The organism is Proteus hauseri, from assembly GCF_040139125.1.
GTDB lineage: Bacteria > Pseudomonadota > Gammaproteobacteria > Enterobacterales > Enterobacteriaceae > Proteus > Proteus hauseri_B.
In genome coordinates, this window is record NZ_JBEEUB010000011.1 from 57672 (window position 1) to 115342 (window position 57671).

Consider the following 57671-nt stretch of genomic DNA (forward strand, 5'->3'; position numbering starts at 1 on the left):
TGAAACAGAACTTGTTTGGTGCCTTTGTTTATAACACCCTAGGCATTCCAATTGCAGCAGGTATTTTGTACCCATTAACAGGCACACTACTCAACCCGGTTGTTGCTGGTGCAGCAATGGCATTATCCTCAATTACTGTTGTTAGCAACGCAAACCGTTTACTACGCTTTAAACCTAAGCAATAAATTAACTGGATTTTAATCAACATTGCACCCTCTTCTCTTTTGAGGAGGGTGTGAATGAGAACAAAAAACCGCTATCCCTAAAAAACTGAGTAATAAAAAAACAGCATTATCATCATGACAATCTAACTCGATCAGATGTCCATGATGTCAATAATTGTTCCCCTAGATAGAAAATATCTGCTCGTTAGAGTGATGTTTCCCACGTTTTAACCTTATTCTTCTGTGAAAAAATTTGCGGCGTAAAACCGAAAACCGAAAACCGAAAACCGAAAACCGAAAACCGAATAGTACTGTATGATGATATTTGGCAAACTCGCTGAAATTACTGGTCAATATCTGCGTAGAAGGTCGCAGATTTATATTGAAAGTCAGCTTCAGCCCTGTAAATAGCAGAATTAGAGCCGTCAGCAACGCTACACTACTGAAGTGCTGGTGAACCAACACAGTGCAATGTAAATTGCTGAGACACCAGAGCGAAACGTCAAATCCTTCAGCTCCACACCAAGGTAAACTGGGTACAATTGTGGTGACAGCTCGGTTAAGGATTTTCCCGATAATTTCGCTATCCCTTTTTAAGTCATAACAAGGAATAGTGTGTGACTAAAAATAGCCAAAAACCGGTTCATGATGCCTTGTTTAAGCAGTTTTTGACGCATCCTGATAATGCACGAGATTTTTTTTCGGTGCATTTACCAGCGGACATTCTGCCATTGTGCGATTTAAGTACGCTGCAACTAGAATCTAGTAGTTTTGTTGATAGACAATTACGTCAATTGCACTCCGATGTTTTATATTCTGTGCAGACAACAGAAGGAGAAGGCTATATTTACTGCCTAATAGAGCATCAGTCAAAACCTGATCCATTAATGGGATTTCGTCTGATCTATTACGCGATGTCAGCGATGGCTAATCATTTGAAAACGTCAGTGAATACGACGCTTCCATTAGTGGTGCCTTTACTATTTTATCACGGCAATACCATACCTTATCCTTACTCGACTAACTGGTTGGATGGATTTTCTGATCCGGCACTGGCTCAGCAGGTATATACTCGCGCATTTCCTTTAGTGGATTTAAGTGTGGTCAGTGATGACGAGATCCTGACGCACAAAGGGATCGCATTGCTGGAACTGATACAGAAACACATTCGCACTCGCGATGATTTGATGGAACTTGTTCCTAAAATCGCGCTCTTATTAAACATGCGGTATAATACTGACGATCAAGTAAGAAGTGTGATGGAATATATTGCCTATAATGGCTATATCATTGATGAATCACAATTTTTAAGTCAATTGATTGCTCAATCGCCGGGGTATAAAACGATGCTAACGACTATTGCAGAGCAACTTGAACAGAAAGGTATCGAAAAAGGTATCGATCTGGGGGTCGAAAAAGTGGCCCGCGCTTTATTACAACAAGAAGTCAGCCTGGACATTATTATGCAAAGTACTGGACTAACTCGTGAAAAGATTGAATCGTTGAAACATTGATCTTTTTATTCTCTATCTATGCCGACTTACTTTACTGTTGGCATTTTTTTGTACATAAAAATCTCCAACTTGGCTGAGAATTCCGCAAAGTGAGTTTATCTGAAGGGTGGATGTCACAAGCTAACCCCTTATTTATTTGTTTTCTATAAAAATACAATATAAAACACTTAAGAAAACTAAAGATAAATCTTATGTTTTATAAGGCTTATCTTTTTTATTTATAAAATAAATGTTTATTTATCAATAGATTAAAAAAAAGCCGATATTTCTATCGGCCAGTCAAAGAGGAATTTTTCATTATACAAGAGAGTCATCACTCCGCCCTCTTAGCGCTAGAATAGCAATATATAATAAAATTTTCATTAACTTTTATTACTCATAAAAATAATTAAACACTTATATAAAATAACCATAAAAATATTGCAAAACATATTATTATTGCCAATTTAAGTTTCTAATTTTAAACTTAAAAAGTTAATAAAGGAATTATATTAAAAGGAATTAAAAATGAAATTAAAAAATATTGTTACACTTAGCTTACCTTTAATTTACTCCGTAAATGCCTTTTCTATTACAGAAATAGAGGGTAATAAAACCCTATCTACTGCTCTTATATCATCAAATAAAAATAATATAGCCTCAGCCGTCCCATCCATCATCATACCAGAAATTTCTAATACAGAGTTACTTCTTGAAGGTGTCTATCCAGAAGATAGTAAGCCTCAAGATCCCCCATCAATTCTGGCACCTATAAATCTAAACTCCACAATATCTAATACTGAAAATAATATTAAAAAACCTATTTATGATGAATTTGCAAGTGATATTTACGTTTATCACACTATTGAAGATAGAGTTAATAATGAAGGGATAATAGAACCTGTTAAAATAATAAAAATAACAGATGAAATAATTCATAATCTGAATAAAAGAATAAATAAATTAATTCCTTCAGCAACCAAAATAGACATTGAAAATTATCTAATTACAAACAATAGAAATAGCAATAATATTTTAACCCTCGATAATAGCATTCCCGAAGTTCGAGATACAATATTAAGTTATCTTTCTAATTTATCAGAAGAAACCTCCATCCCCATCTCTTTTAATAAAGCTAAAACAGAGAGTATTACTAAATCTGACGCGGTAGGAATTAAAAGACATTACCAACCAAATTCAAAACTTAATAAATTTAATCAACATATAAGAGTAGGAAAAAAACAACCAGTAGGTTCAAATGAAATAATTTTCAAATTAGAAGATGCTTTTACAAACGAATTTAATAAAACTGATAAAAAGCAAGAAGAAAATGCCACTGGAATTAATCTTAACAGCAAAGAAATTATAGATAACAAAAACAATATTAATATAAACAGATTAAAGATATTAAGCAACAAAGATGTCTTTAATATAAACACACAAAATATTAATCAAAATAAAGAAAACAGCCAAGCCAATAAAGAAAACATCCAAACCAACAAAGAAAATATTAAAACTAACAAAGAAAACATTCAAGCCAATAAAGAGAATATAGATAAAGTTGAAGATAATATAGATGATATAAAAACTGAATATCTAACAAACTTACATATTAACGGATTTGGTGAGAAAAACATTAAAGATCATTTTGGTAGCCTATATAGTGAGAACTCAATCATTCGAAGCGATATAAATAGATTTGATAATGAATTTAAACAATTTAAATCTGATACCCATAATCGTTTTTATAAAGTAGAAAAAAAAGCTAACCAAGGGATCGCCTCTGTTGCAGCAATGAGTAATCTGCCATTTACCGATTCAGCGACATTCAGTACCGCTATCGGTATTGGTAATTACCGTAACGCCACCGCGTTAGCTTGGGGTATGCAATATCGTATTAATCAAAATGTAAAAGTCAGAGCCTCTACAGCGTGGAATGATTCCAATCATTGGGTATCAGCAGGTGGTATAGGTATTAGCTGGTAACTACTCTTATTTTTTTAATATAACGAGAACTAAGCATTTACTTAGTTTTCGTTGTTTCATTCATATCGAAATCCGTTATGCTGATACTTCATTAGATTGCACTTAAAGGGGCGTATCAAGTAATGGGTATTTTTCAACAAATAACGAAATGGGTAGGTATCAACACAGCCACTCACTATCCTTACCCAGCCATTGATATTACTTTACCCAATAATATTTATCTGCATTTGGTTGGTAGCATACATATGGGCACACCCACTATGTCGCCACTATCAGAAATACTAATTAATAAAATAAAACAAGCAGATGCAATTATTATTGAAGCCGATATTTCAACGGAGACTCAACCCTTTGATCCACATTCTTTTCTTAGAGAGCCTCTAAATACACGCATTAATGATATATTTCTTACCCAAATTATTGAGCAGTGCGAAAAATTACAAATTTCATTTTCCCAAATTGACGATAAACCACTTTGGCAAATTGCGCTTATTTTACAATCCACACAAGCAATTCAATTGGGTTTACAGCCACAGCATGGTATTGATTATCAAGTTATTCAATCTGCTAACGAATATCAAAAATCACTGATAGAGCTTGAAGGAATAGAAAACCAAGTCGCACTTTTATTAGACTTTGCTGATGATGGTCAACAATTATTGCAAGATACCTTAAAAAATTGGCACGAAAATGCACGCACATTGCAAATCATGATCAATTGGTGGTTAAATTATAATAGTAAAGAGAAGCCCCCCCATTTGCCAAATACCTTTAGTAAAGCAGTCTTTGATATCTTAATGGAGAGACGTAACCAGAATTGGGCAAAAATATTATCACAACTCCCGAGTGGTCGTTATGTTATTACTGTTGGGGCATTACATCTCTTTGGTGAAGAAAACTTAGTTGATTTATTAACTAAGCAAGCATAAAAAGAGAATTACTTACCATCGTTTAGTAGGAAAAATCATGACTCCCGCTGTAAATTTACTGGAAAAACAAAAAATAAAATTCACACTACATCCTTATGAACACGATGCTAATGTCCATAATTTTGGTGATGAAGCAGTAGAAAAGTTAGGCTTAGATAATCGCCAAGTTTTTAAAACCTTATTAGTGGCACTTAATGGTGATGCAAAAAATCTTGCCGTTGCCGTTACCCCTGTTTCGGGTCAACTAGATTTAAAATTGGTCGCTAAATGTTTTAAAGCTAAAAAAGCAGATATGGCAGATCCGCAAATTGCCCAAAAAGTAACAGGTTATTTAGTGGGTGGTATTAGCCCTTTAGGTCAGAAAAAGCGTTTACCTACTGTGATTGATGAGCAAGCATTAGAGTTTGATACGATGTTTGTTTCTGGTGGCAAGCGAGGTTTAGATATCGAATTAGCAGCTAAAGATTTAGCGCGTGTACTTGGTGCTCAATTTGCGCTTATTCGTAAAGCGTCTTAAAACTAAAAGATACCGCAAAAATAAAGGCGACTTACAATTAAGTCGCCTTTTGCATAATAAAACCATTATTCTATTGATTAGAATAACTATTTTTTATAAACGATTTCACCTTTAGGCTCAAAATCAGCGGCTTTTAACGGTGAATGTGCTTCGATATAACCTTTAAGCACTTCTGCATCCACAAAGCCCGTATTAACATAAGCTGGATGAGTATCTACTTTAGGATAACCATCACCACCAATAGCATTAAAGTTTAATGTTGCCATACGGTAAGACTTCGTTTTATCTAATGGTTTACCTGCAATTTTCACATCACTCACTTTGCAATCAGCATCTACTGTTAAACTCACATTGTAGAATTGCGCGTAAGCACCAGAGTCTACTTTCATGCAAGCAACAGCTGATAGGTATGGCTCAACTTCTTCGCCTTTGAAATCAACATAGACAAGTTCGTTAGCAAAAGGCTGAACTTTTAATACATCTTTATAAGTGATATCGCCAGATTCAATTGAATCACGAACACCACCACCACTCATGATAGCAAAGTCAGCATTAGCACGTTCAGCTTGTGCAGATAACAGTAAACGCGCCATATTGGTTTGAACAAAACGAACTTTGCTACGATCACCTTCTAGTTTACCAACAACCTCACCCACTTTAATATTTAGTTGCTCACCACCTTTTTCTTGATAAGGGGTTAACAATTTCATCATCTCTGGGTTATGTGCAATCTCTTTAGTGTAATAGACCAGCTCTGTCGTACCGTCGTCTTTTTTCACTTTTTGATTGAGGTTAATTGGAATTAACTGATAGTGTTTTAAGGTAAATTCGCCATTACGGAATTCAAAATCCGCACGACCTACATATTTACCCCACTCATGGGCTTGAACAATCCATGTACCATTCTGATTATCCGGTGCACAAGGTGTTCCTGGAACATAATCAGCTTGTTTATAGTTTTTGTTCTCTTGAGACATACAGACTGGATCTTGTGAGTGACCACCCACAATCATATCTAAATAGCCTTCAGGTAAAGCTCGTGCCATTTCAACATCACCAGGCGCATTAGAGCCATGGTTGCCGTCATCGTAGTGTCCCATATGAGTTGCTGCGATAATGATGTCTGGTTTTTCCGTTGTACGCAGCTCTTCAACCACTTTTTTAGCTTCATCCGTAGGTTTACGGAATTCCGTATCAGGGAAGTTAGCTGGGTTACCAATACGCACGGTATCGTCAGTGGTTAAACCTAAAACAGCAATTTTTACGCCTTGTTTATCAAAAATGGTATAAGGCTTAAATAAACGCTCCCCCGTACTTTTTTGATAAATATTTGCTGATAAGAAGGGGAATGTTGCCCATTTTTCTTGTTGGCGTAAAACATCGAGTGAATTATCGAACTCATGGTTACCCAATGCCATTGCATCATAACCAACAAGGTTCATACCTTTAAAATCGGGCTCTGCATCTTGTAAATCAGACTCTGGTACCCCGGTATTGATATCACCACCAGATAGCAGCAATACACTACCGCCTTTTTTAGCAACTTCGTTACGAATATCGTCAACAACCGTCTTTTGTGCAGCCAAGCCATATTCGCCACGATCGTTGTGCCAAAAGTGACCGTGATGATCATTAGTATGAAGAATAGTGATTTGGTAGGTTTTATCCTTTTCCCATGCCTGAGACATCACAGGCGTCATTGCCAAAGAAACCGTCAACGCGCATGCCGATAATTTAAAAGATAAGCTCATGGTATATCCCCATGTATATTATTTATTGAGAAGGTTCTGCCATGGTTCTACTGTAGAAAAAGAAGACAGAAGTTAAATACTTTTGCTGTATTTTATGACGTAGGTTATATAATTTTTTTATTATTTCATTGATCCAATAGTTTTTTTGAGACATCAATCAAACTCTATTTCTCACAAAACCACTCTATTCCAAATAGATGTAAACTAGATTAATAAAAATAGAAACAATTTGTTAACAAATTAACGTGACAGGGAACTAAAATGAGCAATACAGATTCAACGCTTCAATCTGAAGATCCACCCGTTTTGCAGCAAAAAGCCAATAAACGGAATACAGTATTTACTATCTTAACGGCGATTAGCTTTTCGCATCTTCTTAACGATATGATCCAATCATTGATTTTGGCGATTTATCCGATGTTGCAATCTGAGTTTTCTCTTAGCTTTGTGCAAATCGGGATGATAACACTTACCTACCAAATTACAGCTTCACTATTACAGCCTTTTATAGGTCTTTATACGGATAAACACCCAAAACCATATTCATTACCTATAGGTATGGGTTTTACGCTTACAGGGCTTATTCTACTGGCATTTGCTGATACCTTCCCCATGCTATTAGTTGCTGCGGGGTTAGTAGGTACTGGTTCTTCTGTTTTCCATCCTGAATCATCACGCGTTGCTAGAATGGCGTCAGGCGGCAGACACGGTCTTGCCCAATCACTATTTCAAGTTGGGGGCAACTTAGGGAGCTCGTTAGGACCACTACTTGCAGCACTTATTATTGCACCTTATGGTAAAGGCAATGTCGGTTGGTTCTCTTTTGCTGCACTTTTAGCTATCGTGGTGCTCTTACAAGTTAGTCGTTGGTATAAGATTCAACAGGAAGCTCAGAAAAAACAACCTCGTACAACACAAACTTTTTCTGTTTTACCTCGTAAAGCGTTACTAGGCTCATTGGCAATTCTTCTTGTTCTTATTTTTTCTAAATATTTTTATCTTGCCAGTATCAGCAGCTACTATACTTTTTACTTAATACACAAGTTTGGTGTTTCTGTTCAAAACGCTCAAATTCATCTGTTTGTTTTTCTTTTCGCCGTTGCGGCTGGCACCATGATTGGTGGACCGGTTGGCGATAAAATTGGCAGAAAATATGTTATTTGGGGCTCTATTCTTGGTGTTGCACCTTTTACCTTACTGTTGCCATATGCCAGCCTTTATTGGACTGGAATTTTAACCGTATTTATTGGCGTCATCTTAGCCTCAGCATTTTCTGCTATCTTAGTTTATGCTCAGGAGCTTATTCCGGGTAAAACAGGGATGGTTTCAGGGCTTTTCTTTGGTCTTGCATTTGGAATGGGCGGAATTGGTGCTGCGGTGTTAGGTTACATTGCTGATCAGAAAAGTATTGAATATGTTTATCATATTTGTGCTTATTTACCTCTGTTAGGCATTTTCACCATTTTTCTGCCTAATATTGAGGTAGATAAAACCAAATAGTCTGTAATTATCCCTGTTACTGTAACGATGTCGTAACAGGGATAAACCCGCTTTAAACGGGGTGACTAATTAAAATAACATAAAAACACGCATTTGCATCAATAAAATCAATCAACTTGCTATTTTTATAAATAATCAATAATTTTTAGCGAATTTATTGCATAAATACGTTAAACTATTCGCCTGCTAGACCACTGCCCCCCTAAATATAGTTTTATAAAAAGAAGGAGAATTGATGCCGCATTCAACACCCCTTATTACCACCATTGTTGGTGGATTAGCACTTGCTTATATTTTAGGCATGATTGCTCAACGGCTAAAAATCTCACCTTTAGTAGGATATCTTGCTGCCGGTGTACTCGCTGGTCCATTTACTCCGGGCTTTGTTGCTGATACCTCTCTCGCCCCTGAACTCGCTGAAATTGGCGTCATTCTCTTAATGTTTGGCGTTGGTTTACATTTTTCACTAAAAGATCTTATGGCAGTAAAAGCCATTGCTATTCCCGGTGCTATTGCACAAATTGCAGTCGCCACACTATTAGGGTTGGGATTATCAGCATTCTTTGGCTGGGGTCTATTTAGTGGCATTGTGTTTGGTTTATGTCTTTCAACGGCAAGTACCGTGGTACTTTTACGCGCACTTGAAGAGCGTGGATTAATTGATAGTCAGCGTGGGCAAATTGCAATAGGTTGGCTAATCGTTGAAGACTTAGCCATGGTTTTAGCACTTGTTTTACTTCCTGCTGCTGCCAATATGATGGAGAGCAACGATCAAACCAGCATTTCACAATTAATGATTAACTTAGGTATTACCATTGGTAAAGTGGTTGCCTTTATTTTAATCATGATGGTTGTAGGACGTAAGCTTATTCCTTGGATTTTAGCTAAAACAGCTGCAACTGGTTCTCGTGAGCTATTTACTCTTTGTGTGTTAGCACTGGCTTTAGGTATCGCTTATGCTGCGGTAACACTCTTTGATGCTTCTTTTGCATTAGGCGCATTCTTTGCTGGTATGGTACTCAATGAGTCAGATTTAAGCCACAGAGCCGCACAAGACACTTTGCCACTACGTGATGCTTTTGCTGTACTGTTCTTTGTCTCTGTTGGTATGCTTTTCGACCCAATGGTGTTAATTGAACATCCATTAGGTATTTTAGCAACACTCGCGATTATTATTATTGGTAAATCTGCTGCCGCATTAGTATTAGTACGAATGTTTGGGCACTCTCGGCGAACGGCATTAACCATTGCAGCAAGCCTTGCTCAAATTGGTGAGTTTGCCTTTATTCTTGCAGGACTTGGCGTTGCACTGAACGTATTAGAACCCGATGCGAGAAACTTGGTTCTTGCTGGTGCATTAGTCTCTATTATGCTCAACCCTATTCTCTTCACTTTACTCGATAAGTATTTAGCGAAAACCGAAACTAAAGAAGAGATGGAAAAACTGCAACAAGAAGAGTTGGAAGAAGAGATGCCAGTTCCTGTTGATATCTGTGGTCATGCCATTATTGTTGGCTATGGTCGAGCAGGCAGCATGTTATCGGAAAAACTGTTGGCGCAATCAATCCCATTGGTGATTATTGAAAATAGCCGTAATAAATTTGCTGAGTTAAAAGAGAAAGCATTCAATACCGTACTTGGTAATGCCTCAACCAAAGAGTCACTTGCATTAGCACGTATTGATTGTGCAAAATCACTGTTACTGACTATTCCTAATGGCTATGAAGCCGCTGATATTGCAGAAACAGCGAGAAGTATGAACCCTGATTTAACTATCATTGTTCGTGCGCATTTTGACGATATTATTGTTCGTGCTAACTACGATGAAGAAGCCTCTTTTATTCTTGAGAAAGGCGCAAATCACGTAGTAATTGATGAAGATCAGACCGCGACAGCAATGGCAGAAATGCTAATTAAAGAAGTTGAATTTGGTTGTGCCATTGATGATACACCTGAAGAAGGTCAACAAATTATCGCACCAAGTACTGCGCAGTAACGATTTCACTTAACTTATATAGTGAATAAAAAATAGATACAAAAAAACCTATCAATATAATGTTGATAGGTTTTTTATTACTTAAATTTTGCATCCATTCTTATTGAGAAAAACGGTAAAAATTAACGTTCCCAATAAGCTTCTTCTAAACTATCTTCTTTTTCAGGTAAACCTCGCGTTAAACGCGGTGAATGCTGGCTTAAGACTTGATAGCTAACTCTATTAGCATATTTACATACCTGCGCTAAAGAAGAGTAAGTTAGGTAAGCTCGTGGATGTTTACTTGAATTAGGCACATTTACACGATGATAGCTATTGGCGGTAATATCGTGCAATAACGCTGATAACGCAGCATCTCCAGCACCATTCGTGTTCATGATTTTTTCTGGACCACCCATATAAGGCTCGATATGAGAATAAACCTTCTCTGGTGCATCACAATCTTTACGACGCATAGCACGGCTAAATTCATAACGATTAAATTCAGCTATTGCACCCGGTAGCAAAGGATGGGTCGTTAAGCGTTTAAAATCATGCTCAGTATAACCGCCCATATAAAGTCCAGCAGGACCGGCAGTACAAAGCACTAAATCAACCCACTCTAATGCCACATCTGATGCTAATAACGGATCAGAATACCCCGTTAGCTCAAAAGCTTCATCTTCATTCATGGCGACAACAGAAACATGCTCTTTTAAGAAATCGCGCCACCATTGAGGATCGTCTGCGATGACATATTTAGTGCCTAATGTCAGTACGACTGGAACATCATATTTTTTCGCATATTCGATAGCCTTCATGGTTGCTAAAGGCATTGGTTCACCGTGTTTACAGCGAACTAAATAGGCAGTTAAAACCAGCGCAGAAGCCTCAGCAATAACATCTTCCGGAATACTTTCTGGCTCTAATTGATTCATTTGACCGGGGCTAATAGCAAAAGTACGCTCACCATTTTCAGTGATAAGGGTAAAGCAGCGCCCAATGGCACCATCAACACCTTGTAAATAATTAAGGTCTGTGCGGCTTGAAGTGTTACATAAGTAACGATAAGCATAGCTGCCAATTTGAATATTGTTACACATCGTACCCAACAACACAGAACGGTCATCAGCAAGTACAGAATAGTTATGTAACGTATTTCCTATCGTTCCACCTGCAAATTCGTGGGTGATTAAATTTTTGACAGTTAATTCACGATAAAGCGCTTCGGCAATATCGTCTTCAATAACTAGAGAGTGTCCCTGACTCAAGTTATAACGATTAATAAACTCTTCATCAACTTTGGCTTCAATATCAACCAAGGTTTGATCAATGCCGACAATATAAGCGCGTGACGATTCGCTATCAGCCATATTGATGATGGGGTGTAATAAAGGATCACGTAAACTAACGGGAAAATAGTGTTTGGATTTTCGTTTGCCAGGGAATTTCATTGTGAACGATGCTACAAAGCTAAAAAAGATGCGCAATGTTAACACAATATTATTACAGAGACAGTAGGTGTACGTCTGTACACCTACTTATTTAAAGATATTTTATGATGTTTTACGGCGACTTCTTGCCATATAGCCCAGTAAAACACCCATAACAGAAAGGATAAAACCAACAAATGCAGCACCTACTAAAATCAACGCACGTTTAGGTGCATCTTTTTTAGTCGGTTCATAAGGTTTCAGCATATATTTAAAAGGTACAAATTGAAGATCATTTAATTTCACCTTTTCTAACTGCTTAATATTATATAAGCGGTTTTTCAGTTCAGAACTCACTGTCGTTGGATCTACAATTGATTCAGTAATCGTTAATTTACTGCTCAGTGCATCAGAACCCATAGCAATAGAGTAATCTGGATCATCTTTAATTTGCGCACCTTCGCTTGAAATTGGTTTTTTAACACCAGCAGCGTTGGCAATTTCTAATGCATATTTTAAGCGTTGAACGGTAATATCACGCGCATTGGCAATACGCTCTAAATCCATCTCATACGCTTTTTGTGCAAAACTTAATTTACGCTCAATTTGGTCATCAATTTCATCTTTTACTTCTATACGAACTTGAGTAGAAATAAAGCGAATATAACCTGACAGTAAATCATAAGCTTCATCCGGTGTTGGCGCAGTAAAGCTTAAATTAATTTCACCACTAAATTCATCATCTTTATTTTTAGCATCAGACGTTTTTAATGTGATGTCTTCTGTTACGATGCTTTCGATTAAACGACGTTTATCCAGTGGTGTTGGATCCTCTATTTTAGCCAATAAATTCTTATAATAATCAGTACTTACTAAAAACTCTTCACGTAATACACGAGAATTATAGTTATTGATAAACTTCTGATAAACCGAAGCAGCATTTACGCCAGTATCCACATCAACCAAACTTAGCTCAGTCAGTGTGTTTCTTAACTGTTTCATCTCATTTAGCATTGGTTTGGTAATTGCGGCATTACTTGTCCACTTTTGTGGTAAAAAACTGGCAACCGTGAAACCAACAATAGCAAATAATAGTGTTACACCAATAATGACGAATTTTGATTTATACAAAACAGAAAATAGTTCAAAAAGATCGATTTCATCGCTTTGTTTTAAATAGAAATCGTCGAAATGCCCTTTATCAATTTCTGAAGATTGTGGTTTTGAAAGCTTACTATTCATTTTCCTGCCTAAATTTATGTAATGCAGCGTCCGTTTATCAGCAATTCTAGTGATTATATCTAAAATGCTTAAAAAATGAGAAAAGATAAGTTTATATATAACTGAGTTAGGATCAAATGAATATATCATTTAATCCTATAATTTTATTTACAGAACTCACCGACTATTTTTTGCGTGTCCCATCAATGATAGCCTCTAACAGGTCTATATGCTCTGAATTAGCATTAAGTGCAGCGATATATTCATACTGTTTTCCCCCACCCTTAATAAAGAACTCTCGGTTCTGTTCATTAATTTCCTCTAATGTTTCCAAACAATCAGATGAGAAACCAGGACAAACTACCTGAACATGTTCAACACCTTCGCTACCTAATTTTTCCATTGTTTTATCGGTATATGGTGATAACCAAGGTTCACGACCAAAACGAGATTGAAATGTCAGCATCACTTGATCTTTAGAGTAACCTAGCTGCGCTTCTAACTGCTCTTTTAATTTTTCGGTTGTGAGACAACATTCATCATAATAAATATCCCCAGTTTTAATAAAGCGCTCTGGAATGCCATGAAAAGAGAGCACTAAACGATCAGGTTTACCATGCTGTTTAAAACTTTCTTCAATTGAACTCACCAATGCTTTGATATAAAGCGGATGCTCAGCATAGCTGCGAATAAAATGTAACGATGGGATAGTTCGCATGGTTTTAAAAATGGCACTTACGCCATCAAATACGGCTGCCGATGTTGAACATGAATATTGAGGATAAAGTGGTAACAAAATAATGTTATCAACACCTTGTTGCAATAAACTCATCACCCCTTCATCAAGAGATGGATTGCCATAACACATGCTTAATTCAACGGGAATATCGGGAAACCTTTGGGCTAAAGCTCGTTGCTGAGCACGACTATAAACTAAAAGCGGTGACCCTTCGTCCATCCACACTTGTTGATATAGCTTTGCTACTTTAGGCGAACGGATAGGTAAAATCACACCATGTAATATTGGTTTCCAAATCCAAGGAGAAGTATCGACAACACGAGGATCGCTAAGAAATTGCGCTAAGTAACGTCGAACGGCAGCCGTTGTTGGCGCATCAGGTGTACCAAGGTTAACTAAAAGCACACCATATTTAGCATCATTCATATTATGACTCCTTAGAATTATTTTTTATCAGAAGAACCAAAGAGTAGAAGAATAAAGGAAAATACCCAACTCTGTTTGTCAATTAATCGGATCGAGCCCATTATTTATGGAAAAAGCTTATAGAAAAAAAATGTATAAAAAAAAATCCCGGATTAACCGGGATTAATAACGGCACTACAGAATTAACCGAGGATATTTTTCAGTTCAGCATTAATTTCACTGACTTTTTGGGTACCATCGATTTTGTAGTATTTTGCGTTGCTTGCTTTAGCTTCATGTTGATAATAAGAAACTAAAGGCGCAGTTTGACTATGATATTCAACCAAACGTTTACGAACCGTCTCTTCCTGATCATCTTTACGTGTAGTTAACTCTTCACCCGTAACATCATCACGGTTTTCTACTTTAGGTGGATTGAACGTAGTATGATAAACACGGCCTGAAGGCGCATGAACACGACGTCCAATAATACGATCAACGATAATTTCATCAGGAACAGCAAATTCCAGAACGAAATCAACATCAATACCCGCTTCTTTCATTGCATCAGCTTGTGGAATTGTTCTTGGGAACCCATCCAACAAGAAACCATTACGGCAATCGTCTTGTTTGATGCGCTCTTTAACTAACGCAATCACTAATTCGTCAGTCACTAATTGACCATTGTCCATCAATGATTTTGCTTTCAGTCCTAACTCCGTACCTGCGCTAACCGCAGCACGTAACATGTCACCAGTAGAAATCTGTGGGATACCATAGTTTTCTTTAATGAATTGAGCCTGAGTGCCTTTACCAGCGCCCGGAGCGCCTAGCAGAATGATACGCATCGCGTAAATCCCCTTGCATTTAATTTTTTATATTTAAACTCGAAAACGCATTACCATACCATTTTGTGAGGTCATCGCTCAAGAAATCACGGTAGCGATTGCATTTTATTTTTGGCGTAAAGGAAAAAAACCACGTTCTCTTTAAGAGAAACGTGGTTTAAATGTTTGAAAACGAAAACAGTTACCCTTTTTGCACTAAAAGTTGATTTACTAAGCGAATAAACTGGTTTGGATCTTCTAATGAGCCGCGTTCAGCAAACAGTGCCTGATCTAACAGTAGATTTACCCAATCAGAAAACAGCGCTTCATCAGCTAACTCAGCCGTTTGTTTCACTAATGGGTGATTTGGATTCAGCTCAAAGTTGTATTTCACTTCAGGCACTTCTTGCCCTGCAGCAGCAAAGAGTTTTGCCATCTGTGTGGTCATTTCATCCGCGCTTGTTGTCACAATTGCTGGCGTGTCCGTTAAGCGGTGAGTTAATTTCACCTCTTTTACTCTGTCACCCAGTAATGTTTTAATTCGCTCAACAAATGGGGCTAGTTGTTTATCCGTCTCTTCTTGTTCAGCCTGTTTTTCTTCGTCAGCCAGTTTATCTAAAGATTCATCTGCCTTACTAACAGACTGGAATGTTTTACCTTCAAACTCAGTAAGGTAGTTCATCATCCATTCATCAATACGTTCAGATAACAGCAGAACTTCAATACCTTTTTTACGGAATAGCTCTAAATGAGGGCTGTTTTTCGCTGCAGCGTAGCTATCTGCGGTGATGTAATAGATTTTATCTTGACCATCAACCATACGGCTAACGTACTCTTCTAATGAAACCGTTTGAGCATCGCTATCATTATGAGTTGAAGCAAAACGTAATAATTTAGCGATAGTTTCAATATTAGATGAATCTTCTGCCGGACCTTCTTTTAGCACTAAACCAAACTCTTTCCAGAATGCTTGGTACTCTTCAGGTTTACTTTCAGCTAATTTTTGCAACATTTGTAATGCACGTTTAGTTAATGCACTACGTAAATTACGGGTCACTGTGCTGTCTTGTAATATTTCACGAGAAACGTTTAGAGGTAAATCATTAGAATCCACTAACCCACGAATAAAACGCAGGTAATTAGGCATAAACTGCTCAGCTTCATCCATAATAAAGACACGCTGTACATACAGTTTTAAGCCATGACGCTGATCACGATTCCATAAGTCCCAAGGGGCTTTAGAAGGGACATATAACAGGCTGGTATACTCTTGTTTACCTTCAACACGGTTATGTACCCAACTTAATGGATCGGCAAAATCATGAGAGATATGTTTATAAAATTCTTTATATTCATCATCACTCACTTCGGCTTTATTACGCGTCCACAACGCTTGTGCTTTATTGATTTTTTCCCAAGTTACAGTGCCATCTTCTTCATTTTTAGTTTCAATTTCAACAGGCAGGGAAATATGATCGGAATATTTACTAATAATACTACGCAGACGCCAATCATCTAGGTATTCATCTTCACCTTCACGTAAATGAAGGGTAATTTCAGTACCACGATCCGCTTTTTCAATATCTGCAACCGTATAATCGCCTTCGCCTTCTGATTCCCAGAAAACGCCTTTATCTGCCGATTCGCCTGCTGCACGAGTACGCACGGTCACTTTATCAGCGACAATAAATGCAGAATAGAAACCCACACCAAACTGACCAATTAGCTGGCTATCTTTAGCTTGATCTTGACCGATTGATTCTAAGAATGACTTAGTACCTGATTTAGCAATAGTACCTAAATTATCAATGACTTCATCACGAGTCATACCGATACCATTATCACTGATAGTCAACGTGCGTTTTTCTTTATCTGTCGCGATACGAACATGCAGATCACCATTATTTTCATATAACGCTGCATCAGATAATGCACGAAAACGCAGTTTATCAGCGGCATCCGATGCGTTAGAAATCAGTTCGCGAAGGAAAATTTCTTTATTGGAGTAAAGAGAATGGATCATTAATTGAAGAAGTTGCTTAACTTCAGATTGAAATCCTCTTGTTTCTTGACCTTTCATACTCATTTTTACCTCAATTGTCCTAATTTGGCGAAAAAAATCAATATGACTAAAAGGTGGGGATACTTAAGTAAGTTTCAAGGGATAAATAAAAAATTAAGCTGATAAAAACGATTAATCTCGTTATCTAGACTAAAAATTGAGCTGAAATAATACTTGCTACATATTTTAGTTGTATATTTTACTACATAACGATATTAACTTAGGTTTATTATTATGAAGTCTCTATTACATCACTGTTTATTAGCGCTGGGTCTATTCTCTATTACCTCTCTATCTTACGCAAATAGGCAAATCGTGGACCAAATTGGTCGTACAGTAACAATCCCCGATAAAGTTGAAAGAACCGTTGTTTTACAGCATCAAACGCTTAATTTATTAATTCAGCTTGATGCTGGTGATAAAATTATCGGGGTAATGTCTAATTGGAAACAGCAGCTTGGCGATGGTTATATAAAATTAGCACCTTCTCTCGAAAACACACCTAAAGTGGGTGATCTCACCAGTTTTGATGCCGAAAGCTTAGTGAAATTACAACCTCAAGTCGTTTTTGTCACCAACTATGCCCCTAAAGAGATGATCGATAAAATCGATAACTTAGGTATTCCTGTTGTGGCAATCTCATTACGCAAAGAGACCAACGACGACAAATCAAACCTTAATCCAACACTGCTAAATGAAGAACAAGCCTATAACGAAGGTTTGAAAGAGGGAATTTTACTGATTGGTGATATCGTCAATAAATCAGACAATGCCAAAGCACTCGTCGCGACTACTTTTAAACAACGTGAACAAGTTAGTCAGCGCTTACAAGATATTCCTAAAGAGCAACGAGTGCGTGCTTATATGGCAAATCCTGATTTAACCACCTATGGTTCTGGCAAATATACTGGCTTAATGATGGAACACGCTGGCGCATTAAATGTCGCAGCATCAACAGTAAAAGGCTATAAACAAGTTGCTCTTGAGCAAGTCATTGCATGGGATCCTGAAGTTATCTTTATTCAAGACAGATATCCTCAAGTTGTTGATGAAATTAAACAAGATGCTCGTTGGCAAGTGATTAGTGCCGTCAAAAACAATCGTATTTATTTGATGCCAGAATATGCTAAAGCGTGGGGCTATCCAATGCCAGAAGCGATGGCAATTGGTGAATTATGGATGGCAAAAAAGCTTTATCCTGCAAAATTTAACGATATTGATATGCAAAAAGCTGCAAATGATTGGTATCAAAAATTCTATCGCACTCAATATCAAGGCGCGGAATAAGGTTTAGAATAATGGAACTTTCACTATATGCAGCAGGTAGCCTACGGGCTACTTTGCCTGCTTTTATCGAACAATATTATCAAAAAACAGGAGAAAAGTGGGCACTCACATTTGGACCTGCGGGCTTATTACGTCAGCGTATTGAGCAAGGTGAAACTTGTCATCTTTTTTTATCTGCTGATGAAAACAACACCCAACTATTAATTAAAAAAGGGATAGCACTGCAATATGCCCCTTTTATTGGCAATCAGCTCTGTATCACCGCACATCGAGACTGTGTTAATGAACATGACACTTGGCTCTCATTGCTGACTAATCCCGCACTTAAAATTGGTACATCAACACCAAAAGCAGATCCCTCTGGCGACTATTGCTGGCAATTTTTTGACAAAATAGAACACGATAATCCGAATTTGGGCAAGCAACTAAAACAACGCGCCATTCCATTAGTTGGAGGTGAGCATTCACTACCTATTCCAGCAGGAAGATTAGCCGCACACTATTTGATTACCACACATCAAGCCGATCTCTTTATTGGTTATCAGCACTATCAACAACGATTAAGCCAATTTCCTGAGTTAAAGGTATTTACTATTCCTAATCCTTTTAACGTAATGGCATATTATTGTGCAGCTCTGATTGATTCTCAAGCCTATGGGCTATATCAGGAGATACTCTCTCCTTATGCTCAAGATTATTTTATTAATGCAGGATTTTTACCGCTAGTTGAGCCTATATCCTCAATTAATAGCGGTAAAAATGAGAAAAAATAAATTAAAAACCACGACTAATGATTGGCGTCACTGACAAAAATAGCTTGAGCACCTGCTTTGGCTTCATCAAGCGCATGTTTAATGGTATCGGCATGTGCTAATACAACGCCTAATCGACGGCTACCAGCAATTTCCGGCTTGGCAAAAAGACGAATTTGTCGGTTAGCTTTCAATGCGTTTTCAATACCGGAATAAACCAGATTCGCACTGTGTAACGTAGGTAAAATAACCGCAGAAGCACAGCAACCTAATTGGCGAATACCACCAATGGGATAACCTAAAAAAGCTCGAACATGTAAGGCAAATTCTGAAATATCTTGTGAAATCAGTGTCACTAACCCAGTGTCATGAGGTCGTGGTGAGACTTCATTAAAAAAAACCTCATCACCTTGAACAAATAACTCAACACCAAATAAGCCATAACCACCTAAATTTTCAATCACTTGACTAGCAATATGATGTGCTTTTGCTAACGCAATATCACTCATTTTTTGCGGTTGCCATGATTCACGATAATCGCCTTTTTCTTGACGATGACCAATAGGAGAACAGAAGTGAATACCATCAACAGCGCGAATAGTTAATAGTGTGATTTCAAAATCAAATGGGATCATCTGTTCAACAATCACTCTACCTTTACCTGCGCGTCCACCTTCTTGCGAATAAGCCCACGCTGATGCTAAATCTCTTTCATTACGAATAACACTTTGTCCTTTTCCTGAAGAGCTCATTACGGGTTTGATAATACAAGGAAAACCAATCTCAATGGCAGCAGTTCTAAACGCGGCTTCATCATCAACAAATTGGTAGTTTGATGTAGGTAAATGCAGCGTTTCAGAGGCTAAACGACGAATGCCTTCTCTATCCATCGTTAATTTAACAGCACGAGCACAAGGTACCACTTTTTGCCCTTGCTGCTCTAATTCCACCAGCAAGGAAGTCGCAATCGCTTCAATTTCAGGCACAATAAAATCAGGTTTTTCTTGTTCAATAACTCGCTTTAAGGCGTCGCTATCCAGCATATTGACAACATAATAACGATGAGCAACATGCATTGCTGGCGCATTTGGATAACGATCTAGCGCAATCACCTCAATACCTAAACGTTGACACTCTATGGCGACTTCTTTACCTAATTCACCCGCACCTAATAGCATCACTTTTGTTGCATTTGCACAAAGAGCCGTACCCAGCACTGTCATTTTTTATCCCCAATTCAATAAGATTCTCATGTGGCGCAAACGTTTGCTATCGCATAGCATAACGGATTTTATTCGATAGAAAAATAGCCAAAGTGAAAAATAGCGATACCACAAAGAAAAGTCTTATGTTCTTTGGCTACGCTTTCCTTTTTGAATTCTTAAGGAATTAAGTCGCCGACGAATAAGGGCTAGAATACAACACAATAAACCAAGCCAAATCAGTGAAAAACTCACGCCCTTCACTTGATCAAAGGCTTCATGGAATAAGAATACGGCTAATAAAAATTGAATGGTTGGTTCGATATATTGCGCTAAACCGATAACAGTCAATGTCGTGCGTTTTACTGCGGCAGTGAAGAATAACAACGGCAATATAGTAACAGGCGCCGTTAAAATATAATAAAAACGAGTCAGATTATCAGCAGAAGAGAGCGCGCTTTCATCCCGAACAAATAGCCAAATGGTAGCACCAATGGCGAGTGGCATTAACCATAATGTTTCAATAAACAGCGATGTTATGACATCAAAACGAATAAACTTCCTGATTAATCCATAAACCGCAAAAGCCCCCCCCATCATAATAGCTAATACAGGTAATTCACCATACATCCACAGTTGATACCCCACACCAGTACAAATAAGAACCACAGCCCCTTTTTCTGCTGGATTCAGTTTTTCTTTAAGAAATACCACACCTAACAAAATAGAAAACAAAGGATTAATAAAATAGCCAAGACTGGCTTCTAATACTTGTTGATGAGTTAAAGCATAAGTGAATGTGCACCAAGATACAGCCATTGCAAGTGAACTAAATAAGCACATAAAAATGGAGCGTTTATCTTGGAATACCGCCTGCCAGCGGGTTCTATTTTTAATAAATAGGCGAACAAGCAGCAATAATGGGATCGACCAAATAAGACGTTGAGCGAGCATCTCTAATGGTTGAGCTCCGGGTAAAAGCCGATAAAAAAGTGGCGTAATTCCCCAAAGAATATAAGAAAAGATGGCTAATACCGCGCCCGACTGAGCCCACATTTAGCATTCCATAATAAAAAATAAATAGAATTGAATATCATACGCTCAAAACAGGCTAAACAATATGATCAAGTACGCTGATTAATGGTTTATAAAATCAATATCGGCTGAAAAAAGATAAAAAAAATCTCCATTAATAATTTTGCGAGAAAATATCATTAACGGAGATCAATCTAACTAAAAACCATAATTAGAAAACTACAGTAAAGAACAACAACCAGAAAACAGGTAAAAATATCGCTTAAAAAATATCGCGTACATGCAATGGGGGTTGCTTACTAATAAAGTCGCGTAATATTTTACGGCTAGGTGCCGCAGCAATCGCGCCTTTTTGCGTTGTCGCTAATGCGCCACAAGCCGCAGCTTGTGTCACTATTTTAGATAAATATTGTTCATCTTCAGCAAAACCATATTCGGCAACTGCGGCTAATAGACCAGACATAAAAGCATCACCAGCGCCTGTAGTATCAACACAATCAACCGTAAATGCGCTTAATGCCACTTGTGTATTTGGTGTTAGCACCAAACACCCTTTTGAACCTTGCGTGATCACTTTTAAACGCGCTGGATACGCTTCTAATTTTTTTAACGCATTATTCAGTGTAATTTCTTGCGTCATCCACGTTAGTTCATCTTCAGATAATTTCAGCACATCCGCTCTATGTGCATAGTCATCGATAATCTCGCGCATCTCTTCATGATCACGCCACATTTGAGGACGCAAATTAATATCAAAACTCAATAGTGAATCGCTCTGTTTTACTTGTTCTATTGCGCTATTCAGCGTGGCGCGACAGATAGGATTCACCAATGCCAATGAGCAAAAGTGCAAAATATCTTTTTCAAAAACGGGTAATGATTTATCTGTTAGAAATTGATCAGCAGATTCAGCGACCAGAAAAGTAAAATCGCGTTCACCATTATCTTGCAAAGAGACAAGAACCGTACTGGTTCGATGAAGTTCATCAAACTCCATTGCACTGGTATCAACACCAAGATCAAACAGCGTTTTTTGCATAAAGTGACCAAAAGCATCTTCACCGACACGCCCAATAAAGCCACTTTGTTGACCTAATTTTGCCACTCCAGCAGCCACATTCACGGGTGCTCCACCGGCGCATGCTTCATATTGCATGTTTTGTAATGGGATCAAGTCAACAACAGCGTCACCTAAAGACCAGACTTTCATAATCTCTCCTGAAGATAAGCAATTATTTTTATTCACTATATTCTGTTTTGATTGGTGTTGATAACTAAAAAATGAAGATATTACTCGTAAATCAATACTGATAACGTTAACATAATAATGTAAGATGATAAAGAAATTCTGGTGCCCTCATTTTTTAACATCAAATGTTATCGTTAACAAAATGAAATAAAAGCGATAATTTTTACTATAGCCTTCAAAAAATAACCTCTGATGCTTAGTAAGATAAGGATAATGATATGAAACAACGTTTAGAACAATCACATGCAGGCTTAAACACTTTAATAGAAAAAAGAGGAAATGACTTTTATCCCTCGTTTCATTTAGCAGCCCCTGCTGGTTGGTTAAATGATCCTAATGGCCTAATTTATCACGATGGTTTATATCATGCATTCTACCAACATCACCCTTTCTCTGAACATTGGGGCCCCATGCATTGGGGTCATGCAACAAGCAAAGATATGATCCACTGGCAACATCAACCTATCGCGCTTGCACCAGGTGATGATTATGACAAAAGTGGCTGTTTTTCTGGCTCAGCAATCAGCCATCAAGGAAAGCTTTATCTCTTTTATACGGGTCACAATTGGCTTGGTGAAGAAGGTGATGACAGTCAGATTTACGAGGCTCAATGTGTTGCGGTAAGTGAAGATGGTATTCACTTTGAGAAAAAAGGTGTTGTTTTACCACCACCTGAAGGCTACATGCATTTTCGTGATCCTAAAGTATGGTATCAAGCAGGAAAATGGTGGATGGTGGTTGGTGCTCGTGATGGAAAGGATCAAGGGCAAGTGCTTCTCTTTTCCAGCGAGACCTTATTTGAAGAAGGCAAACAGTGGAGTACGCAATACACTGTTTTAGGTAAAACTGACGATAAAAATGTTTATATGTGGGAATGCCCTGATTTTTTCCCCATCAGTAATGAAGATGATTTTGCATTGGTTTTTTCACCTCAAGGAAAACGTGCTGAAGGTTATCAATTTCGTAATCTATTTCAAACGGGCTCTTTAATCGGTAAATGGTCACCAGAAAAGCCATTTGATTTACGAGGTGGTTTTATTGAACTTGATAACGGGCATGACTATTACGCTCCACAATCTTTTAAAACACCGGATGGTCGTCGTGTCTCTATGGGCTGGATGGATATGTGGAACTCGCCAATGCCATCAAAAAATGAATTTTGGGCAGGCTGTTTTACTCTTCCTCGTGAAATCATTTTCGATAAGAGCCAAAATCGCTTACGTATGATCCCAGTAAAAGAGCTAGAAAGCTTACGTCGTGAAAAAAACACCATCTCGCCAGTAAAATTAACAGATCAATCGATTAAATTAATGGATGATACTCAGGCTGTTGAGTTGGATCTAACGTGGTCGTTAGATAGCCAAGCTGAAAAATTTGGCCTTTGGTTAGGCAAAGGGTTAGAAATTTTTATTGATAAGCAATCTAATCGATTAGTGATTAATCGCCATTATCCACAATATGATATTAGTGGTTATCGAAGTGCACCTTTACCTGCTGGTTGTAAGATTAACTTACGCATTTTTATTGACCGATCATCTATTGAACTCTTTGTAAATCAAGGTGATCTCACTTTTAGTAGCCGATATTATGCCGATCAAGATGATCGTCAACTACACCTGTTTACCACAAATGGAAGCGCACAACTTATTTCAGGCGAATATTGGTTATTAAATCGCATCAATAAATAGACTGCGTGCTCTTTTTATATGTTGGTTAACGATAAAACGTGAGCCCTATTAAAGGGACTCACGTTCTACTAGATGACAAGGTAACTGAATGGTATCGCGATGTTCTCGCGCTTGAATAATATGAAGAGTAGCTTCTTTACCCAGCTCATAATGCGGTAGTTGCACGGTCGTTAATGGTGGATAAAACAGTTCACCAGTACCAATCATATTATCGTACCCTAGTACTGCGACTTGCTCAGGAATTCGTAACCCCATAGAGAGCAGTACTTGGTAAGCCAAAAAGGCAATTCGGTCATTACCACAAATTAGAATATCAAAATCTGCTTTTTGATATGAGCAATGTTTTTTCAAGATTTCAATAATATCTCGATAGTGCTCATCACCATACAACATCGTGTATTGGCGTAATGACGACAAAGGTAATCCTGCATCTTGCCAAGCATCTTCAACCGCTTTACGACGGATAGGACCGGCAACAGATTCTTGCGGAATATAAAAGCACAATGGATTGCGATAACCTTTTTCGATCACCTTTTTGATTGCAAAGTACTGCCCATGATAATCATCAGGTATATAAGTAGGAAAAATATGTTTTTTATCCAAACAGTTTGCCAGTACTAAATTTTTATCTCGCAACTTTTCATGAACTGAGATTTCTCTTAATCCCATAGTTGTATAGATAATGCCATCAGGTCGTTGTGCTAATAATTGCCATATTGCCTGCTCATAACAATCTTGAGCCGTCAAATTGACCACAAACGAACTCCAACCAAATTCACGAGCGGTTTGTTCTATCGACAAAATCATTTCAACTGAAAATGGTGTTGTCGCGGTATCAATAGCAAGCACACCAATAGATGACGCTTTCGTGCCCTGACCTCGAATTTTTCGTGCAGAATAATCTGGAACATAGTTTAGTTCATCGATAGCTCGTTGAACTTGTTTTAGTGTTTCAGGCTTTAATAACTCAGGGTTATTAATTGCTCTAGAGACTGTCATCAATGAAACGGATGCTAGCCGAGCGACATCTTTCAGTGACGCCATAATATTGGCTCGATAGGTTTATGAATAGGGTTAGCTAAATAATTAGTCTATTTTACAATAAGTAAAGAGCAAGATCTACCAGCCCAATGATATTGTAACTAAATGTTTCAATTAATTTCATCGTAAAAAAACAAATAATCATATTATCCGTTACGCAGTAATTGAGTTTTATATAGTTAAAAACACTTACGAGAAAAAACTTAGTTACAATTAATAATAGTTATCTGTACTCTCTTTATAGAAATAAAATAATCTTATCTATAAAATAGAAATATTGAAACAAAACAAAGTTCTGATATTTTATCTATAATATAATACAGAAGTATTAATCATTTTTAATTTTAAATGTTCTAAATATGGCTCCGTTGCGTGAATGTCACCCTACACAAAAAACTTATAAATTAGTCAAATTTAGTTACTCATTCACTCTTAGTTAAGAGCAGAATAAAACCAGGAGCAACATATGGAATCAATAATCCACTTAATCACTTTTGAAGATGACAGTACAAAAGTTCAACTTAAAGCTGTACTTTCTTCATTAGCTGCTAATGTGAAAACTTATTCAACAGAACAGGCATTTTTAAAATATTATTTTTCATCAACTAAAGGAGCGCATAAAGAGTGCATCATTATTAACACTAAAAATAGTGCATCACCATCAATTGCACTGATTAAAGAACTCAACAAACTGAAAAACATCATCCCTGTTATTATTATTTCTGGGGATAATACCATTGAAAGTTGCCGTAGTGCATTTAAATCAGGTGCTTTTGAATATTTAACTAGACCATTGAATGTTAATGAACTTCTTAATATTGTCTCTGAAGCTTTCCTACATTATGAAAGTGAAGTTGAACAATTTAGAACATATATCTCTTTAAAAGATAAATTTAGTAAGTTATCAAATAGAGAAAAAGAAGTTATGGAGATGATCTTAGACGGAAATACCAGTAAAGAGGCGGCTGAAAAACTCTCTCTTTCTCCACGTACAGTAGAAGTTCACCGCTCAAATATGTACACAAAACTGAAAATAAGATCACTACCACAATTAGTCCAAGAGTATGATTTTTTTAGGAAATATGATTTGAGAGCTAATTGATTATTCAGGTTTTTCTATTTATCAGTGGATTTTAAATTATCCATTGAGATAACAATATGGCCTGTTAAAACTTCATTATTTTATATTAATGAGGATAACCTGTACTTATAAAAACATTCTATTTTTGATGATTAAAACCGAATATGGGAATAATTCATACACTAGGATCTATTCTAAGATAGAAGGGAAGGCAATCTTATTTTGATGCCTCCCTTTCATTAATGTTCGTTTAATTTCAAATTAAAACAATCGTATATTCTATTTTCATAATCGCTATTATTAATAACTAAGAAGATGTTTTTTCTTAATAATGGCGATATAAGATTAGATGAACTATTTCTTTTGATATAAATCATTTTTTTACTTTTAATAAACATAATTCCCCTCATTCTCAATTCTTTATTTATTATTCTTATTTCACGAAGAAAAATATTAGTGATTAAAAATGAACACAAATGAAATTGCAATCTCTTTTTTATGCTATAATCAAGCATGCTTATGTGTGTTTATTTCTATTAAATAGTACGTTATTATCAGAAAAATCTAATTTAGATTAATCCGTTTTTATTATTCGCATTATGTGAAAAGAAAAAATAATAACTATTTTTCTTTATATTTGTTTATATTTTAGAATTTCATTCTCTTTATAGTTTAATTTTTGTAATACAAAGCCTATCATTTATACTTAATGGGTAGCCCAAAAAAGATCATCACCATAAGATTATCATCAGTAAGTATAACACCCTAGGTCGAGATAAGTGATAACACCTAGAAAAGTAAACACTATTACTCAATATTTTTTTACTCTTAATTTGATGGTCACCATTAAATGGTTTTTAGTATAATAAAAATATTAGATAAACTTATACGTTTATTCTTATTTTATTATGCAGCTAATAGAATTATCCTAGTCCCCTCCATAAGGTCTTTTTACAGATAACAATGAATAATCAAGATAAAAATCGTCGTCCTATTAAAGCAAGAGAAACTCACTGGGCAACCACGTGTAGTCGCTGGCTACAAAAAAGAGGTGCAACACCAAATGGTATCTCTATGTTTAGTATTCTCTTCGCCGCATTCGCGGGTATTGCCCTCTTTTTTGCTTTCTCAGATACCCATTACTTAATTCGCTCAAGCTTATTTATTGTTGGCGCATTAATGATCCAATGTCGTCTAATTTGTAATCTATTAGATGGTATGGTTGCCGTTGAAGGGGGTATGAAAAGCCCAGTTGGTGCCGTTTATAATGAGTTACCCGATAGAATAGCCGATACACTGATTATTATTGGTGTAGGTTATGGTTTGTCATCCCACTTTCCCATTGCCATTACATTAGGTTGGGTTGGCGCATTTTTTGCGGTTATGACTGCTTATGTTCGAGTGCTAGGCGGAAGTTGCGGATTAGAGCAACGTTTTACAGGTCCTATGGCAAAGCAACATAGAATGGCGTTACTTACTTTTATTGCCATCATTGCCGCATTTACACCAGTTCTTTGGGGAGCATGGTTATTTCTTATCGCATTATGGATTATTATCGCTGGTGCAGCGTTAACCACTATTTTCAGAACCCGACAGATTTTACGGGATTTATCACAAGGTGTTTGATTAATGAAAAATGGAAAGCTCTCTTTAGATGCAAAAATTGTCTCATCTATTCTCGTTTCTATTTGCCGTTTTTTAACCGGGATCCGAGCTAAACAAACCTCACCTATTGCCGATAATACGCCTTGTATTTATTACGCCAATCACTCTAGCCATCTTGATGGTCTGGTTATTTGGTCTTGTCTTGCGCCAACGGTTCGCCCTTATGTTCATCCTGTTGCAGCCGATGATTACTGGAATAAAAACCGCCTGCGTCGTTATTTATCACGACGTATTTTTAGGGCAGTTTTAATCCCTCGTTATGCAACTAAAATGGCATTTCCTGAATCGGAATGTAGCACTGAAGATAATGGTCAAATTGAGTTAACAAAAGAGCAACCAATCAACGATGCCTCTACAGCAACTCAAAATAAGGTCAATGCGCTCGATTTAATGCAAGAAATATTAGACAAAGGAGAGTCTTTAATTATCTTCCCTGAAGGAACTCGTGGTAATGGTGAATCTATTCAAGATTTTAAAGCGGGACTTTGGCATCTTTCTCGTAAAAATCCGAATGTGCAGCTAGTCCCCATTTACCTAGAAAACTTAAATCGTGTATTACCTAAAGGCTCTCGTTTAGTTGTCCCTGTTATTTGTAGTGCCATCTTTGGTGCCCCTATTGAATCAACAACAGAAGAAGAGAGTAAGCAACAATTTTTAGTCAGAGCCAAAAGCGCACTAGAGGAGTTACACCATGGAACGTATTAGTAATGAGGTCTTGTGGATATTTATCGGACTCTTCTCTTTTCTAATTATTGCCAGCATTATTGGCGCTGTTCTTGCGGCGATTAAAGGAAAAACATCCACTATTGCCAATCTTAATTCACGTATAAATGCATGGTGGGTAATGTGTATTATTGCCGCTGTTGCTATTGGGATTGGGCAAATTGGTTCAGTTGTACTTTTCACTCTTATCTCTTGGCTTGCACTGCGTGAATTGATTACCTTAACGCCCACACATCGTGGCGATCACGAAGCCCTTTTCTGGTGTTTTTTCGTTATTCTTCCCATCCAGTACATTTTAGTGGGTGTGCAATGGTATAACCTGATGGCAATTTTTATTCCGGTTTATGCCTTTTTGCTTATTCCAACACGCATGGCACTTTCTGGAGACACCAACCACTTTTTAGAGCGTATGGCAAAAGTGCAATGGAGTGTAATGATTGCAATTTATTGCCTAAGTTATGCCCCTGCTCTATTAATGTTACCGATAGAAGGCTTTGAAGGTCGTAATATTAATTTATTACTCTTTTTGATGATCGTGGTTCAGGTTTCTGATGTGCTCCAATATGTGTTTGGTAAACTGTTTGGCAAACATCCTATCGTGCCAAAGTTAAGTCCAAATAAAACCGTAGAAGGCTTTTTGGGCGGAATTATTTCTGCAAGTTTAATTGGCATGATGCTCTGGTGGGCAACACCATTCTCATGGTGGGCGGCATTTTTACTGTCACTGGTTATTACACTTGCTGGTTTTGCCGGTGGATTATGTATGTCTGCAATAAAAAGAGACAGCGGTGTAAAAGACTTTGGCACCATGATAGAAGGTCATGGCGGAATGATGGATAGAATGGATTCGCTCTGCTTTGCAGCACCTATCTTCTTTCATGTTATTCGCTATTTCTACGTATAATTTACGCCATAAGCCCCCTATTTTTACTGAACAAAAACAGTGCTGGTTATCTTATTAATCGGCACTGTTTGATTGTTTGATTTATCGAAATATAAAAACAAAATATCAGAACCAAACAGGTCTTATTAAACGTTCTCATTGCCACATCAGTCATTATCACCAAAGCAATTAAACGCTTGTTTTAATTTTTGACAAAAAATCAAATTTAATATTTTTGTTTTTAAAAACAATATATTACTGCATTATTTCTTAATTTATTAATTCTCTTTATATTCATTGTGATAGCTTAAAACAGTGCTATCTTTTACTCTGCATTTCCTTTTTTATTACTAAACGCTACTTATTATGATTACTTGGCTACTTCTTGCTTTAGCTTTGCTTTTACTAGGGTTCAATCGCACACTTGCACTTATTACTTTATCTCTTACCGCTATCAGTGCTTTTTTAACGAGTGTAATAACTTGGCAAACGCTGCCAATTATTGCTGGCACTATTTTGTTAGTAATCACCTATTATCGTTACCAGCAACAAAAATTGATCCGCTGGATTATCACAATAGCATTGCTGCTTATCGCTATTGGCTTAGCCTTTCATTTGGTTCCTGGCTTTAATAACCTTCGTTATCTTTCACATACACCACTTGGGCTACATAGCGCTCCTTTCTCTTTTTATTTCAATGCAGATAAAGCCTTGTTACCCTTTATTTTGCTTATTTTAATACCAACGCTTTTTAGTCGTTCACCACTAAAGTCAGCATCAACACTTCAATGGGGAATGCTTATTCTTGCTATTCCTGCCTTGTTATTACTTGCCACAGCTCTTGGTGGTTTAGCCGTTGAACCTCACTTTCCAACGTGGTTACCTGCCTTTATGCTGGCGAATCTCTTTTTTGTTTCACTTGCTGAAGAAGCATTATTTAGAGGTACGATCCAACAGTTACTATCGCGCTATCTTCCCCCTTATATTGCCTTATTTAGTGCTGCGATTATTTTTGGCTTAGCGCATTTTGCTGGTGGATTACTGTTAGTCGTATTTGCTTCGCTGGCGGGGGTTATTTATGGATTAGCATGGATGTGGAGTGGAAAACTTTGGGTAGCAACAATATTTCATTTTGCACTAAATCTGACTCACCTACTCTTTTTTACCTACCCTTTTAAAGTTGCTTAATCACGCGATTATTTTCATCTCTTCTTTATATTGAACATGCTCTCTTTTTACTTACGTGTTTATTGCGTAAGTAAAAAGGAATAGCGATATGTGAAGATAATCACACTATTACAATACCGATTTTCTGATTTCCCCCATCATCAGATGAAATTTTTGTTAGTATGCTTTACTGCTTACCTTTAAATAATCAAAATTTCATACAACACACAATAAAAAGTAAAACATCATAAAATTCATTAACTCGATAAGAAGTTGCTTACATTGCTCAATAGTCAATAGAAAAAATAGGTAAGCTTTACTTTGTTTTTATTTTTTAAGTCAGAATAATTCGCTGATATTTGCCTCTTATACCATCAGGATAAAAAATATGTTAGATCAAGAGATGATCCGTACTTTTATACAGGTTGCAGATTGCCAAAGTTTTACTAAAGCCGCTGATATGCTTCATAAAACATCGGCAGCTATTAGTTATCGAATAAAAACTTTAGAAGAAAATATCGGTACTCAACTATTTAACCGCACCACAAGAACCGTGACATTAACACCGGCGGGCGAATATTTATTAGAAAAATGTCGTCAATGGATTGTATGGTTAGAATCGATGCCAATGGAGCTTCAGCAAATGAATGCGGGTGTTGAACATCAGGTTAATATTGTGATTAACAACCTGCTTTATGATCGTACTGCCGTTGCCAGTATGTTAGCTTGCCTTCATCAGCGTTTTCCATCGACTCAATTTCATATTACACGTCAAGTGTATATGGGCGTTTGGGATGCGTTAATTAATGAAGATTACCACTTCGCCATTGGCGTAACAGGTAATGAATCACTTAAGAATAATATTAATATTTGTGCCATGGGTGAAATTCAGTGGCAATTTGTTGTTGCACCTAACCACCCGTTAGCGAATGTGACTGGTGTATTGAGTGATGACCAAATGCGTATGTATTCAGCCGTTAACGTAGAAGATACGTCTCGCCATCTTTCTAAACGCACGGCATGGCGTTTATCGGGTCAGCATGAAATTAGAGTGCCTGATTTACACACCAAATTAGCTTGCCATTTAAAAGGTGTTGGCATCGGATTTTTGCCATTAAGTCTATGTAAACCACTCATTGATAGTGGGCAATTAATTGCAAAAGAAGTAAAAAACCGACGTCATAACTCGCCACTGTCACTGGCTTGGTGTGAAGATAAAAAAGGGGCTGTTGTTAGCTATTTGGTTGAGTTATTTCAACAAAATCATCCTAGTGTGCAATCTTTTTATGATCCACTCAATTAAAAGGGCAAACATAAGTTTGCCCTGATATAAATATTCAATTAACTACATTGTCTATTTTGCAGGCTCTGCTGTTGGGTTTTCTTTAATAAAGAGACTTGCAACGATACCTACACAGATAAGTATTGCGGCAAAATAGAAACCGGAATCCATGCTTCCTGTTTTATCAGATAAGAAACCTGTCAGTGTTGGTGCAAAAACAGAACCCAGCATACCAATACAGTTATAAACACCGAAGGATGTTCCTAACGCATGGCGCGGTGAGTTATCAGCAACAACAGCAACTAAAACAGGGTTAGTACTAATTTTACCCACAATACCGTAAAGAATCAGTGCGCCAATCAATACAGGCATTGATTGTGACATTGGTACTGCAAGAATAGCCACTAAAGAGAGCGGTAACATCACCAATAATACTGGCTTACGGCGACCAATTTTATCTGAAATCCAGCTAAATATCAGTGAACCAGGAATAGCAAACCAAGGCATTAATGATGCGATAGTTGAGATTTGTGTTCCTGTAATACCACGTTCTGTTTCAAGGTAGTAGGGTAACCATGTTACTAATACAAAGAAGCCATAGATTGAACAGAAAATAGTGATGTACGCTAAGTTAATGTTACGGTTACCAAATAAGTCTTTAAACGTCAGTTTGGTTTTCTGTTTTGGTGCATCAGGATCTGATGAGGCTTTATTTTTTGGCTTATCTTTGATTATCCATAACATCATTAAACCAATAATAATAATTGGCACACCAATGATATAGAACGGCGCACGCCAGCTCATTCCCATCTCACCAACAGAAATACTAGAGATGTAGTAACCAATAGAAAGACCAAATGCCATACCACTATTGATAATCGCACTACCTAATGTAATACGATGTTTTGGTATTGCTTCTGATGACAGACCATACTGAGGACCGTAGTAGAAACCTTGGAAAACCCCAACCATTACCCATGCAAACATAAAGGTAACATAAGTTGGCATCATACCCGCGATCATGGTGAATCCACCAAATAAGATCACGCCAGTAACTAATACTTTTTTCTTACCTAAATAGTCACCAATCATGCCTGATGGAATATTTAGTGCAGTATAACCGATAAAGAAAATACTCATGATAGAACCGAGCTGTGCTTTGCTTAAATCAAACTCAGCACCGATATTTACCATCAATGGTCCAACAATTGCGCGGCTACCATAAAGCGCAATCCAACCAAAGAAGAAGATAATAGTCAGCTTGACCCAATAAGGGACTTTGCCTTTATTCTCATTCACTTGTGCATCGTTCATAATGACGCTCCTGAAAGAATTTCTTATTAAGACTTATAAATTAAAGTGCCAGACTGACCTTCAATAACTTGTTGGATATTTTGTAATGCACCAATATGAGCTTGTTGCCCTGTAGCATTAACAAAATCACTGACAGCCATGATTTTTGGTCCCATTGCGCCATCAGCGACTGCCATTGGTGCAAGTTCTTCTGGTGTTGCTTCACGAATAGCCGCTTGTTCTGGTGTTCCCCAATTTTTATAAATAGCATCTGCTTCTGTTAAAATAACAAAATGCTCGGCATCTAATTCACGCGAAATTAAAGCGGCGGTTAAATCTTTATCAATAACAGCTTCACTACCAATAAATTCGTTATTCGTGTTATTAACGGGAATACCACCACCACCGCCACAAATAACAATATGACCTTTATCTAATAAAAGTTTTACTGCCTCAATATCAATAATCTTTTTCGGTGTTGGCGATGGCACTACGCGACGATAATGTTGACCATCTTTTTTAAATGTCCATTGATACTTCTCGATTAATTGCTCCATATTTTCTTTATCGTAAATAGGTCCGATAAATTTACTTGGATCATTAAATGCTTCATCATTAATATCAACTGAAACACGTGTCATTACTGTGGTAATAGCTTGTTGTGGATGATTTTGATTAATCTTTTGCATCATCATATAACCAATCATACCCTGGCTTTCTGCAACCAAAATATCTAATGGATATGCAGGAACTTCTTGATAAGCAAGGTTTTGCAATGCAAGCAAACCAACCTGAGGCCCATTACCGTGTACTAATACAACACGATACTCTTGTGCTAACTTATTAATTGTCTCTGACATCAATTCAATATTTTTATATTGATTCTCAGCAGACAAAACTTCTCCGCGTTGCAATAATGCATTTCCGCCTAAAGCAATAACAATTGTTTTCATAATTATCCGTATCCGAATGTTTATATAAATTATTTTAATAAAAAATATTAATCAATATACTGTTGTTGTTTTTTAGTTTGATACCCTATCCATAATCCCAGTAAAGTATCTGCACCAGAGTGATGACCAATAGAGAGTATTTCCAACATATCCTTAAAAATAATCTCTTTATTGTTTATTTTTTTACCTAACTGAATTAGATATGTGGAAAATATTCCCTGTGTGGCATATTCCAAATAATGTTTACTGACAATGGTGGTTAATGAAGATAAAGACGGTGTGTCATTAAAAAAATGATTAAGGCTTTTTTCTGGTTCAGCTAAATAGTGTGCAAATAACATTCCCACCAGCATATCATCTGAGCTTGGCGTCAATCCCGGACCTTTCCCTGTAAAAATTGCCCAATTAACGGCATTACCTGCCAGTTGATTATGAAACAGCTTAGTGAGTAACCTAATTTCACTAATTTGCGCGATTTGTCGATAATTTTTCAACGGACCATAAAGCCCTGTTGCTATCGCAGGTGATAACAAAGAAAAAAAACTCTCTAACCAACGTAAATCTAAATCCGCTTTATCTTGTAATTTTAAATACTCAAGTTGACCCGCAATCACACTAAGTTTGTTTGCTAATGTCACTCGGTTATCTTTTATATTCATCATCACCGAGGGATGGCACTGTTTTGCCAGATAATCAAAATCATCTTGCTTAAGTAACCATCCCATCGGGCTTAATCCTCTTCCTTCACGATGAAAAGTGATTAAGCGTTGCTGAGGGCAAATGAAATTCAGTGCATGGTCATAAATTCCCACACATTTAATGTCACCTTCAAAATCAGTGATATGCTGGCTGGTTTGAAGTGCTTGAATTTGCATAATGCCCCCTAATTGCTCTGTTTATAAACGCGTTATCACTTAGCTAATTAAGCGTCGATGCCTAATTCTTCGGCTAACGCGACTATCGCTTTTTCAAAGCAACCTAAAGGCGCACGTACTGTACCCGCACCAATTTGACCCACACCCGGATCTTTATGCGCAATTCCCGTATTTATCAGTGGAGTGATACCTGTTTCAACAACACGGCGAGCGTCTAATCCTAAACATGCCCCTTGGAAATCCCACGTTGGAATTTGCAACATCATATTACGAGCAAGGTAGATCTCTGCCATCTCTTCAGTCACTTCACGCGCTGCATCCATACCACCTGAAGCACCAACAAAGCGAGTAACACCCGGTGCGGCTACCATTGCCGCACCACCGATACCAAAGGTTTCAGTTATCGCACTGTCACCGATATCTGGGTTAGCATCTGCTTGACTAAAGCCAGAGAAGAACAGACCTTGTGGAGTATTAACTGGTGCAGTAAACCACTGATCACCCATTCCGCTGATTTTGATACCAAAGTTGCTACCGTTACGGGTCATAACAGTCACGATAGTACCTTGTTTGATTTGCGCACCCGCATCCATCGCTGCTTTACAGTAAGCCATTGCTAAATTCAGGAAGAATTGGTCAGTGATGCTCAGGAATTTAGTCACTTTAGTGATTTCAGCATCATCAATATCTAACGTAGTCAGAATTGGCGCTAATTCACGCAATAACAGTGCCGAAGCAGCGATATTACGTTGGTGGAATTCATCACCCATCGTAATGGCTTGCCCCATAATTGCCGTCAGGTCGATGCCGTTTTCAATCGTCGCTAATGCCGCTTTTAATACTGGTGCTAAGCTATTACGCATCCAGTGCAGACGCTCTTGCACATCTGGACCATAAGCACCAAAACGCATCACTTTACCGATACCTTCGTTCATGTTGCAGTAAGCATAGTTACCGTGAACGTGGTTTTTAATCACCAGCATTGGCATATGTGCAGAAGTAATACCGCCCATTGGACCGACTGCATTAACATTGTGGCAAGGGATAAATTCAATTTCGCCAGCCGCTAACATGGTTAGCGCTTGTTCTTCGTTTTGTGCCCAGCCTTCAAATAAAGAAGCACCGATACATGCACCACGTACAGGACCGCTCATCTCTTCCCAAGTAACAGGAGGACCTGCGTGCAGTAATTTCTTACCACTTTCTAATTGTGGAACCACTTCTTTAGCAAGACTAACATCACACCAGTGAGGACGGGCTTCACGGATACGCTCGATAACTGCTTCATTCGCTTGTTCGATAGTTGTGTACATATCTGCAATTCCTTATTTCAATTTCTTTAATATTTCAGCCAGTTTCTTATTACCGCCCGCTACAGGTGCCCACTGATAGTGAACAACGGGTGTACCGCTTGATTGCAGATCGTCTGCAAAGCTACGTAATCCCGCGTTGATCACGGAGATCCCGTTAAGTAATGGTGAAACTTCAGCATCTGCTTCTGCCGGATGTGGCTGGATTAATTCTTTGGCTAATAACACCGCTTCTGGCAAGGTATCCATCACGATAATGCCCGCATCTTTAAGCTGCTTTTGCTGCTCACTGCGGTTTTGAGGGTCGTCTTCAGTACCCGTGATAGTTGCGATAGTGATCAGTGGATTTGCTTCGCCACGTTTCTCATTCAGTTTTTTGATTTCCTGAATTAACGCGCCGGCTGGATCTTGTGTTGCGCCATAACCAATAACAAAATCAACCAGTAAGACGCCAGCTTGTGGTTTTTCACTTAGCTCACTAATAAATTTATTACGCGTAGAGGGGTCAATCATTGGGTGCGGTTTACCCTGAGTATAAAAATCATCACCCATATCGATGATTTTATGACCATCAGCATCAAGCATTGTGCCTTGCTTATGTTCGTTATCGACTTCAACATTGAGTTTTTCAGATAACAACATCGCGCACTCAGCCGCTAATGTGCCGCCAGCATAAAGGCCAATAATTTTCTTACCCGCAACTTTTGGTAACTCGGCGGCAATATCTTCAACGCGCGCTAACTCAGCGGCGATACGTGCTGTTTCATCTAAAGTACGAGTGAAATAGATATTATCGTCTTGACATTTTTCAGGAGTGGTTCCTAAAAACTGAGCCACAATAGGTTTATTGTGACGCTTCATTTCAGCGATGATTTTTTGACGTACAGCGGGTGCAGGTGGTTTTGAAACAAAAGCAATAACGCGAGTATTAGGATCTGCTGCTAACATATTAATTGCGGTTACCGCACTAATTCCGCCGATTTGTTCTGTTAAGTCACGACCACCTAAACCGATAGAGTGAGAAATACCTTGGCGTTGTAAAACGATTTGTGAGGTAATTTCTTGAATACCAGTGCCTGATGCACCAACAATACCGATAGAACCTTTTGGTGCAATGTTAGCAAAAGCTAATGGCGCACCGGCAATATTTGCCGTACCACAGTCTGGTCCCATAACAATCAGACCTTTAGCTGCCGCTTTTTCTTTCAGTGCTTTCTCATCTGCAATAGAGACGTTGTCTGAAAACAGCATCACGTTACAGCCGTCGTCTAACCCGGTATCTGCTAATTCTGCGGCATATTCACCCGCAATGGAGATAAGCAGCATATTGGCATTAGCATTTTTTTGCTTAGCGGTGCGCCAGCTACGTACTGTGGTTAATTTATTGCCACCCTTTTGACCATTTGCAATATCGGTTAATGCGTCTTCCAACGCTGTCGAAATCATATCGATAATTGCGGGATCATCCGACTCTGCTTTAATAGAAACACAGATGTCATTTGGTGTAGCTTCATTAAACATGTCATGCCAAAAACCGGTGACATCAAGAAGAGATTTATTCGCTGGTGTACCCATCATGACGGAAATTTCTTCCACCTCTGGGGCTTCACTTAATTTTCGGGAGATAATCATCAGGCTGACTGAATCCTGAAAGCTCCCTTTTTTAATAAAAGCATGGATCATTATGATATCCTTAACGCATTTAATATATGTAACGCCACATATCTATTTGCATTTCGTTTTTTTGATAATAAGAAGCCTATTTGCTTATGTACTTAAGCAATATTTAATAATATTTTTGAATCATCGTATTTGAATCTCTGTATATAAACATACTGAATAAATATCGAAATGTAGAGTGATTAAAGTCACACTTATTTATTGTAAAAAATTTTTATTTAATCGATGGGTATTTATTAAATAAATTATGATGAGTGATGATTCATTAATTTATAAATAAAAAAAGAAATAAATGATTGAGAAATTTAGCTTATGAGAAACAATTTGGTGAGAATAAAAACATTATAAAACAAGTGGTTTTACCAATGACGCAACATTTTTATAACATACAGTAATAAAATCTTATTATCAATAAATAAAATCAGGGTTTACATTCAATTAGCGTGATTTAGTGATTCTTATTATTCACATTTAGCTTTAATTTAGTAAAATAAAAAGCACCCTATATTTATTATAGAGCACTTTATCGAATTTAATTAACTTATTGTTTAATCGCTTCTACTTGTATTTTTAATGTCATGCTATCTGCCATTCCCTCTTTTACTAAGAAATTGACACCCCATTGTGATCGTTTAATTGTTGCTTCAAAATCACCACCACAAACAGGAGCATTAAATACAGGGCTTTCATAACAATTAAATTTAGTAGTTTTTAATTGTACTGGATGTATTTTTCCTTTTATGGTTAATAAACCGTCAACAGAAATAGGTTTATTATTCTCAAAATTCCATTTTGTCGATGTAAATTCAATTGTTGGAAATTTCTCTGCATCTAAAATATCAGCACTTTTGATATGATTATCAAATGCGGTTAAACCCGTATTTAATGTTTTAACAGGAATAGAAACTTTAATTGAACCCATTTTATTTTCTGGTGAATAAGAAAAGTCACCATTAATTTCATAAAATCCACCACTATTTGTCGATGTACCAAAGTGATCGATATAAAACATAGCTTTGGTATGTGTTGGTTCTAACTTATATTCTTCTGCTTGTGCAACAGGAATAAATAATAATGTAGTCAATACAGCAGATAAAATAGTTTTCATTTTATTAATCCTAACTCATTTTAGTAAAAACAAATATTAATAATATAACAATGCCTATAAAACATATTCTTTATAGGCATTCTACAGATACATTAAATAGAAAAAGATAAATGAGAGTTGATAATGATATTAACGTTGAGAATCTAATATTTCACTGTTTTTTAATACATCTTGTGCTTTGCTATAGCTTTCAATTAATAGCTGATAAGCAGGAAAAATTTGCGTATAAGCTTGTGCCCATTCTGCGGCATCTTCTCGGTTCCATGTTTTTTGAATTTCAGAGGCAACAGCCGCTGTATCCATTGGTACGACACCCGCTTGAACAATACGCGCTAAGGTAATTTCTTCTGCCATTTTACTGTAAGTACCTGACGCATCAATAACTGCAAACACTTGATAACCTTCAGCAACTGCGCTAATTGCTGGGAAAGCCATACAAACGCTAGTAATAGTACCTGCAATAATTAACTGCTTTTTACCCGTTGCTTTTACCGCTTCAACAAACTCGGGATTATCCCATGCATTAATTTCACCTTTACGTGCAATATATTTTGCATGAGGTGCATTTTGATGAATTTCAGGAATTAATGGACCATTAGGACCTTGTGGAACAGAGGCTGTTGTAATAACAGGTATCTTAGCAAGTGTTGCCATTTTAGCTAAAACAGCAGCACGAGCGCGTAATTCTGTCATTGGCATATCACCAACAGTTTGAAATAAACCACTTTGGTGATCAATTAATAACATCACAGCATCGTCTGAATTAATTACAGGACGTTGACCATTAAAGTTAGCTGGAGTACTCATTTGTTTTTTCCTTTTAATTAATAGATATTGATTATTAACAGTGATGGAAAGAAACCTTGTCTATTTCCTCTCACTCACTCTGCATTAAACAATAATAAATTAATTAAAAGCTCGGTAGTGCCAATTATGATAAACACTATCCTAAAAATAGAACAATTACTAAATATTTCACTGTTCTATTTTTAGAATAATGAAATCTATTTTCGCTACTACTTAAACATTTTTATTTGCTTAAAATAGAACCTATAGCAATCTTATAGGAATATCACCATGAAAAAAGTAATTGGTATTTATAAAGCACCTCGTCAACATTGGGTTGGTGATGGCTTCCATGTAAGCTCACTGTTTAGTTATGGCAATCACGGCAAATATTTAAACCCTTTTTTATTATTAGATAGAGCAGGACCTACTGATTTCCCTGCATCAACCGATCATAATAGAGGAGTTGGTGAACATCCTCATCGTGGTTTTGAAACTGTTACTATCGTTTATAAAGGCGAAGTGGCACACCATGATTCAACAGGTGAAGGCGGAGTAATTGGTCCTGGTGACGTACAGTGGATGACCGCTGCATCAGGTATTTTGCACCAAGAATATCACTCTGATGCCTTCACCAAACAAGGTGGCATTTTAGATATGGTGCAATTATGGGTTAATTTACCTTCCGAAGCTAAATCGGCACCAGCAGGTTACCAGTTATTAAAACAGAGCCATATTCCCGTTATTTCACTGCCAGATAATGCAGGAAATTTACGGATTATTGCGGGTGAATATCAAGATACAAACGGTGCCGCCAAAACATTTTCACCTGTCGATGTTTGGGATCTGCAATTAAAGGCAACCAAATCTGTCAGTTTGCCAAGCAAGAAAAATCGCCATGTGGGTTTAGTGGTATTACACGGTAGTATTTATCTTGATAACCAAACGCAATTACAAACCGGTGATCTGGTTATTTTAGATAACCAAGGTGGCTTAATAAATATTGAAGCCATTGAAGATGCATTAGTGCTGTTTTTAAGTGGCGAACCAATTAACGAACCCGTTGTAGGATATGGTCCATTTGTTATGAATAGTGAAGCTGAAATAAGACAAGCTGTTGATGATTTTAACCAAGGTAAATTTGGACGTATTCCCAACGAATAATAGCATTAACATTTAGAATATTATTTAAATAGAACGGCTCCCTTTTATTATTGGAGCCGTTTTTCTTCATTTAGCCTTTCTTGTCGCCTTATCTATTACTCTTTGAATCGCGCCATATTTTCAGATAAGTAATCAAGCAATGCTTGAATAGCGGGTAACAACCCTTTTCGAGATGGGTAAACGGCATGAATGACATCTTTGGGAAAACGCCACTGTGGTAACACTTCAATTAATGAGCCATTTTGTAGCTCATTTTCAACCACACTTAACGGTAATCGCGTTATTCCTAATCCTTTAAGCGCTGCTTTATACAGCGTCAGTACATCTGTTGTCGCCAGTTTAGGTATTACATGTTGTGTTAATACGGAGCCATCGGTATGCGTTAATGTCAGGGTATATTGTTGTGAGTGTTCGCTATTCGCAAGAATAGGATAATCTGCAAGTTGTTCTGGTGATCCAGGAACACTCGTTGATTTAAAAAGTAGAGGACTCGCAACCAATACACGTCGAGAATAACCTAATATCTTCATGGTTAAACCAGAATCATCTAAAGGTAATGCTCTAACACGTAATGCTAAATCTAACCCTTCACTAATCACATCGACAGGTCGGTTAATGGCTAAGATTTGAATATTGATATCAGGATAGAGTGTCATAAAATCGACCAAGATATCTTGAATATATATTTGTAATAACGCCACTGGGCAAGAGAGCTTAATAGTGCCATGAGGATGCTCTTGCGCCGAACAAATAACTTCTTCTGCAATCTCTGCCTCAGCAACCACATTTTTACACTGCTGATAAAAAACTTGCCCTATTTTGGTGACATGAAATTGACGAGTAGAACGATAAATCAAAGAGACATTAAGTTTTTTTTCTAAATCAGCGATACGACGACTCAGTTTAGATTTAGGGATACCTAATGTTTCAGCCGCTTGAGAAAAACCACCAAACTCAACGACTTTAACAAAATAATATAGGTCATTTAAATCATACTTCATGGCGTATCACCTATTTAGTTATTTTCGATATTATTGCTGAATTGTTTCAGGCTTATGTATTATAACAATAATAGCTATTGTTTTAATACTTTTGTATTTTTAATATTGTTAATAACAGTATAGTTAATTATAAGAATAACTTTAAAACGGATCGAATACTTTAACATAAATATATTAACACATTAGGAATGGATTTATAAATATGTGATATTCATAGCTCTTCACATATCACAATAAAAATAAAACACCACCTATCATTGAAATAATAACCTCGTTCCTCCTTACCTCTCTATATTTAAAAACACAATAAAACAATGACATAGGTAAACCATATAAACTTGAAAATAGTTAGTTACATAAAAAGAAAAATTAACACATTAAGTTAATATTTATTTTTATTTTCACGATCACCATCAATTAATATTTAAAAATATGTTAATAAGATTATACTTAATAAAAATATTTATTAGTTTTATGTTTTTACAATTATCTCTTTCACCTGCATTTTAATGGAATAACCTAATGAATAAATTAACTCCATTACGACCTATCCCCACATTAATCGCGGTTTCTATCACCTTAATTATTTGGTTTTTTATCCCTGTCCCTCAAGGTGTTGATCCTAACGCTTGGCATTTATTAGCGCTTTTTGTCGGCACAATTGCCGCAATTATTGGCAAAGCATTGCCTATTGGTGCCGTTTCTATTATTGCTATTGCATTAGTCGCCGTTACGGGTGTTACTAATCCTAACTCAACCAAAGCGGCAATTAACGATGCACTAAGCGGATTTTCTAACGATCTTATTTGGCTAATTGGGATATCGATTATGGTTTCCATGAGCTTAAATAAAACCGGATTAGGCGCCAGAATTGGTTACTATTTTATTTCCCTTTTTGGTAAAAAAACGATAGGTATCGCCTATTCACTTGCGATTGCTGAGACAATTTTGGCACCCGTAACGCCAAGTAATACAGCGCGAGGCGGTGGTATTATTCACCCTATTATGCGTTCTATCTCTGATAGTTTTAATTCTAAAGCGGAAGATGGCACTAGTGGAAAAATTGGGCGTTATCTTTCTTTAGTAAACTACAATATTAACCCGATAACCTCGGCGATGTTTATTACCGCAACAGCGCCCAACCCGTTAATTGTTAGTTTAATTATTAGTGAAACCAGCCCTGAATATGAACTAAGTTGGTCAATGTGGGCAATCGCAGCTTTTGTTCCTGCGATTATTTCATTAATTTTAATGCCAATAGTTATCTACTTTTTATATAAACCAGAAATAACAAGCACACCTAATGCACCCCATTTTGCTAAAGAGCGTTTAGCTCAATTAGGGCCCATTTCATTACCTGAAAAGATCACCTTAGCTGTTTTCGCCTTATTACTAATTATGTGGGCTGGTGTACCTGCTCTTCTATTTGGTGATGCATTTAGTATTAATGCTACAACAGCTGCATTTATTGGTTTATCTATTTTGTTATGCAGTGGTGTATTAAATTGGGATGATATTTTAAAGAATAAAGGTGCATGGGATACCGTGGTGTGGTTCTCAGCATTAGTGATGATGGCATCCTTCTTAGGAAAATTAGGATTAATTAAGTGGTTATCAGTCAGCGTGGGTACAAGTATTGATAATATGGGCATCAGTTGGGTCAGTGGCATGATATTGCTGGTGTTAATTTATGTTTATTCTCACTATTTCTTTGCCAGTACCACAGCCCATATTACCGCTATGTTTGCGGCATTTTATGCCGCTGGTTTAACCCTAGGCGCACCACCCATGTTATTAGGGTTAATTTTAGCGTTTTCATCTTCTTTAATGATGTCGCTAACTCATTACGGCACAGGCACAGCCCCCATTATTTTCGGCTCCGGCTACGCCACATTAGGCGAATGGTGGAAAACTGGCTTTGTGATGAGCGTGGTTAACTTAATTGTGTGGATTGTCATTGGTAGCCTATGGTGGAAAGTGTTGGGCTATTGGTGAGTTAATTATGCTGTTTTAATTATTAAAGAAGACCTACGGCTTAGAAGGTCGTTGGTCTTCTTCACTATTGAGCATCGAGTACTCGAATGCGGGAAACAACTTATAATTCATTGAAAATAAAGATAATAAGCAAAAAAAGAGCAAGATTTCCCCTGCTCTGATGTTATATCGGAGTAACTTGTTTAAAATAAATATATTTAAAACAGTATGATTAAATTGAAAACCACTTCTTATTAATCAGCAACGTTTCTATCTGGAATATGAGAACCAATATTATAACCTTCAAGTTTAGGCGCTTTATTAGATTCAAAATCAAAATTGAATATAGTAATTGTGCCCGGTGTTGCAGGTAATAAAAATTCAGGTGATAGATTTAAAAAGACTTTGCAAGCGGCTCTAATAACACCACTATGTACAACTGCTAATAAATCACTGTCTTCTTTATGTACCCACTGTTGTAATGCAGAGCCAATACGATCACAGAAATCAAACCAGTTTTCACCTTTTGGTGGCGTATAAGTTCCTGCTCGCCAGTTTTTATATTTATCTGCATGGTGTCTTATTAGTTCTGGCTTACGCTGCCCTGTCCATTCGCCCATATTTAACTCACGTAATAAAGGCTCTTTTATCGCTTCAGGATGACCAACAATTTCAGCCGTTTGTACGGTTCTACCTAAATCTGACGTAATAATCCGAGTTGGCGATAGCAATTTAATACTCTCTTTTATCGCCATTGCTTGATTAATACCCTTTGGTGATAAACAAGAGTTTGCGTGTCCTTGCAAACGAGATTCCATATTCCATAATGTTTCACCATGTCTAAGTAAAATAAGTCTCATTATTATTCCTTAATTTAATGTTTAAAGACCATATCCAAGAATTTGGAACCAAGTAAAGATGGCAATAGAGATAACTGTTGCACCAACAAAACAGGTTATTAATCCATATTTCATTTGATCTAATACGCTAAAGTAACCACTTGAGAAATATATCGTATTTACTTTAGAGTGAGGCGGTAAAGTAATGGTGTATGTCAGCGTAAATGATGCGGCTAAAGCGAGCGTAACCGGATCCATACCCAATGTTTTAGCAAGTGCAATAATCGCTGGAATTAATATGGTTGTTTTAACCGTTTTACTGGTAAAAATTAAATGGCTATACATACAAATAAAGACAACGACAACATAAACCATCGTGGTACTCATATTTTCTAAGCCAAGACCATAAACCATTTTACCAATTAACCACTGTGCGCCTTGGGTTGACTCTAAAGTATTACCTGCCGCATAAGCCCCTGCTGCAAATATCATTAGATCCCATTTAATATTAGCTTCATTCCACGTTAATAGACCGATACGAGGCATTAAACAGAGAATGGCAGCAATAACAGCGGTCATATAAACACTAATTTTGAAGCCGAACATATCTTGATGATAGCTCTCTGTTGCCCACAGAAAGACTGCCATTAAAAAGATATACATGGCTTTTTTCTCATTCTTAGTTAACGCGCCAAGCTGTGAACGCTCTTTCTTTAATTTTTCTAAAGAGCCTTCAAAATCAACTTCGCCTTTAAAAGAGAACAGTTTTAATCCAATAAAAAATGAGATGGTCATTCCAACTATTGCCAATGGAAAAGAAGCAATTAACCAATCCATATAACCAATCGAGCCGCCAGCTTGTGAATTAATAAATCCAACAGCGATAATATTGGCAGCCGTTCCTGTCATCACACCTGATGTTGCTAATGCGTCAGCTTGCACGCCTTGCAGCATCATTAACTTACCGTAATTGCTCTTTCCTGGTATCGCCTTATGTATCTCTAATAAGATCATACAAATAGGCACCATTAATGTTGCACGTGCTGTAGTTGATGGAACAAAAAACACTAAACTAAAATTGATTAAGATAAGCACAAACAACGCTTTTTTCGGTGTTTGACCAAATTTAGTGATCATCCATAAAGCAAAGCGTCTGGCTATATTCGATTTGATCATTGCCGAGGTTAAAACAAAGGCTGATACCATCAACCAAATTACGTCATAACCTAAAGTACCGAAAACCACTTTCTCTTTTGCGACGGTGCCTGTTAGTGGCAGCAATACAATGACAAGCATTGACGTTAAATAAATAGGTAAAGAACCACATACCCATAAAATTAACGCAGCACAAAAGATGGCAATCGCTTTTTGCCCTTCAATACTTAAACCTTCTGGTGTTGGCATAAAAAATAGAGCAAGTAGTACGAATAAAGCTAAAGGTATTCCTATTGTTTTTAACGTTATTTTCTTACCATTTGGTGTTGGTGATGATGGCGCTGGTTTAGCGATATCATCTCGCTTCGCAGTCTTTTCCATACTGATTCCTCTTAATATGTAGGGTAGGAAGCTCAGTATAGGAATATTGAGGTATAAAGATAATTGTATTAATATATTATTATTATAAAAATAATTTATGGTCTTTGTATGAACTTAAGCCAACTTGATGCTTTTCTACTACTTGCTAATGGTTTTAACGTCACTGAAACGGCAGAACGTCTATTTTGCACCCAACCCAGTGTGAGTATTAAAATCAAAAAATTAGAAGAAGAGTTACAGACGACTTTATTTGAAAGAATAAATAATCGGCTCTATTTGACGCCTCAAGGAAAGGTTTATCAGCAATATGCCACTCAAATCATCAATCTTGTTCAATCCTCTTCTGAGCATATGCGTCAATTTGATGATCCTTCAAAAGGTGAGATTAAATTTGGTGCTAGCCATTTTGTTGGCGTATATCTTTTACCCCAAATAATGGCACAATTTAGAAAACAGTCACCTTTAGTTAAATTGAGTATGGATATTTCAAACTCAACACAGCTTATTCATAAACTTGATACTCAAGAACTTGAGTTTTTGATAATGTCTGATCATATCTATTTAGATCCGACTGAATATCACCTTGATACCTTTTTAATCGATCCCTTAGTGCTTATTTGTTCGCCAGATCATTGGTTAGCAAAAGAAAAACATTGCTGTTTTTCTGATATAGAATCTGAGGTTTTTTTAATTAAACCTGAACATTCAGCAACCCGTGATTTTCTGTTAGATAGGATCAAAGAACATAACAAAAAGCTGAACAATATAATGGAAATAAATAGCTTAGAAGGGATCAAACAAGGTGTTATCCATGGATTAGGAATTTCTATTTTATCTCGGCTATCAATTACTCAAGAGCTAAAAGCTGGGCTACTCTGTGAAGTTGCTTTTGACGATATTAATTTCAGTCGTGGTATCCGCTATTTTTACCATAAAGAGAAATATATCTCACCGGCGACTAAGAATTTCTTGTCAGTATTACAATCACAAGCGCAAATTCTTACAAAAGATCTGAATTTCTAAGTTTATGCCGATACTTTTTTAGCTAATTATACTTTACGCTTAAGAGAGATACATATAATTTTCCAAATTAAATCGCTATGATAGCAGTCGATTTTTATGGAATTATCAATATCGATTAAAAGGATTTTTATGCGAAAAACACTCTCTTCTTATCACCCTATTCTTTATCGCTTAAGAGTGGTACAACGTCGTTTTTTTCGCACTTGTAGCTGGCTATTTTCAGGACGAAAATACAGCAAAAAAATAGAGCCGGAATTACGTCTTTCTCATCGTTATCTTAAACACACCTCTAAGTTAATTAGCCGACGAGGCGAAAGTGATATTCAACTACAATATAATAAAATTACTAACCTTAAATTAGTTGAAAAAGCACTTGATGGCGTTGTTATTCGTTCTGGTGAGTATTTTTCTTTCTGTTATTTAGTCGGAAACCCAAGCTATAAAAGAGGCTTTATTGATGGTATGCAACTCTCTTATGGTGAAGCTAAAACTGGTGTTGGTGGCGGTATTTGTCAGGCGAGTAACTTAATTCACTGGCTGGCATTACATAGCGAATTAAAAGTAATAGAAAAAGCGAATCATAGCTTTGATCCTTTTCCTGATGAAGGTCGTGTACTGCCGTTTGGCTCAGGTGCCGCCATTTTCTATAACTATATCGACTTAGTGCTATACAACCCAACACCTCATGATTATCAAATTCGATTGCATGTTGCAAAGCATCAATTAGAAGGTGAGCTATTGTGTAGTGAAGCGAGAGAATATCGCTATCATATTTACGAAAAAAACGCTTCTTTTATCAAAAAAGGTGAGCATATATATCGTTGCAATGAGATTTGGCGTGATATTTACACTAAAAATAATGTCGGTGCTTTTCCTCGATTATTGAAATCTGAATTACTTTATAAAAATAGTGTTGTTGTAAAATATGATATCCCCACTGAATTAATAGACAAATAAATAATTTAATTTTAATAATATTACAATTATTGAATTATTCATTGCGAACATTAAGAGTTTATTAATACTTAGTATTATTTAGCCTTTTATTTTTTAATAAGATTGAATTGTTTATTTTGAACTCCATATTTTAATAATGGTCGAAGTGTTATTGAGTCAACATCTTATAATTTAATAATATTATATTTAATGGGTCATATAATGATGAATAAAGTTGATTATCTACATAAATTAGAAATTGGTGATATTGTATTTACCTGTATTGGAACTTCACTCTTTCGTCAAATCTCTTCGGCATCTTTATGCTGGAGTAATCATGTCGGCATTATTATCGGTCATAATGGTGAAGATTACTTAGTCGCAGAGAGTCGCGTTCCTCTTTCAACAACCACAACATTAACTCGTTTTATCAATCGCTCTGCTGAAAAACGCTATGGTATACGCCGATTAAAAACGCAGTTATCTGACGAACAAAAAAATGCATTAATTGCTGAAGTTCCTTCAAGATTACATAAGCTTTATCATACTGGTTTTAAATATGAGTCTTCTAGGCAGTTCTGCTCTAAGTTTGTTTTTGATATTTATAAATCAGCACTTTCTATTCGAGTGGGAGAAATTGAAACTTTCAAAGAGTTACTAACTAAAAATCCAGAAGCAAAATTACAATTTTGGAAATTATGGTTTATTGGTCAAATACCATGGGAGAGAACAACAGTTACTCCTGCTAGTTTGTGGCAACATCCTCAACTCTCTTTAATTTTTCGCAGTCATAATGATATAAATTAATACCTTTATTTAACTCAATAAAATAGAAGATAAATTTAATCAAACTAATTTCTCTTTCTTATATTTAATAAAATATCGCATTACGCTTTGTAAAAGCAGACAGTTAGGTGTACAACTAAAATTATATTTTATAAAAGTAGTATATTTTATTTACTCTTCGTCATTTAGGAATCGCTATGAAATACCAAGATGTTACGAAATCACCCAGTGAGAATGCTTATTTTTTAGTTTTTAACTTAGTCGAATTACCTGAAACTCGCGCTACACTTATTGATTTTTGTAATAATTTTTCTGGTCTTATCCGTAGTATAAGAAATCGTTTTCCAGAATTAGAAGCCAGCTGTGTAATGGGATTTGGTGCAAATGCATGGTCAAATTTATTTCCTAATCAACCAAAGCCGAAAGAGCTCTCTACCTTTAAAGAGATAAAAGGTAATAGCTATACCGCTGTTTCTACACCGGGCGATCTCTTTTTCCATATTAGGGCGTTAAAAGTATCTGCTTGTTATGAACTCGCTTCTATTATCAGCCAAAAGCTAAAGAATATCGTTAACCCCGTCGATGAAGTCCACGGATTTAGATATTTTGATGGGCGTTCTATTATTGGGTTTGTTGATGGTACTGAAAATCCAGAATATGAAGACGAAAGATCGTCTTATGCCGTTATTGGTGATGAAGATCCTCAATTTGCAGGAGGAAGCTACGCTTTTGTACAAAAATATATCCACGATATGGAAGCATGGGAAAAACAGCCATTAGTAGAGCAAGAAAAAGTGATTGGTAGACATAAATTTAATGATGTGGAACTAACTGATGATGAGAAAGAACCGGGCTCTCATAATGTTGTTACCAATATTCAAGATGAGAATGGTGAAGATTTAAAAATTGTAAGAGCAAATATGCCGTTTTCTAATCCTTCAAAAAATGAATATGGTACTTATTTTATTGGTTATGCTCGTTATTTTTCAACCACACGCCGTATGTTAGAAAATATGTTTGCTGGCACACCTGAAGGTCATACTGATAAATTATTAAAATTCAGTACTGCTGTAACAGGAACACTATTTTTTATTCCATCTCCTGCGTTTTTAGATAATTTAGAATAAAATTTATATTATTAGATAAATAAAAATCAGTAGAAGATAGACTCTTTTACTGATTTTTTTATTTATCTTAAAGCATTATCGAATTATTTGTTAATTACAAACCAAATACATTAACGTAAAATTCTTTGCCGTCGTCAGTACTTTCAATGGTATAAGTTATAGGAATAGCGTTTTTACCACCAGCGCCTTCAAAGGAAAGCTCTGCAGCACAGGAATAAGTATCTCTTTTTTCGTCATGCTCACGAGTACGAACACTTTCTACTTTGATCTTAATTTGATCAATCACAGCCGCCATTTTTTGATCACGTAATTCGTCTTTTGTAATATCAATGACTAAATTTTTAGCCTCTGAGCTATCACAGTTCGGTGTTCCACTATCACATCCTACTAAAGGTAATACTAACGTACCTAATAATGCTAATTTTACAATTCTATTTTTCATGATGTTTTATCTCTTCCTTGCTCACAATATAAAGATATTTTCCAATATTTTACCTAATAAACCCTCTACAACAATATCGCCTAATAACACTCAGAATAAGATAGCAATAGTTATAAATATTTGATTTATGGAGTGGTTATTAAGCGAAAAAAATAGCTTTTTCAACCAAAAAATAGATATTCTGATAGCTAGGTAATAAATGAGTAATGTACTATTTTATTTCATCTGTTTGGTTGTTTATTACGCCCATAATATCAACTCGTATATTGCGTGAATCTGCTCGCCCTTTATCATCAACAGCTCGAATACGATAACGACCACTTACTGTTGGATGCCACTCAATAGAACGTTGATGAGTGCTATTTCCTAAATAGGCATCATCGACAAACCAATAAATAACACTGCTATCATTATCTGCTGTCGCGTTAAATACAATAGAGGTAGTTGGTGATGAATCACGCCTTAAAGTGTAAGTAGTATTACGAAGTGGTGATGTTATACGCGGTGGCATTCCGGTTACGGCAATATCACCGTTTTTACAATGTGTTGTCGATGGCGGCGTTTTTTTAGGTAAACCAGCTAGAGCAAATACTTTGGCTAAATCAGATGGCCAATATTCAAAAACTTCAATATTAACCTCCTCTTTATTATAAGGAGGGCAAACCACATCACCCGTTAATTTATCTAGCGCAATAGGACGATAAATCGTATCAACTTTAATGGGCGACTTTCCGGGTATAAACCACGTTTTACCTTTTCGCTGGCACCAAGGCGTAGGTAAATTACCACTGGCAAGGCAAATATCGACCTGTTTTACATTTTCAGGCAGTGGAAAATTAGGCTCTTTTAACTTGGGATAATCTGCAACAATATTGTCGATAATATTAAAGAAGAGTGGTGCTGCGGCTTCTCCGCCAATCAGTACGCTGTTACCTTTGCCATCAAAATTACCAAGCCAAACAACTAAAACATAAGGACCAAAAACACCACTGCTCCATGCATCGCGAAATCCCCAAGAAGTTCCGGTTTTCCAATAAGTAGGCAATGACATGGATTTTTGCGCTAATGCATCATCAGGGCGTCGATGCTGACTCAGCATATCTAAAGTAATAAAACTCGCTTCTTGGCTTAATACCCTAATAGGTTTTCTCGTGGGGGTTGAAGCCGAGGTTGATGTTGGCTCTTGCATGTTGAGTGTTTTTAATTCACCCCGATTTGCTAATATTGCATATAGCATCGCCAACTCTTGTACCGTAATTTCACCACCACCAAGTACCAACGATAAACCATAGTGTTTTTCACTTGCCATATTACTGACACCTGACATTTGTAAAAACTGATAAAGCGTTGGCTGTTTTAATTGAGAAGCAATGGCAACAGCCGGAATATTTCGGCTGTAATTTAAAGCTTGAGTTGCAGATAAAGGACCTAAAAAGCGTAAGTCAAAGTTTTCTGGTGCATAACTTCCAAAGGTAGAGGGAACATCTTTTAAGATAGTCATAGGGTGAAGAATGCCTTGCTCTAAACCCAATGCATAAATAAAAGGTTTTAATGTAGAACCCGGTGAACGTTTTGCATTTGTACCATTAACTTGCCCATGAATATCAGTATTGTAATAATCCGCAGAACCCACCAGCGCTCTCACGCCCATATCTCTGGTATCTAACAAGACAACCGCTGCATTACGCAATCCAAGGTGCTTATTACGTTCAATAAATGAGTTAACTTGTTTTTCTATTAATTGCTGAAGTGAAACATCAAGCGTTGTAATAACAATAGGTGTTTTATTAGGATTATACTTTTCTTGCTTTTCTATCTGTTCAATAAAATGAGGCGCAATATAGGGTAATCTTTCAGGTTGACGTAATTCTAGCGGCAATTGAAAAAGTGCAGATAAATCGGCATCTTCAGGATGATCCTCTAACCAATAATAGTAGAGCTTATTGCGTGCCTGCATTAAAGAGAGGCTTATCCCTTTCGTATTAGGTTCAATACGATAACTGGGCGATTGAGGTAATACAGCAAGTGTAAGCGCTTCTGGCAAAGTAAGATCTGTTGGTTTTTTATTAAAATAGATCAGACTCGCTGCTCCTACACTTTCAATATTCCGCCCATAAGGTGCGTAATTAAGATATGCCTCTAAAATATCATGCTTTGAATAACTTAATTCTAGCTGAATTGAACGTAATATTTGTACTGACTTTCCCCATAAAGTGCGGGTATTTAATTGCCAATGCATACGTGCTAATTGCATGGTTATTGTGGAACCACCTTGTAACCGATTTCCATGGACATAACTGACAAAAAATCCACGAATTAAGCTATAAGGATTAAAACCCGGGTGATAATAGAACCAGCGATCTTCATATCGCATTGCGCTTTCTATCATTATTGGGGAAATATCATCAAGCGAAGTCCATAATCGATAGCGGTCATCCTTAGCAAGCGTTAAACGTAATAAGTTACCTTCTCTATCGTAATAAGCGGTTGATGATGAGAACCCCTCAGAAAGAGGCGAATGAGGAAATAGACGAAATCCAACACAAAGGAGGGCGAATAAAAAGCCCCCCATCAGTAGGTTTTGTAATAAGCGTTTGCCTTTGATCATACTAAAGTAACCAAAAGCAGACGCTTGATAGCAAATGTAATGTCATTCCATCTTCACTATTACTATTCTTTTATAAATGACTTTGTGACCTATTTAACTGCTACTGGTTTAGTTACGGGTTTAGTGACTGTCATTACACCACTACCTATTGCTAACGCTTGTATTTCTCTATCATACATAGCTTCTGCAAATGCTGGCGGTATTGAGAATATACCTGAGTTTGTTGCTTTGATTTGGTAAACAAACTCCTGCACATCCTTGCTTGCAGTACCGTAGATAATCACTCTATCTTCGCGAATATCACTATAATCGGGTATCCATTGTGTTCCTTTAACTCCCCTTGGTGATAACCATTCCACATCAGTATCACTATCAACATTATCCATTGATTGTTGTACTACTTCAAAGCCACCAGGTAGTAAATCCACCAGCACCACATTATTCACACCTTGTTTTGCATTAGCGCGAACTTTGATATGTACATAAAGTTTTTCACCCAAAGTAGCACTATTAACGACTTCACCTTTCTCATTGATATAATCACGGGTGATTTCTAATCCACGAGATAGCGCTTCTTTAGGTTGCTGACTATCAAACCCTGATTGTGTTACCACATACCAAGCTGGGTTATCAGTTGGATTATTAAATAAAATTTCATTTATGCCAGAACCAAAGTTACCGATAGCCGTTGCGTTGGTCATTGATGAAATCACCACGGGTGGTTGCTCTGCACTTTTCACATTGATTGTAAGAGGTGCATTGGGTGTTGTACTACTTTGGATCTGCTTCGTGTAATACTCTAAAGCCAAGATACTCATTGCTGATGATTGTGTGGTATAGCGCTCTTCTTTAAAGCTTAATACCATGTTTTCCAATAGTTGTGGCGGTATCTCTGTCACTTTTTCAGGGAAGTGTTTCACAATCAAATAGAGTCTTGTACTGTCTTGGATCAGTGGATCGAGGTAGTTATGCGACCACCATGCGTTGTTGTAAGCTTTACTTATCTCTTGCCATGTCGGTTTTAATAACTCATCCGCTTGTTTATCCATTTTTAGCATTTTATATGATGCAGCTAAATACAATGCACCAATATCACTCTGCCATGTTTTTGGATAGTTCTTCTGCATACGCGTTTGAATTGCCGCAATTTCGCTCGTTGTAATTTCGCCTTGACGTGTTAACAGATATACCGCAAATGCTCGCAGACGTAAGTCATCTTGAGAATTGTAAGCAAAGTTAGTTGTAAGCTTTTTCAAATACTCATTGGACGCACGCAGTAATGTATCTGAGACTGGGTAATTTGCCTCTTGTGCCTCAAGTAAGAATTGCACCACATAGAGTGTGACAAAAGGATCGGTAGTTGGTGTTGAACGCCAAGTTCCGATAGCACCTTGTCCATTCTGGCGTGTTAATAACGTAGCCATTGTTTGTGCTAGTTGTTCACGTATCTTTTCTTGAGAATAAATTGCTTTCATTTCAGGATTACGTTGATGGAACAGCAATGGAATTGCCTGACTCGTAATTTGCTCTGAGCCATTGTAAGGATAATTCGCCAGATATTGTGCCAATGCACTGCTTAACACTAATGGTGAATAAGAGACTCTTGCATCTCGTTTGGCGTAATTATCAAACATATGGCGAATATGGGTAACAGATTGCTGTTTACCCTCCATACGACCTAAACTTGATTGAGTACGATAAGCCGATGCAGGACGAATAGATAAATTCATCGTTCTTGTTGTTACTTTACCATCAGCATTAACAGTGAACGTTATTGCCGCATTACCTAACGCTTCTTTCGCTTTTAATCTAAAAGAGACGACAGTTTCTTTCTTTTCGCCTAATAAAAGCTGATGACTATTTTGCCCAACTATCTCTAATTGAGTTTGAGGCGTAATGGTGGCATCAATTTTAGTCTCAACACCATTAAGGTCTGTTAAGTTATTGGCTATTCCCAAGGTGATATCAAACTCATCCCCCGGTGCAACCGTTGTTGGTATATGAGGGCTTAAAACAAAATCATTTCTCACCGTAGTATAACGCTGAGCATGACCAATACGGTTTGGTGTTACTGAAACAGCCATTATCCTTAATTTGCCATTAAAGTACTCTGGTACTTTATAATTAAAGACCGTTTCACCATCGACAGTTTTAATCCCTGACCAATAAACAACGGGCTCATCTTTTTTACGTTTAAATGGGTTTAAATAGAGATCGACACCTTCACCAGCATCGCCTCCCGGCGCTGAGGTTAATGCCATCATTTTACTAAATTCAGGCAAGATAAGATCGAGGATCTGTGTACTGTAAACCTCTAATGAACGTTTACGGAAAAAGTGATCTAATGGATCTTTAAGTTGATAACGAGCAACTTGCAATATGCCTTCATCGACAGCAAATAGCGCAACTTGTTGTAATGAATCGGTTTTAACCGTAATAGGTAATGTATCTCCCGGCTTTATTATTTCAGGGGATTGCAGCTCAATTTGAGCTTGGAAATTATCACGATCCACTTTAAATGGCATAACACCATAACTAAGCGGGCTCATAAAAATTTCATCAGAATTTATATCTCGAACAAATTGAACATTAATATAACCATTACCTTGTAAGTCTGCTGGCACTCGGATTTTTTGCACCGAATTAGTGGTTGATGCTTTAAACCACTGCCAGTGATAAACCTTGTCTCGTTCGATAGTAATAATGCCACTTCCGGTATAAGGGGCATTAATAGAAATTTCAATTTCTTCTCCTGCCTTATAACTCTCTTTATTTAAGGTGAGTTGTAACTCTGCATTACGATCTAGTGAACGAGTGACATTAGCATTACCAGCCACGGCATAGTTAATGCGATTAAGCACACTGCCTTCATTGTTTTTCACAACTAAAACAAAGTTGCCCGGATTTTCAGTATCTAACGTAAAATGACTACCGTTTTCATCAATAGCTAGTGGTTGCTCATTAATTAAGACTTCTTTTAACTTAGATTGGTATTTATAAACACCCGAATTTTGGCGTGTTAATACTGAAATATATTTCTGCTCAAATAACGCAATAGTAAGCTCTGATTGAGCAATCTGTTTCAATGTAGGATCGATTGCAATGAGGTTAACAATGCGCTGAGCTTTCTGATTAATATAATCTAATGAGCCATCTGATTTAACCCCAATAAGATAGTCATGAGGAGAAACCATTACACGTGCAGCCGCAGTTACAGAACGTCCACTTCCTGCATCAAACGCTTCTGAAATTAATTGTAATTGATAGGTAGCATCAGCATAAGAATCTAGCCCTAAACTAAGATCGGCTACACCATTTTCATCCGTTGTTACTGTCTCTAAATCAGTTTCAAAGCTGTCGTTATTACGGCGATTTTCATAAAACTGATAATCAGAATAACGAGAGAAATTAGGATAAACGGGTCGTAACGTTAATTTAGATTCAACTCGACGATCTTGTGCTGGTGTACCAAATAAGTTTTGTACATCAATGCTTGCGTTTAACTCGGAAGGTTTCACCCACCCTTGTTTTCTGTCTGGTGTTAGATTAAGTGCCACTTTGAGTAAGTCAGGCTCAAACTCTTTAACAACAACACGAGTGCTGCCCAATAACTCCATATCTTCACTATTTTTACCCACTAAATAGAGGTAGATATTCCAATCCCCTGTTGGTGAGTTTTCAGATGTGGTGTAACTTAATTCATTAAAACCAAACTCATTTAATGTTATAGGCTGAGTTAACATTAATGTATCGCGAGGGTCACGAACCTCAATACGTAAAGGAACTCCTTTTATTGCGGTTTTCCAGTCATAGGTTCGTGTTATTAGACCAATATTAAATGTTTCACCCGGTCGATAAATACCTCTATCCGAAAATAAGAAGCTATCTAAGGTGCCAGGATTTCTTGGTGTGTTATCACCATAAATATCAAAACGTGATAGATTTAACTCTCTGTCATAATAAGCATTTGTTGGTAAGAAAGAGATATCCCCTTCTTTTTCAACTAAAAATAGAACCGCGGTTTGTTCATTTTTAAAATCATTTAAATTAGCGAATGCAACATGACCATCTTCACCTGTAAATTGGCTTAATAGTGTTGTGCCGTTTTTAGCGATAACAGAGACTGTTGCATGACTTACAGGTTCCCCCGTATAAATAGATTGTACAAAGACA

The 57671-nt window shown here is 36.9% G+C and carries 45 protein-coding genes and 1 pseudogene (2 of these 46 cut by a window edge); 23 read left to right on the forward strand and 23 right to left on the reverse strand.

The genetic code is table 11. The features are described from left to right. From copA to ybaK, 6 genes and pseudogenes are all read left to right on the forward strand, one after another. A protein-coding gene (copA, locus tag ABN099_RS16340) for a copper-exporting P-type ATPase CopA (RefSeq protein WP_349465284.1) crosses the window boundary here: on the forward strand, positions 1–185 show its final stretch. The gene continues 2761 nt to the left of window position 1, outside the view; only the last 185 of its 2946 coding nucleotides appear in the window; its start codon lies beyond the left edge, outside the window; its stop codon occupies positions 183–185. Positions 186–452: 267 nt separating this feature from the next. Beyond that, positions 453–572: pseudogene (locus ABN099_RS16345) on the forward strand (single-stranded DNA-binding protein); the annotation flags it as partial. Between the two features lie 209 nt (positions 573–781). Continuing rightward, positions 782–1678, forward strand: coding sequence for an Rpn family recombination-promoting nuclease/putative transposase (locus ABN099_RS16350; protein ID WP_349465286.1), 897 nt, complete (start codon positions 782–784; stop codon positions 1676–1678). Between the two features lie 507 nt (positions 1679–2185). Then, positions 2186–3643, forward strand: coding sequence for a YadA C-terminal domain-containing protein (locus ABN099_RS16355; protein ID WP_349465288.1), 1458 nt, complete (start codon positions 2186–2188; stop codon positions 3641–3643). A gap of 122 nt (positions 3644–3765) precedes the next feature. Beyond that, entirely contained in the window at positions 3766–4572 is an 807-nt protein-coding gene (locus ABN099_RS16360) for a TraB/GumN family protein (RefSeq protein ID WP_349465290.1), read from the forward strand. A 37-nt stretch (positions 4573–4609) separates the two neighbouring features. Next, positions 4610–5089 carry a Cys-tRNA(Pro)/Cys-tRNA(Cys) deacylase YbaK gene (gene ybaK / locus ABN099_RS16365; RefSeq protein ID WP_349465292.1) on the forward strand — a complete coding sequence of 160 codons (480 nt, stop codon included), beginning with the start codon at positions 4610–4612 and terminating at the stop codon, positions 5087–5089. A gap of 86 nt (positions 5090–5175) precedes the next feature. On the opposite strand, the gene ushA is transcribed toward ybaK, so the two are convergent. Further along, complete coding sequence (ushA, locus tag ABN099_RS16370; protein WP_349465294.1) at positions 5176–6840, reverse strand: bifunctional UDP-sugar hydrolase/5'-nucleotidase UshA; 1665 nt, start codon at positions 6838–6840, stop codon at positions 5176–5178. 261 nt (positions 6841–7101) lie between these two features. Here ushA and ABN099_RS16375 point away from each other — a divergent pair, with 261 nt between their 5' ends. Together ABN099_RS16375 and ybaL are read left to right on the forward strand one after the other, a co-directional pair. Continuing rightward, positions 7102–8340 carry an MFS transporter gene (locus tag ABN099_RS16375; RefSeq protein WP_349465296.1) on the forward strand — a complete coding sequence of 413 codons (1239 nt, stop codon included), beginning with the start codon at positions 7102–7104 and terminating at the stop codon, positions 8338–8340. A gap of 235 nt (positions 8341–8575) precedes the next feature. Then, positions 8576–10336: a YbaL family putative K(+) efflux transporter gene (ybaL, locus tag ABN099_RS16380; RefSeq protein WP_349465298.1), complete on the forward strand. Its 1761-nt coding sequence runs from the start codon at positions 8576–8578 to the stop codon at positions 10334–10336. 122 nt (positions 10337–10458) lie between these two features. On the opposite strand, the gene ABN099_RS16385 is transcribed toward ybaL, so the two are convergent. The 5 genes from ABN099_RS16385 to htpG all read right to left on the reverse strand — a co-directional run bounded on the left by ABN099_RS16385 (position 10459) and on the right by htpG (position 17026). Beyond that, positions 10459–11769 (reverse strand): inosine/guanosine kinase, encoded by a 1311-nt coding sequence (locus tag ABN099_RS16385; protein ID WP_349465300.1) that lies wholly within the window; start codon positions 11767–11769, stop codon positions 10459–10461. Between the two features lie 102 nt (positions 11770–11871). After that, entirely contained in the window at positions 11872–12990 is a 1119-nt protein-coding gene (gene wzz(fepE) / locus ABN099_RS16390) for an LPS O-antigen length regulator Wzz(fepE) (protein ID WP_349465302.1), read from the reverse strand. Positions 12991–13153: 163 nt separating this feature from the next. Next, positions 13154–14134, reverse strand: coding sequence for a ferrochelatase (hemH, locus tag ABN099_RS16395; RefSeq protein WP_349465304.1), 981 nt, complete (start codon positions 14132–14134; stop codon positions 13154–13156). A gap of 182 nt (positions 14135–14316) precedes the next feature. Beyond that, positions 14317–14961, reverse strand: a complete 645-nt coding sequence (adk, locus tag ABN099_RS16400) for an adenylate kinase (protein ID WP_349465306.1) — start codon at positions 14959–14961, stop codon at positions 14317–14319. Between the two features lie 181 nt (positions 14962–15142). Next, the gene (gene htpG / locus ABN099_RS16405) at positions 15143–17026 is read right to left on the reverse strand and encodes a molecular chaperone HtpG (protein WP_349465308.1); all 1884 of its coding nucleotides are present in this window, start codon (positions 17024–17026) and stop codon (positions 15143–15145) included. Between the two features lie 210 nt (positions 17027–17236). Here htpG and ABN099_RS16410 point away from each other — a divergent pair, with 210 nt between their 5' ends. Next, a complete protein-coding gene (locus ABN099_RS16410) occupies positions 17237–18289 on the forward strand; it encodes an ABC transporter substrate-binding protein (RefSeq protein WP_349465310.1) in 1053 nt (350 codons plus the stop codon). A gap of 11 nt (positions 18290–18300) precedes the next feature. Beyond that, entirely contained in the window at positions 18301–19062 is a 762-nt protein-coding gene (locus ABN099_RS16415) for a substrate-binding domain-containing protein (protein WP_349465312.1), read from the forward strand. Between the two features lie 14 nt (positions 19063–19076). Here the strand turns inward: ABN099_RS16415 and purT are convergent, their stop codons facing one another. The 3 genes from purT to ABN099_RS16430 all read right to left on the reverse strand — a co-directional run bounded on the left by purT (position 19077) and on the right by ABN099_RS16430 (position 22488). Beyond that, complete coding sequence (gene purT / locus ABN099_RS16420) at positions 19077–20264, reverse strand: formate-dependent phosphoribosylglycinamide formyltransferase (protein WP_349465313.1); 1188 nt, start codon at positions 20262–20264, stop codon at positions 19077–19079. Positions 20265–20387: 123 nt separating this feature from the next. Beyond that, positions 20388–21299, reverse strand: coding sequence for an EamA family transporter RarD (rarD, locus tag ABN099_RS16425; RefSeq protein ID WP_349465315.1), 912 nt, complete (start codon positions 21297–21299; stop codon positions 20388–20390). 241 nt (positions 21300–21540) lie between these two features. After that, positions 21541–22488, reverse strand: coding sequence for an aminoimidazole riboside kinase (locus tag ABN099_RS16430; protein ID WP_349465317.1), 948 nt, complete (start codon positions 22486–22488; stop codon positions 21541–21543). A gap of 257 nt (positions 22489–22745) precedes the next feature. Here ABN099_RS16430 and ABN099_RS16435 point away from each other — a divergent pair, with 257 nt between their 5' ends. After that, the gene (locus ABN099_RS16435; RefSeq protein ID WP_349465319.1) at positions 22746–24215 is read left to right on the forward strand and encodes a glycoside hydrolase family 32 protein; all 1470 of its coding nucleotides are present in this window, start codon (positions 22746–22748) and stop codon (positions 24213–24215) included. Positions 24216–24263: 48 nt separating this feature from the next. Here ABN099_RS16435 and ABN099_RS16440 read toward each other — a convergent pair whose 3' ends face one another. Beyond that, positions 24264–25259 carry a LacI family DNA-binding transcriptional regulator gene (locus ABN099_RS16440; protein WP_349465320.1) on the reverse strand — a complete coding sequence of 332 codons (996 nt, stop codon included), beginning with the start codon at positions 25257–25259 and terminating at the stop codon, positions 24264–24266. A 463-nt stretch (positions 25260–25722) separates the two neighbouring features. On the opposite strand from ABN099_RS16440, the gene ABN099_RS16445 reads away from it, so the two are divergent. From ABN099_RS16445 to allS, 6 genes are all read left to right on the forward strand, one after another. Beyond that, entirely contained in the window at positions 25723–26358 is a 636-nt protein-coding gene (locus ABN099_RS16445) for a response regulator transcription factor (protein WP_349465322.1), read from the forward strand. Between the two features lie 942 nt (positions 26359–27300). Continuing rightward, positions 27301–27963, forward strand: a complete 663-nt coding sequence (locus ABN099_RS16450; RefSeq protein ID WP_349465324.1) for a CDP-alcohol phosphatidyltransferase family protein — start codon at positions 27301–27303, stop codon at positions 27961–27963. Positions 27964–27966: 3 nt separating this feature from the next. Next, entirely contained in the window at positions 27967–28707 is a 741-nt protein-coding gene (locus ABN099_RS16455) for a lysophospholipid acyltransferase family protein (RefSeq protein ID WP_349465326.1), read from the forward strand. Then, complete coding sequence (locus ABN099_RS16460; protein ID WP_349465328.1) at positions 28694–29629, forward strand: phosphatidate cytidylyltransferase; 936 nt, start codon at positions 28694–28696, stop codon at positions 29627–29629. Before ABN099_RS16455 ends, ABN099_RS16460 begins: the two co-directional genes overlap by 14 nt. A gap of 345 nt (positions 29630–29974) precedes the next feature. Further along, the gene (locus ABN099_RS16465) at positions 29975–30796 is read left to right on the forward strand and encodes a CPBP family intramembrane glutamic endopeptidase (protein WP_349465330.1); all 822 of its coding nucleotides are present in this window, start codon (positions 29975–29977) and stop codon (positions 30794–30796) included. 367 nt (positions 30797–31163) lie between these two features. Further along, positions 31164–32078 carry an HTH-type transcriptional activator AllS gene (gene allS / locus ABN099_RS16470; protein WP_349465332.1) on the forward strand — a complete coding sequence of 305 codons (915 nt, stop codon included), beginning with the start codon at positions 31164–31166 and terminating at the stop codon, positions 32076–32078. A 51-nt stretch (positions 32079–32129) separates the two neighbouring features. On the opposite strand, the gene ABN099_RS16475 is transcribed toward allS, so the two are convergent. The 7 genes from ABN099_RS16475 to ABN099_RS16505 form a co-directional block, all read right to left on the reverse strand. After that, positions 32130–33371, reverse strand: a complete 1242-nt coding sequence (locus tag ABN099_RS16475) for an MFS transporter (protein ID WP_349465334.1) — start codon at positions 33369–33371, stop codon at positions 32130–32132. A 26-nt stretch (positions 33372–33397) separates the two neighbouring features. Continuing rightward, entirely contained in the window at positions 33398–34303 is a 906-nt protein-coding gene (locus tag ABN099_RS16480; RefSeq protein WP_349465336.1) for a carbamate kinase, read from the reverse strand. A gap of 47 nt (positions 34304–34350) precedes the next feature. Then, positions 34351–35178, reverse strand: a complete 828-nt coding sequence (locus ABN099_RS16485; RefSeq protein WP_349465338.1) for a DUF2877 domain-containing protein — start codon at positions 35176–35178, stop codon at positions 34351–34353. 47 nt (positions 35179–35225) lie between these two features. Then, positions 35226–36491, reverse strand: a complete 1266-nt coding sequence (locus ABN099_RS16490; RefSeq protein WP_349465340.1) for a DUF1116 domain-containing protein — start codon at positions 36489–36491, stop codon at positions 35226–35228. A 12-nt stretch (positions 36492–36503) separates the two neighbouring features. Further along, the gene (locus ABN099_RS16495; RefSeq protein ID WP_349465341.1) at positions 36504–38171 is read right to left on the reverse strand and encodes an acyl-CoA synthetase FdrA; all 1668 of its coding nucleotides are present in this window, start codon (positions 38169–38171) and stop codon (positions 36504–36506) included. A 538-nt stretch (positions 38172–38709) separates the two neighbouring features. After that, positions 38710–39276 carry a YceI family protein gene (locus ABN099_RS16500; RefSeq protein WP_349465343.1) on the reverse strand — a complete coding sequence of 189 codons (567 nt, stop codon included), beginning with the start codon at positions 39274–39276 and terminating at the stop codon, positions 38710–38712. Positions 39277–39405: 129 nt separating this feature from the next. Next, the gene (locus tag ABN099_RS16505) at positions 39406–40083 is read right to left on the reverse strand and encodes a hydrolase (RefSeq protein ID WP_349465345.1); all 678 of its coding nucleotides are present in this window, start codon (positions 40081–40083) and stop codon (positions 39406–39408) included. A gap of 270 nt (positions 40084–40353) precedes the next feature. On the opposite strand from ABN099_RS16505, the gene ABN099_RS16510 reads away from it, so the two are divergent. Next, on the forward strand, positions 40354–41226 hold the full coding sequence (locus tag ABN099_RS16510; protein WP_349465347.1) for a pirin family protein: 873 nt from the start codon (positions 40354–40356) through the stop codon (positions 41224–41226). Positions 41227–41321: 95 nt separating this feature from the next. Here ABN099_RS16510 and ABN099_RS16515 read toward each other — a convergent pair whose 3' ends face one another. Further along, positions 41322–42227 (reverse strand): LysR substrate-binding domain-containing protein, encoded by a 906-nt coding sequence (locus ABN099_RS16515; protein WP_349465349.1) that lies wholly within the window; start codon positions 42225–42227, stop codon positions 41322–41324. 522 nt (positions 42228–42749) lie between these two features. Between ABN099_RS16515 and ABN099_RS16520 the strand changes: the two genes are divergently transcribed. Next, positions 42750–44222, forward strand: a complete 1473-nt coding sequence (locus ABN099_RS16520; protein ID WP_349465351.1) for an anion permease — start codon at positions 42750–42752, stop codon at positions 44220–44222. A gap of 233 nt (positions 44223–44455) precedes the next feature. Here the strand turns inward: ABN099_RS16520 and ABN099_RS16525 are convergent, their stop codons facing one another. Both ABN099_RS16525 and ABN099_RS16530 read right to left on the reverse strand, forming a co-directional pair. Beyond that, positions 44456–45061: a histidine phosphatase family protein gene (locus ABN099_RS16525; protein WP_064720914.1), complete on the reverse strand. Its 606-nt coding sequence runs from the start codon at positions 45059–45061 to the stop codon at positions 44456–44458. Positions 45062–45082: 21 nt separating this feature from the next. Beyond that, on the reverse strand, positions 45083–46576 hold the full coding sequence (locus ABN099_RS16530; protein WP_349465353.1) for an SLC13 family permease: 1494 nt from the start codon (positions 46574–46576) through the stop codon (positions 45083–45085). A 108-nt stretch (positions 46577–46684) separates the two neighbouring features. Here ABN099_RS16530 and ABN099_RS16535 point away from each other — a divergent pair, with 108 nt between their 5' ends. From ABN099_RS16535 to ABN099_RS16550, 4 genes are all read left to right on the forward strand, one after another. Beyond that, the gene (locus tag ABN099_RS16535; protein WP_349465355.1) at positions 46685–47599 is read left to right on the forward strand and encodes a LysR family transcriptional regulator; all 915 of its coding nucleotides are present in this window, start codon (positions 46685–46687) and stop codon (positions 47597–47599) included. A 129-nt stretch (positions 47600–47728) separates the two neighbouring features. After that, positions 47729–48556, forward strand: coding sequence for a VanW family protein (locus ABN099_RS16540; RefSeq protein WP_349465357.1), 828 nt, complete (start codon positions 47729–47731; stop codon positions 48554–48556). A 204-nt stretch (positions 48557–48760) separates the two neighbouring features. Continuing rightward, positions 48761–49342 (forward strand): YebB family permuted papain-like enzyme, encoded by a 582-nt coding sequence (locus tag ABN099_RS16545; protein WP_349465435.1) that lies wholly within the window; start codon positions 48761–48763, stop codon positions 49340–49342. 176 nt (positions 49343–49518) lie between these two features. Next, complete coding sequence (locus ABN099_RS16550; protein ID WP_349465359.1) at positions 49519–50448, forward strand: Dyp-type peroxidase; 930 nt, start codon at positions 49519–49521, stop codon at positions 50446–50448. A 94-nt stretch (positions 50449–50542) separates the two neighbouring features. Here the strand turns inward: ABN099_RS16550 and ABN099_RS16555 are convergent, their stop codons facing one another. From ABN099_RS16555 to ABN099_RS16565, 3 genes are all read right to left on the reverse strand, one after another. Continuing rightward, a complete protein-coding gene (locus ABN099_RS16555; protein ID WP_349465361.1) occupies positions 50543–50890 on the reverse strand; it encodes a hypothetical protein in 348 nt (115 codons plus the stop codon). A 211-nt stretch (positions 50891–51101) separates the two neighbouring features. After that, the gene (gene pbpC / locus ABN099_RS16560) at positions 51102–53498 is read right to left on the reverse strand and encodes a penicillin-binding protein 1C (protein ID WP_349465363.1); all 2397 of its coding nucleotides are present in this window, start codon (positions 53496–53498) and stop codon (positions 51102–51104) included. A gap of 89 nt (positions 53499–53587) precedes the next feature. Further along, on the reverse strand, positions 53588–57671 hold the 3' portion of the coding sequence (locus ABN099_RS16565; RefSeq protein ID WP_349465365.1) for an alpha-2-macroglobulin family protein. Its footprint extends 1871 nt past the window's final position; only the last 4084 of its 5955 coding nucleotides appear in the window; its start codon lies beyond the right edge, outside the window — the gene reads right to left on this strand; its stop codon occupies positions 53588–53590.

What these genes read in the sequence shown, in the direction of transcription:
- ABN099_RS16355 (WP_349465288.1), top strand. Translation starts at nt 2,186, where the DNA reads ATGAAATTAAAAAATATTGTTACACTTAGCTTACCTTTAATTTACTCC.
- ABN099_RS16360 (WP_349465290.1), top strand. Translation starts at nt 3,766, where the DNA reads ATGGGTATTTTTCAACAAATAACGAAATGGGTAGGTATCAACACAGCC.
- ybaK (WP_349465292.1), top strand. Translation starts at nt 4,610, where the DNA reads ATGACTCCCGCTGTAAATTTACTGGAAAAACAAAAAATAAAATTCACA.
- ushA (WP_349465294.1), bottom strand. Translation starts at nt 6,840, where the DNA reads ATGAGCTTATCTTTTAAATTATCGGCATGCGCGTTGACGGTTTCTTTG.
- ABN099_RS16375 (WP_349465296.1), top strand. Translation starts at nt 7,102, where the DNA reads ATGAGCAATACAGATTCAACGCTTCAATCTGAAGATCCACCCGTTTTG.
- ybaL (WP_349465298.1), top strand. Translation starts at nt 8,576, where the DNA reads ATGCCGCATTCAACACCCCTTATTACCACCATTGTTGGTGGATTAGCA.
- ABN099_RS16385 (WP_349465300.1), bottom strand. Translation starts at nt 11,769, where the DNA reads ATGAAATTCCCTGGCAAACGAAAATCCAAACACTATTTTCCCGTTAGT.
- hemH (WP_349465304.1), bottom strand. Translation starts at nt 14,134, where the DNA reads ATGAATGATGCTAAATATGGTGTGCTTTTAGTTAACCTTGGTACACCT.
- adk (WP_349465306.1), bottom strand. Translation starts at nt 14,961, where the DNA reads ATGCGTATCATTCTGCTAGGCGCTCCGGGCGCTGGTAAAGGCACTCAG.
- htpG (WP_349465308.1), bottom strand. Translation starts at nt 17,026, where the DNA reads ATGAGTATGAAAGGTCAAGAAACAAGAGGATTTCAATCTGAAGTTAAG.
- ABN099_RS16410 (WP_349465310.1), top strand. Translation starts at nt 17,237, where the DNA reads ATGAAGTCTCTATTACATCACTGTTTATTAGCGCTGGGTCTATTCTCT.
- ABN099_RS16415 (WP_349465312.1), top strand. Translation starts at nt 18,301, where the DNA reads ATGGAACTTTCACTATATGCAGCAGGTAGCCTACGGGCTACTTTGCCT.
- purT (WP_349465313.1), bottom strand. Translation starts at nt 20,264, where the DNA reads ATGACAGTGCTGGGTACGGCTCTTTGTGCAAATGCAACAAAAGTGATG.
- rarD (WP_349465315.1), bottom strand. Translation starts at nt 21,299, where the DNA reads ATGTGGGCTCAGTCGGGCGCGGTATTAGCCATCTTTTCTTATATTCTT.
- ABN099_RS16430 (WP_349465317.1), bottom strand. Translation starts at nt 22,488, where the DNA reads ATGAAAGTCTGGTCTTTAGGTGACGCTGTTGTTGACTTGATCCCATTA.
- ABN099_RS16435 (WP_349465319.1), top strand. Translation starts at nt 22,746, where the DNA reads ATGAAACAACGTTTAGAACAATCACATGCAGGCTTAAACACTTTAATA.
- ABN099_RS16440 (WP_349465320.1), bottom strand. Translation starts at nt 25,259, where the DNA reads ATGGCGTCACTGAAAGATGTCGCTCGGCTAGCATCCGTTTCATTGATG.
- ABN099_RS16445 (WP_349465322.1), top strand. Translation starts at nt 25,723, where the DNA reads ATGGAATCAATAATCCACTTAATCACTTTTGAAGATGACAGTACAAAA.
- ABN099_RS16450 (WP_349465324.1), top strand. Translation starts at nt 27,301, where the DNA reads ATGAATAATCAAGATAAAAATCGTCGTCCTATTAAAGCAAGAGAAACT.
- ABN099_RS16455 (WP_349465326.1), top strand. Translation starts at nt 27,967, where the DNA reads ATGAAAAATGGAAAGCTCTCTTTAGATGCAAAAATTGTCTCATCTATT.
- ABN099_RS16460 (WP_349465328.1), top strand. Translation starts at nt 28,694, where the DNA reads ATGGAACGTATTAGTAATGAGGTCTTGTGGATATTTATCGGACTCTTC.
- ABN099_RS16465 (WP_349465330.1), top strand. Translation starts at nt 29,975, where the DNA reads ATGATTACTTGGCTACTTCTTGCTTTAGCTTTGCTTTTACTAGGGTTC.
- allS (WP_349465332.1), top strand. Translation starts at nt 31,164, where the DNA reads ATGTTAGATCAAGAGATGATCCGTACTTTTATACAGGTTGCAGATTGC.
- ABN099_RS16475 (WP_349465334.1), bottom strand. Translation starts at nt 33,371, where the DNA reads ATGAACGATGCACAAGTGAATGAGAATAAAGGCAAAGTCCCTTATTGG.
- ABN099_RS16480 (WP_349465336.1), bottom strand. Translation starts at nt 34,303, where the DNA reads ATGAAAACAATTGTTATTGCTTTAGGCGGAAATGCATTATTGCAACGC.
- ABN099_RS16485 (WP_349465338.1), bottom strand. Translation starts at nt 35,178, where the DNA reads ATGCAAATTCAAGCACTTCAAACCAGCCAGCATATCACTGATTTTGAA.
- ABN099_RS16490 (WP_349465340.1), bottom strand. Translation starts at nt 36,491, where the DNA reads ATGTACACAACTATCGAACAAGCGAATGAAGCAGTTATCGAGCGTATC.
- ABN099_RS16495 (WP_349465341.1), bottom strand. Translation starts at nt 38,171, where the DNA reads ATGATCCATGCTTTTATTAAAAAAGGGAGCTTTCAGGATTCAGTCAGC.
- ABN099_RS16500 (WP_349465343.1), bottom strand. Translation starts at nt 39,276, where the DNA reads ATGAAAACTATTTTATCTGCTGTATTGACTACATTATTATTTATTCCT.
- ABN099_RS16505 (WP_349465345.1), bottom strand. Translation starts at nt 40,083, where the DNA reads ATGAGTACTCCAGCTAACTTTAATGGTCAACGTCCTGTAATTAATTCA.
- ABN099_RS16510 (WP_349465347.1), top strand. Translation starts at nt 40,354, where the DNA reads ATGAAAAAAGTAATTGGTATTTATAAAGCACCTCGTCAACATTGGGTT.
- ABN099_RS16515 (WP_349465349.1), bottom strand. Translation starts at nt 42,227, where the DNA reads ATGAAGTATGATTTAAATGACCTATATTATTTTGTTAAAGTCGTTGAG.
- ABN099_RS16520 (WP_349465351.1), top strand. Translation starts at nt 42,750, where the DNA reads ATGAATAAATTAACTCCATTACGACCTATCCCCACATTAATCGCGGTT.
- ABN099_RS16525 (WP_064720914.1), bottom strand. Translation starts at nt 45,061, where the DNA reads ATGAGACTTATTTTACTTAGACATGGTGAAACATTATGGAATATGGAA.
- ABN099_RS16530 (WP_349465353.1), bottom strand. Translation starts at nt 46,576, where the DNA reads ATGGAAAAGACTGCGAAGCGAGATGATATCGCTAAACCAGCGCCATCA.
- ABN099_RS16535 (WP_349465355.1), top strand. Translation starts at nt 46,685, where the DNA reads ATGAACTTAAGCCAACTTGATGCTTTTCTACTACTTGCTAATGGTTTT.
- ABN099_RS16540 (WP_349465357.1), top strand. Translation starts at nt 47,729, where the DNA reads ATGCGAAAAACACTCTCTTCTTATCACCCTATTCTTTATCGCTTAAGA.
- ABN099_RS16545 (WP_349465435.1), top strand. Translation starts at nt 48,761, where the DNA reads ATGAATAAAGTTGATTATCTACATAAATTAGAAATTGGTGATATTGTA.
- ABN099_RS16550 (WP_349465359.1), top strand. Translation starts at nt 49,519, where the DNA reads ATGAAATACCAAGATGTTACGAAATCACCCAGTGAGAATGCTTATTTT.
- ABN099_RS16555 (WP_349465361.1), bottom strand. Translation starts at nt 50,890, where the DNA reads ATGAAAAATAGAATTGTAAAATTAGCATTATTAGGTACGTTAGTATTA.
- pbpC (WP_349465363.1), bottom strand. Translation starts at nt 53,498, where the DNA reads ATGATCAAAGGCAAACGCTTATTACAAAACCTACTGATGGGGGGCTTT.